Annotated in this window: 47 protein-coding genes, 1 rRNA gene and 1 other annotated feature; of the genes, 41 read left to right on the top strand and 7 right to left on the bottom strand. The window is 35.1% G+C overall.

The window, feature by feature from the left end; translation table 11 throughout:
- A 5S ribosomal RNA gene (gene rrf / locus LQ679_RS14960) occupies positions 1 to 82 on the top strand; the annotation flags it as partial.
- Positions 83 to 169: 87 nt separating this feature from the next.
- A complete protein-coding gene (locus tag LQ679_RS13785) occupies positions 170 to 2,053 on the top strand; it encodes an FUSC family protein (protein ID WP_239740184.1) in 1,884 nt (627 codons plus the stop codon).
- Positions 2,054 to 2,080: 27 nt separating this feature from the next.
- Here LQ679_RS13785 and pdxR read toward each other — a convergent pair whose 3' ends face one another.
- Entirely contained in the window at positions 2,081 to 3,469 is a 1,389-nt protein-coding gene (pdxR, locus tag LQ679_RS13780) for a MocR-like pyridoxine biosynthesis transcription factor PdxR (protein WP_204188306.1), read from the bottom strand.
- Positions 3,470 to 3,580: 111 nt separating this feature from the next.
- On the opposite strand from pdxR, the gene pdxS reads away from it, so the two are divergent.
- Together pdxS and pdxT are read left to right on the top strand one after the other, a co-directional pair.
- A complete protein-coding gene (gene pdxS / locus LQ679_RS13775; protein ID WP_025904838.1) occupies positions 3,581 to 4,468 on the top strand; it encodes a pyridoxal 5'-phosphate synthase lyase subunit PdxS in 888 nt (295 codons plus the stop codon).
- Between the two features lies 1 nt (position 4,469).
- A complete protein-coding gene (gene pdxT / locus LQ679_RS13770) occupies positions 4,470 to 5,045 on the top strand; it encodes a pyridoxal 5'-phosphate synthase glutaminase subunit PdxT (protein WP_037589905.1) in 576 nt (191 codons plus the stop codon).
- A gap of 55 nt (positions 5,046 to 5,100) precedes the next feature.
- On the opposite strand, the gene LQ679_RS13765 is transcribed toward pdxT, so the two are convergent.
- Positions 5,101 to 6,321, bottom strand: coding sequence for a NupC/NupG family nucleoside CNT transporter (locus LQ679_RS13765; RefSeq protein WP_037589906.1), 1,221 nt, complete (start codon positions 6,319 to 6,321; stop codon positions 5,101 to 5,103).
- Positions 6,322 to 6,496: 175 nt separating this feature from the next.
- On the opposite strand from LQ679_RS13765, the gene LQ679_RS13760 reads away from it, so the two are divergent.
- From LQ679_RS13760 to tuf, 30 genes are all read left to right on the top strand, one after another.
- Positions 6,497 to 6,958, top strand: a complete 462-nt coding sequence (locus LQ679_RS13760) for a CtsR family transcriptional regulator (RefSeq protein ID WP_025904841.1) — start codon at positions 6,497 to 6,499, stop codon at positions 6,956 to 6,958.
- 14 nt (positions 6,959 to 6,972) lie between these two features.
- Positions 6,973 to 7,509, top strand: a complete 537-nt coding sequence (locus tag LQ679_RS13755; protein ID WP_025904842.1) for a UvrB/UvrC motif-containing protein — start codon at positions 6,973 to 6,975, stop codon at positions 7,507 to 7,509.
- Complete coding sequence (locus tag LQ679_RS13750) at positions 7,510 to 8,517, top strand: protein arginine kinase (RefSeq protein ID WP_025904843.1); 1,008 nt, start codon at positions 7,510 to 7,512, stop codon at positions 8,515 to 8,517. It begins immediately after the preceding gene.
- Between the two features lie 16 nt (positions 8,518 to 8,533).
- A complete protein-coding gene (locus LQ679_RS13745) occupies positions 8,534 to 10,987 on the top strand; it encodes an ATP-dependent Clp protease ATP-binding subunit (protein ID WP_037589909.1) in 2,454 nt (817 codons plus the stop codon).
- A gap of 155 nt (positions 10,988 to 11,142) precedes the next feature.
- Complete coding sequence (gene radA / locus LQ679_RS13740; protein WP_025904845.1) at positions 11,143 to 12,513, top strand: DNA repair protein RadA; 1,371 nt, start codon at positions 11,143 to 11,145, stop codon at positions 12,511 to 12,513.
- A 22-nt stretch (positions 12,514 to 12,535) separates the two neighbouring features.
- Positions 12,536 to 13,594, top strand: coding sequence for a PIN/TRAM domain-containing protein (locus tag LQ679_RS13735; protein ID WP_037589912.1), 1,059 nt, complete (start codon positions 12,536 to 12,538; stop codon positions 13,592 to 13,594).
- A 1-nt stretch (position 13,595) separates the two neighbouring features.
- Entirely contained in the window at positions 13,596 to 14,282 is a 687-nt protein-coding gene (ispD, locus tag LQ679_RS13730) for a 2-C-methyl-D-erythritol 4-phosphate cytidylyltransferase (RefSeq protein ID WP_239763355.1), read from the top strand.
- Positions 14,275 to 14,754: a 2-C-methyl-D-erythritol 2,4-cyclodiphosphate synthase gene (gene ispF, locus LQ679_RS13725; protein WP_103360793.1), complete on the top strand. Its 480-nt coding sequence runs from the start codon at positions 14,275 to 14,277 to the stop codon at positions 14,752 to 14,754. The genes ispD and ispF overlap by 8 nt, the downstream gene beginning before the upstream one ends.
- Before the next feature lie 15 nt (positions 14,755 to 14,769).
- Positions 14,770 to 16,224: a glutamate--tRNA ligase gene (gene gltX, locus LQ679_RS13720; protein ID WP_239763353.1), complete on the top strand. Its 1,455-nt coding sequence runs from the start codon at positions 14,770 to 14,772 to the stop codon at positions 16,222 to 16,224.
- 254 nt (positions 16,225 to 16,478) lie between these two features.
- Complete coding sequence (gene cysE, locus LQ679_RS13715; RefSeq protein WP_025904850.1) at positions 16,479 to 17,120, top strand: serine O-acetyltransferase; 642 nt, start codon at positions 16,479 to 16,481, stop codon at positions 17,118 to 17,120.
- Positions 17,104 to 18,507 carry a cysteine--tRNA ligase gene (gene cysS / locus LQ679_RS13710; RefSeq protein WP_037589914.1) on the top strand — a complete coding sequence of 468 codons (1,404 nt, stop codon included), beginning with the start codon at positions 17,104 to 17,106 and terminating at the stop codon, positions 18,505 to 18,507. Before cysE ends, cysS begins: the two co-directional genes overlap by 17 nt.
- Positions 18,508 to 18,520: 13 nt before the next feature.
- Positions 18,521 to 18,910 carry a Mini-ribonuclease 3 gene (locus LQ679_RS13705; protein WP_037589958.1) on the top strand — a complete coding sequence of 130 codons (390 nt, stop codon included), beginning with the start codon at positions 18,521 to 18,523 and terminating at the stop codon, positions 18,908 to 18,910.
- Positions 18,903 to 19,649, top strand: coding sequence for a 23S rRNA (guanosine(2251)-2'-O)-methyltransferase RlmB (rlmB, locus tag LQ679_RS13700; RefSeq protein ID WP_239763350.1), 747 nt, complete (start codon positions 18,903 to 18,905; stop codon positions 19,647 to 19,649). Before LQ679_RS13705 ends, rlmB begins: the two co-directional genes overlap by 8 nt.
- A complete protein-coding gene (locus LQ679_RS13695) occupies positions 19,649 to 20,167 on the top strand; it encodes an NYN domain-containing protein (protein ID WP_037589915.1) in 519 nt (172 codons plus the stop codon). Before rlmB ends, LQ679_RS13695 begins: the two co-directional genes overlap by 1 nt.
- A 78-nt stretch (positions 20,168 to 20,245) precedes the next feature.
- On the top strand, positions 20,246 to 20,860 hold the full coding sequence (locus LQ679_RS13690) for a LuxR C-terminal-related transcriptional regulator (protein ID WP_239763343.1): 615 nt from the start codon (positions 20,246 to 20,248) through the stop codon (positions 20,858 to 20,860).
- A gap of 50 nt (positions 20,861 to 20,910) precedes the next feature.
- The gene (gene rpmG, locus LQ679_RS13685; protein ID WP_075577615.1) at positions 20,911 to 21,051 is read left to right on the top strand and encodes a 50S ribosomal protein L33; all 141 of its coding nucleotides are present in this window, start codon (positions 20,911 to 20,913) and stop codon (positions 21,049 to 21,051) included.
- 14 nt (positions 21,052 to 21,065) lie between these two features.
- Positions 21,066 to 21,245, top strand: a complete 180-nt coding sequence (secE, locus tag LQ679_RS13680) for a preprotein translocase subunit SecE (protein WP_025904856.1) — start codon at positions 21,066 to 21,068, stop codon at positions 21,243 to 21,245.
- 14 nt (positions 21,246 to 21,259) lie between these two features.
- A complete protein-coding gene (nusG, locus tag LQ679_RS13675) occupies positions 21,260 to 21,808 on the top strand; it encodes a transcription termination/antitermination protein NusG (protein WP_025904857.1) in 549 nt (182 codons plus the stop codon).
- Positions 21,809 to 21,955: 147 nt separating this feature from the next.
- The gene (gene rplK, locus LQ679_RS13670; RefSeq protein WP_025904858.1) at positions 21,956 to 22,378 is read left to right on the top strand and encodes a 50S ribosomal protein L11; all 423 of its coding nucleotides are present in this window, start codon (positions 21,956 to 21,958) and stop codon (positions 22,376 to 22,378) included.
- A gap of 114 nt (positions 22,379 to 22,492) precedes the next feature.
- Positions 22,493 to 23,185: a 50S ribosomal protein L1 gene (rplA, locus tag LQ679_RS13665; RefSeq protein ID WP_037589918.1), complete on the top strand. Its 693-nt coding sequence runs from the start codon at positions 22,493 to 22,495 to the stop codon at positions 23,183 to 23,185.
- A 41-nt stretch (positions 23,186 to 23,226) separates the two neighbouring features.
- Positions 23,227 to 23,367: a sequence feature (ribosomal protein L10 leader region), on the top strand.
- A 42-nt stretch (positions 23,368 to 23,409) separates the two neighbouring features.
- Positions 23,410 to 23,916: a 50S ribosomal protein L10 gene (rplJ, locus tag LQ679_RS13660; protein WP_025904860.1), complete on the top strand. Its 507-nt coding sequence runs from the start codon at positions 23,410 to 23,412 to the stop codon at positions 23,914 to 23,916.
- A gap of 40 nt (positions 23,917 to 23,956) precedes the next feature.
- Positions 23,957 to 24,319, top strand: coding sequence for a 50S ribosomal protein L7/L12 (gene rplL / locus LQ679_RS13655; RefSeq protein WP_153653597.1), 363 nt, complete (start codon positions 23,957 to 23,959; stop codon positions 24,317 to 24,319).
- Between the two features lie 82 nt (positions 24,320 to 24,401).
- A complete protein-coding gene (locus LQ679_RS13650; protein WP_239749029.1) occupies positions 24,402 to 25,010 on the top strand; it encodes a class I SAM-dependent methyltransferase in 609 nt (202 codons plus the stop codon).
- Between the two features lie 206 nt (positions 25,011 to 25,216).
- Positions 25,217 to 28,771 (top strand): DNA-directed RNA polymerase subunit beta, encoded by a 3,555-nt coding sequence (gene rpoB, locus LQ679_RS13645; protein ID WP_037589920.1) that lies wholly within the window; start codon positions 25,217 to 25,219, stop codon positions 28,769 to 28,771.
- Positions 28,772 to 28,871: 100 nt separating this feature from the next.
- The gene (gene rpoC, locus LQ679_RS13640; protein ID WP_037589922.1) at positions 28,872 to 32,489 is read left to right on the top strand and encodes a DNA-directed RNA polymerase subunit beta'; all 3,618 of its coding nucleotides are present in this window, start codon (positions 28,872 to 28,874) and stop codon (positions 32,487 to 32,489) included.
- A gap of 135 nt (positions 32,490 to 32,624) precedes the next feature.
- Positions 32,625 to 32,879 (top strand): ribosomal L7Ae/L30e/S12e/Gadd45 family protein, encoded by a 255-nt coding sequence (locus LQ679_RS13635; RefSeq protein ID WP_025904865.1) that lies wholly within the window; start codon positions 32,625 to 32,627, stop codon positions 32,877 to 32,879.
- A 91-nt stretch (positions 32,880 to 32,970) separates the two neighbouring features.
- Positions 32,971 to 33,393 (top strand): 30S ribosomal protein S12, encoded by a 423-nt coding sequence (gene rpsL, locus LQ679_RS13630; RefSeq protein WP_037589923.1) that lies wholly within the window; start codon positions 32,971 to 32,973, stop codon positions 33,391 to 33,393.
- 85 nt (positions 33,394 to 33,478) lie between these two features.
- A complete protein-coding gene (gene rpsG / locus LQ679_RS13625; protein WP_025904867.1) occupies positions 33,479 to 33,949 on the top strand; it encodes a 30S ribosomal protein S7 in 471 nt (156 codons plus the stop codon).
- A gap of 142 nt (positions 33,950 to 34,091) precedes the next feature.
- Positions 34,092 to 36,173 (top strand): elongation factor G, encoded by a 2,082-nt coding sequence (gene fusA / locus LQ679_RS13620; protein WP_037589924.1) that lies wholly within the window; start codon positions 34,092 to 34,094, stop codon positions 36,171 to 36,173.
- Between the two features lie 136 nt (positions 36,174 to 36,309).
- Complete coding sequence (gene tuf / locus LQ679_RS13615) at positions 36,310 to 37,500, top strand: elongation factor Tu (protein WP_037589925.1); 1,191 nt, start codon at positions 36,310 to 36,312, stop codon at positions 37,498 to 37,500.
- A gap of 71 nt (positions 37,501 to 37,571) precedes the next feature.
- On the opposite strand, the gene LQ679_RS13610 is transcribed toward tuf, so the two are convergent.
- The 3 genes from LQ679_RS13610 to LQ679_RS13600 are packed head-to-tail and all read right to left on the bottom strand — an operon-like array spanning position 37,572 to position 41,102.
- A complete protein-coding gene (locus tag LQ679_RS13610; protein ID WP_239763342.1) occupies positions 37,572 to 38,747 on the bottom strand; it encodes a M20 metallopeptidase family protein in 1,176 nt (391 codons plus the stop codon).
- A complete protein-coding gene (locus LQ679_RS13605; RefSeq protein ID WP_025904871.1) occupies positions 38,731 to 39,930 on the bottom strand; it encodes an amidohydrolase in 1,200 nt (399 codons plus the stop codon). The genes LQ679_RS13610 and LQ679_RS13605 overlap by 17 nt, the downstream gene beginning before the upstream one ends.
- A 2-nt stretch (positions 39,931 to 39,932) precedes the next feature.
- Positions 39,933 to 41,102, bottom strand: coding sequence for an amidohydrolase (locus LQ679_RS13600; protein WP_239740189.1), 1,170 nt, complete (start codon positions 41,100 to 41,102; stop codon positions 39,933 to 39,935).
- A gap of 153 nt (positions 41,103 to 41,255) precedes the next feature.
- Between LQ679_RS13600 and LQ679_RS13595 the strand changes: the two genes are divergently transcribed.
- From LQ679_RS13595 to LQ679_RS13580, 4 genes are all read left to right on the top strand, one after another.
- Positions 41,256 to 42,443, top strand: a complete 1,188-nt coding sequence (locus LQ679_RS13595) for a glycine C-acetyltransferase (protein WP_025904873.1) — start codon at positions 41,256 to 41,258, stop codon at positions 42,441 to 42,443.
- A gap of 628 nt (positions 42,444 to 43,071) precedes the next feature.
- Positions 43,072 to 44,034, top strand: a complete 963-nt coding sequence (locus LQ679_RS13590; protein ID WP_037589928.1) for an L-threonine 3-dehydrogenase — start codon at positions 43,072 to 43,074, stop codon at positions 44,032 to 44,034.
- Positions 44,035 to 44,140: 106 nt separating this feature from the next.
- On the top strand, positions 44,141 to 45,235 hold the full coding sequence (locus tag LQ679_RS13585) for a branched-chain amino acid aminotransferase (protein ID WP_025904875.1): 1,095 nt from the start codon (positions 44,141 to 44,143) through the stop codon (positions 45,233 to 45,235).
- A gap of 70 nt (positions 45,236 to 45,305) precedes the next feature.
- On the top strand, positions 45,306 to 46,016 hold the full coding sequence (locus LQ679_RS13580) for an HAD family hydrolase (protein ID WP_239763340.1): 711 nt from the start codon (positions 45,306 to 45,308) through the stop codon (positions 46,014 to 46,016).
- Between the two features lie 49 nt (positions 46,017 to 46,065).
- On the opposite strand, the gene LQ679_RS13575 is transcribed toward LQ679_RS13580, so the two are convergent.
- Both LQ679_RS13575 and LQ679_RS13570 read right to left on the bottom strand, forming a co-directional pair.
- Positions 46,066 to 46,734: a deoxynucleoside kinase gene (locus LQ679_RS13575; protein ID WP_025904877.1), complete on the bottom strand. Its 669-nt coding sequence runs from the start codon at positions 46,732 to 46,734 to the stop codon at positions 46,066 to 46,068.
- Positions 46,724 to 47,338: a deoxynucleoside kinase gene (locus tag LQ679_RS13570; RefSeq protein WP_204255789.1), complete on the bottom strand. Its 615-nt coding sequence runs from the start codon at positions 47,336 to 47,338 to the stop codon at positions 46,724 to 46,726. The genes LQ679_RS13575 and LQ679_RS13570 overlap by 11 nt, the downstream gene beginning before the upstream one ends.
- An 83-nt stretch (positions 47,339 to 47,421) precedes the next feature.
- Here LQ679_RS13570 and tadA point away from each other — a divergent pair, with 83 nt between their 5' ends.
- The 3 genes from tadA to LQ679_RS13555 all read left to right on the top strand — a co-directional run bounded on the left by tadA (position 47,422) and on the right by LQ679_RS13555 (position 49,501).
- Positions 47,422 to 47,889, top strand: coding sequence for a tRNA adenosine(34) deaminase TadA (gene tadA / locus LQ679_RS13565; RefSeq protein WP_037589959.1), 468 nt, complete (start codon positions 47,422 to 47,424; stop codon positions 47,887 to 47,889).
- 59 nt (positions 47,890 to 47,948) lie between these two features.
- Complete coding sequence (locus LQ679_RS13560) at positions 47,949 to 48,818, top strand: Cof-type HAD-IIB family hydrolase (protein ID WP_107576865.1); 870 nt, start codon at positions 47,949 to 47,951, stop codon at positions 48,816 to 48,818.
- 104 nt (positions 48,819 to 48,922) lie between these two features.
- Entirely contained in the window at positions 48,923 to 49,501 is a 579-nt protein-coding gene (locus LQ679_RS13555) for an NADPH-dependent FMN reductase (RefSeq protein ID WP_037589932.1), read from the top strand.
- The last annotated feature ends 123 nt before the right edge of the window (positions 49,502 to 49,624 follow it).

The following is a 49,624-nucleotide window of genomic DNA, read 5'->3' as shown; positions in this document are numbered from 1 at the left end:
CCCATGCCGAACACAGAAGTTAAGCTCTTTAGCGCCGATGGTAGTTGGGCTTACGTTCCGCGAGAGTAGGACGTTGCCGGGCAAATATTTATAAATGGATGCGATGAGCCGCACTCGAGACCTGTTAGGTCTCTTTTTTTTGCTTGAAAATTGTGAGAGGAGATATAACATGAAAAAGTATTTTGATGTGATGTTTAAAGTGAATAAGAACAATCTTGCAACTAAAAAAGCATTTATGCAAGCTATTATTGTTTTTATCATTTTAGCTGGAAGTGTATTACTTGGAAGATTCGATCTAGGACTAACTGCGTTATTAGGATCATTTAGTAATATATACATTATTAATGGGTCATATCCTTCACGAATTAGAAAAGTTATAGCAGTTTCTATAGTATTAAGTGTTTGTATCATGTTAGGAACGATTACAATAACGATTCCATTTTTATATGCATTAGTATTAGGACTTATAGGGATGATAGGTCATTTCGTTTTAAAAGCTTTTCAAATACCTGGTCCTTCTTCTTTATTCTTTGTACTTACATATAGTGTAGCTTCTATTATGCCAATTATGCCTGAAGATTTCCTAAACAGAGGATTACTTGTTTTATGTGGTGGTATTGTCAGTACAATTGTTGTAATTGTTGATGCAATGTTTAATCATAAAAAACCGGAAGCTGAAAGTGTATCAAATATTTATAAAAATTTAGCATATTTAACTGAAAATTTTAGTGGGAAAAAATTTGATGATGCACGTAGTAATACTTTAAATGCGATACATCATGCAACAAATACTTTGACGACAGCTAATGCTTTTTGGAATAAAACGCATGGTTATAATAGAATGTTGCAGTTAAAAGGGCGCGGTGAAGCTATATGGTCTGCTTGTTTAGAATTATCTTCTCAAGGTTATAAAGAGTTACCAATAGAAATAAGTGAAGCACTTACTTATATTCAGCTTAGAATTGCAGGAAATGAATCTGCTCAATATGTACCGATTAAATATGATGGAGAGAGCTCTTACATAAAGTCATTAGCTGAATTAATTAATGATACAGTCATTATTCTTAACGATAAGAATTTACAATTTGATAAACAAATTATTTATAGAAAACCGATGTACTCAAGAATTATTAAAGAAAATTTATCAAGAGATTCATTAGTTTTAATGTCTTCGATGCAATATGGAATTATATTATTTACTTCAGTTATTATTGCATTTGGTATGGGGTTTGAAAGAGCATATTGGATACCAATATCTTGTTGTTCTGTATTATTAGGTTCATCATCACTCTCTACAATCCAAAGAGCATTGCAAAGAACAGTAGGTACAATTACAGGTATGTTAGTCGCAATTTTAATTTTATCATTTGAGCCTAATACATGGACGATTGTCATACTAATGGCCATCTTGATGGGGACAGCTGAGTTATTAGTCGCATTTAATTATACAATTGCAGTCACATTCATCACGCCGAATGTTCTTTTAATGTCAGCAGCAATCACTCAACATTTCGATACATATTTAGTGATGCCAAGAATTGTTGATGTTGTAATTGGTTCAGTAATAGGTTTAATTGGTGTACTGATAGTAGGAAGAAATCAAGCATCTAAAAAATTACCTAAGACGATTAATAATACGTTAAAACTACAAGCAAGTTTGTTTCATGCAATATTTTCTTCTAATAAGTATCATCATAATATTGCAAAATCAAAAGTCATCACAGATTTGCACACTGAGATCATGAATACGAAGGCAATGTATCAAGCTGCGTTGAATGAAATGGATAACAAAGTTAAAAAGATTGAATATGTTTATCCGATTATATTTACAGTTGAACAATTAGCATTTACGTTAGAAAGAGCTTATGCACAAGGTAAGATTACGACGCTATCAGACCATGACTTAGGACTTTATTTAGCGACTTATGAGAATATTTGTAAGAAAGTGGTCTTTAATGCAGACTATGAAAAAATTGATTTACCAGAATTAAAAGAATATACAAGTATTAGAAATGAACTAATGAAATTACAAAGTTTAAGTCATAGCAAATAAAAAAAGACTTCGCGATGAAGTCTTTTTTTATTTGGTTAAACATTCTATTAAACTATTGATATGTGTTTTGGCATCTTCAATATTAATACCACCGAATCCGAGAACAAAGTGAGGTTTCTCATCAGTTTGTTTAAAGCGATAATGAGAGAGGGGTTTAATATCGATATTGCATGCTTCAATTTTTCTTATACATTCCTCTAAAGATAAACCATTATGAACATTTAATATAAAATGCATTCCCGTTAATTCCCCTGAAATCGAAAAGGTTTCAGGGTATTTTTTGAGTTGTTCGAGTATGATATCTCTTTTAGTTCGATATATTTTTCTCATGCGATTTAAATGTCTTTCGAAATGTCCTTCATTCATAAACCTTGCTAACATATATTGTGTATGTCTTGGTACGGTGCCACCTTCTATGTTTGTCTTTTTGTGATATAAAGCAATTAAATTTTTCGGAAGTACAGCATAGGCCACACGTAACGAGGGCGAAATAGATTTAGAGAACGTACTAACATATATGACGCTATCTGAATGATCTAAACTTTGTAGAGCTGGTATCGGCCTTCCACTATATCTAAACTCTGAATCATAGTCATCTTCAATAATAAAACGATTGTCTTGTTCTGAAGCCCATTTGATGAGTTGTGTTCGTCGTTTTAAGTCCATAATGACACCAGTTGGAAATTGATGACTTGGCGTTATATACACAACATCACTATCCGTCTTGATAATTTGCTCTATATCAATCCCATTTTGCGTAACGGGGATAAAGTCAAATGGGATATGTTTTCTTTTTAATAAATCTCTCACTTGTTTGTATAATGGATCTTCTATCATATATTTAGACTCTGAAATGATATCCGTAATAATGGATAGTAACTGCTCTGTTGACGACCCAACGACAATTTGATCTGGAGAACAATTTACGCCACGACTATGAAAGACATAATAACTGATTTCTTTTCTTAAATTAAAATCACCTTGTTTATGGCCACTATCTAATAAATCTATTTGCTGTTCATCAAATGCTTCTTTAGCGTATTTTCTAAAAAGGTCATTCGGGAAATGCGTTTTGTCTATTGCACCTAGTTTAAAGCTATATTGATACTTTTGTTCTTCTATATAGTGAGCTTCAGGAATCTTGGATTTATAGGTTACCGGTAGATTAACGATATCATTAATATAAAAGCCAGAACGATTTTTACTATAGATATAACCTTCATCGCAAAGTAGTTGATAAGCGTGTTCTATCGTTGTTTGACTTACTGATAAATAATGACTTAATTGCCTTTTTGAAGGTAATTTTTCGTTATACCTCATAACGTCGTTAATAATGTTTTTTTTAATATTTTCATATAGTTGTATGTATATAGGCGTATTAATCTTCCTATTGATGTCGAACATGAGCATTTCCATTTTATTCACCTCGAAAACTGACCACTAATTATTTGATAAATCTGACTCTTTTACCAGTTCAGAATTTAGTATAACCTACTAGTAAGCGATTTAAAAGGAGGAAGTTTTTCGATGTCAAAAATTACTGGTTCAGATAAAGTTAAAAGAGGTATGGCAGAAATGCAAAAAGGTGGCGTAATCATGGATGTGGTTAATGCCGAACAAGCTAAATTAGCTGAAGAAGCAGGTGCTGTTGCTGTAATGGCATTAGAACGCGTACCATCTGATATTAGAGCAGCAGGTGGGGTAGCAAGAATGGCTGACCCACGTATTGTAGAAGAAGTTATGAATGCTGTATCTATTCCTGTTATGGCTAAAGGTAGAATTGGTCATATTACAGAAGCACGCGTATTGGAATCAATGGGCGTTGATTATATTGATGAGTCAGAAGTGTTAACACCAGCTGATGAAGAATATCATTTGAAAAAAGATGAATTTACAGTGCCATTTGTTTGTGGTTGCCGTAATTTAGGTGAAGCTGCACGTAGAATTGGTGAAGGTGCTGCAATGTTACGTACGAAAGGTGAACCAGGAACTGGTAATATAGTTGAAGCAGTTCGTCATATGAGACAAGTGAACGCAGAAGTGCGTAAATTAGTTGTGATGAGTGACGACGAAATTATGACTGAAGCTAAAAATATTGGTGCACCATATGAAGTATTAAAAGAAATTAAAGATTTAGGTCGTTTACCAGTTGTAAACTTTGCAGCAGGTGGGGTTGCAACGCCAGCTGATGCTGCGTTAATGATGGAATTAGGTGCTGATGGTGTATTCGTTGGATCTGGTATTTTCAAATCTGAAGCTCCAGAAAAATTTGCTAAAGCAATTGTTCAAGCAACTACACATTATCAAGATTATAAATTAATTGCTGAATTGTCTAAAGAATTAGGACCAGCTATGAAAGGTTTAGACATCAATCAATTATCATTAGAAGAACGTATGCAAGAGCGTGGATGGTAATATGAAGATAGGTGTCTTAGGTTTACAAGGTGCTGTAAGAGAACATATAAAGCATATTGAAAAAGCTGGCCATGAAGGTATTACAATTAAGCATGTAGAGCAATTAGATGAAATTGATGGTTTAGTCTTACCTGGTGGAGAATCAACGACTATGCGTCGTTTAATGGATTTATACGGCTTTACAGAAGCACTAAGAAATAGTTCATTACCTATGTATGGAACTTGTGCTGGGTTAATACTTTTAGCGAAAGAAGTAGTTGGCCAAGAAAGTCATTTAAATAAATTGGACGTTGTAGTTGAGAGAAATTCATTTGGTAGACAAGTAGATAGCTTTGAACAAGATTTAGATGTTAAAGGTATTGAAGAAGCGGTTAATGCCGTATTTATACGTGCACCTCACATACAATCAGCTCATGAAGGTGTTGAGGTATTATCTAAGGTCGAAGATAGAATTGTAGCTGTAAGACAAAATCAATACTTAGGTATTTCATTCCATCCGGAACTTACTGAAGACTACAAAATAATGGCGTATTTCATTGAAGAAATCGTAAAACAATACCAAACAGAGCAAGTATAACAAACAAAAAAGCAGTCTACAGAACGATTATTGTTCTGTAGACTGCTTCTTTTTATTATAAGAAAAATCCTGCGATTGTAGCTGATAAGAATGATACTAATGTTGCACCGTATAATAATTTAATACCGAAGCGCGCGACATTATCCCCTTGTTTGTCATTTAATGATTTAACAGCACCCGCGATGATACCAATAGAACCGAAGTTTGCGAATGAAACTAAGAATACTGAAATGATACCATTTGCTCTTTCTGAAATATCTGCATCAGGTAGAATACCCATCGCAACAAATTCATTTGAAAGAACTTTAGTAGCCATAATACTACCTGATTGTACTGCATCTGCCCAAGGAACCCCTGTTAAGAAGGCAAATGGTGCAAATACAAATCCGATTAATGTTTGGAAGTCCCATGATACTGAACCGCCAGAAACGAAACTTAAAATGTTAGATGTAACACCATTTAATAGTCCGATTAATGCAACATAACCGATTAACATTGCTGCTACGATAACGGCAACTTTGAAACCATCTAAAATATATTCACCTAACATTTCGAAGAATGATTGTTTTTCTTCTGATTCTTGAATCATGATGTCGTCTTCTTTTGGATCTACTGTATATGGATTAATAATGGATGCCATAATAAATCCACCAAATAAGTTTAATACGATAGCTGTTACAACGTATCTCGGTTCAACCATCGTAAAATATGCACCAACGATTGATGCAGATATTGTAGACATAGCTGAAGCTGTTAATGTATACATACGATGTTTAGGAATTAATGGAAGTTGTTTTTTGATAGAAATAAACACTTCTGATTGACCTAAAATTGCAGATGCGACCGCATTATATGATTCTAATTTACCCATACCATTAACTTTAGAAATAATTAAACCTAAATATTTAATGATAAGAGGTAAGATTTTAAGATATTGTAAAATACCGATAAGTGCTGATACAAACACAATTGGCATTAATACGTTAAGGAAATAAACTGAAACAGGCTTATCTGTCTTAGGATCGATATTTGCAATACCCGCAAATACGAAGTTTATCCCTTCCATAGCTTTTGCTATGATGTAGCCAAAACCACTTGAAATACCACCTATGATAGTTAATCCACCTGTTGTTTTTAATAATAAGAAAGCAAATATAAACTGGATTACGATCATTAATCCTATATACTGCCATCTAACACGCATTTTATCAGAGCTTACTAACCATGCTAGAAATAGGAATAATAAGATACCGATAATCCCGATAATATAATGAATAATTGACACACCTTTCCCTTCGTTTATACTCAATCATAACCTACCTTATATGATAACTTATTTCTTTTGAAAGCGGTATAAAATTTTAAAAATTTTTAAAGAAACAAATTAATTGAAATAATAAACAACAGAACATATAATATAGTCAAAGAAGGTCAAAAGAGGTGATGAATTAATGCACAACATGTCGGATATCATTGAGCAATACTTAAAGCAATTGCTAGAGGAGGCTCAAGGAGATGTCGTTGAAATTAAACGTGCACATATTGCTGAAAAGTTTGATTGTGTACCTTCCCAATTAAACTATGTTATAAAAACAAGATTTACAAATGAGCACGGATACGCTATAGAAAGTAAAAGAGGCGGCGGTGGTTACATTCGTATTTCAAAAGTTGAAACGAATAGTCAATCAGCATTCATTAGACATCTAATTGAATTGACAGGTGATCAAATCTCACAAGCAAATGCATTTAGAATTGTGGATGGTTTGTATGAAAATGACTTAATTACAGATAGAGAGAAAAAAATGATTGTTCAAACGCTTCATAGAGATACATTGCAAATAGAAATACCATATAGAGATATTATTCGAGCAAATATATTGAAACGTATACTTGCCGTCATACATTATAGTTAAAAAGGAGTGACAGTATGCTTTGTGAAATTTGTGGTAAAGAAGAAGCAACAATTCAATTAACATCAACAGGTAAGAAACATAAAACAGAACAATGGATATGTAAAAACTGTGCTTCAGAACATTTTTATTTTCAAGATGATCATATGAGTGATCAAAATTTGGACCAAGAATTTGTTGTGAACCAATTTCTACAATATTTAGTAGGTAAACATGGTATTAACTTTAAACAAGTTCAACCACAAGAAGAAAAGCACTGTCCTACTTGTGGCATGACTTTAACAGATATTGCTAAAGTTGGTAAGTTTGGTTGTCATGACTGCTATGAAACTTTTAAAGATGATGTACCGCAAATTATTAGAAGAGTTCAAGCGGGCAGTGGGGAGCATACAGGTAAAATACCTGTATCTTCAAGAAGTAAAATACAACTCAAACAACAAATTGCAGAGAAAGAAAAAATACTCCAAGGCTTAATTGAAGAGCAAGCCTTTGAAGATGCAGCAGTTGTAAGAGATGAAATAAAAGCATTGAAAGCAGAAGGTGAGGTCGAGTAAATGGAAGAGCATATGAATGAACATATTAGCGATTGGATGAAAGAAACAGAAGACACGCCAATTGTCATGAGTTCTAGAATAAGACTTGCACGTAACCTTCAAGACGAAGTTCATCCGCTCAAATATGAAGAAGATGACGAAACAGGCAACAAAGTAATAGAAAAAGTGAGTAAAGCATTATCAGAATTGAAATTGACTAAGTTATCAGATTTAAGTGAACTAGATCAGAATAAACTCGTGTTCAAACATCTTATTAGCCCAGCACTGACAAAACAGAAATTTGGTGCAGTATTATTAAATGAAGATGAATCAACAAGTGTTATGATCAACGAAGAAGATCACGTTAGAATACAAGTTATGGGCCATAATCTCGTGCTAAACGAGTTGTATGAAACAGCATCTAAATTAGATGATGAGCTTGATAAACATCTAACGATTTCTTATGATGAACAACATGGATTTTTAACGACTTGTCCAACGAACATTGGAACAGGGTTAAGAGCGAGTGTTATGTTGCACTTACCTGGCTTAAGCATCATGAAACGTATGAAACGAATTGGACAAGCTATCAATAGATTCGGATATACGATTCGAGGTATTTATGGTGAAGGTACAGGTGCACTTGGTCATGTGTATCAAATATCTAATCAATTAACACTTGGTAAGACTGAAGAAGAAATCATTGAAGATTTAACACAAATTGTTGAACAAATCATTAGTGAAGAAGAACAAATTAGACAAAGACTTGATCGCTTTAATCATATGGAAACAAAAGACAGAGTTCATCGTGCGAAAGGTATATTGAAATCTGCACAATTAATATCTGTTGAAGAAGCTTCATTAAGATTAAGTGAAATGAAACTGGGTATAGATTTAGGACATATCGAGAGTAATAACTTTAATTTTGATAATTTAATGGTTACAATACAAACACCATTCTTTGAAGGTAATGACTCGGAACAATCTGTAGATGAACAAAGAGCAACCTTTTTAAGAGAACATATATAAAATAGGAGGTTAGTTTATGCTATTTGGTAGATTAACAGAACGTGCGCAACGTGTATTAGCGCATGCACAAGAAGAAGCAATGAGATTGAATCATTCAAATATAGGTACGGAACATTTATTATTAGGTTTAATGAAAGAACCTGAAGGCATAGCAGCTAAAGTACTAGATGCTTTCGGTATTACTGAAGAAAAAGTAACAAAAGAAGTTGAAAACTTAATTGGCCAAGGTCAAGAACAAGTTGGTGCGATTCATTACACACCAAGAGCTAAGAAAGTAATTGAACTTTCAATGGATGAAGCGAGAAAGTTAAACCATACATTTGTTGGAACAGAACATCTATTACTTGGATTAATTCGTGAGAACGAAGGTGTAGCAGCACGTGTGTTTGCTAATTTAGATTTAAATATCACTAAAGCAAGAGCACAAGTCGTTAAATCATTAGGCAGTCCAGAGCAAGGTTCAAAAAATGCACAAACGACTAAAAATCAAGCAACACCAACTTTAGATGGATTAGCAAGAGACTTAACAGTCATTGCGCAAGATGGTACGTTAGATCCAGTAGTTGGTCGTTCAGATGAAATTACACGTGTCATTGAAGTGTTAAGTAGAAGAACTAAAAACAATCCGGTATTAATCGGTGAACCAGGTGTCGGTAAAACGGCTATCGTTGAAGGCTTGGCACAAGCAATCGTACAAAACGAAGTGCCAGAAACATTAAAAGGTAAACGCGTTATGTCATTAGACATGGGTACTGTTGTAGCAGGTACTAAATATCGTGGTGAATTTGAAGAAAGACTTAAAAAAGTAATGGAAGAAATTCATCAAGCAGGTAATATCGTGTTATTCATCGATGAGTTACACACACTGATTGGTGCAGGTGGAGCAGAAGGTGCTATCGATGCATCAAACATCTTGAAACCAGCATTAGCTCGTGGTGAACTACAATGTATCGGTGCAACTACATTAGATGAATACCGTAAATATATTGAAAAAGATGCTGCATTAGAACGTCGTTTCCAACCAGTAACAGTTGATGAACCAAATACTGAAGATTCAATTGCAATTTTAAAAGGTTTGAGAGATCGTTACGAAGCGCATCACCGTATTAATATTTCAGATGAAGCGATTGAAGCGGCCGTTAATATGAGTGACCGTTACATTTCAGATAGATTCCTACCTGATAAAGCAATCGACTTAATCGATGAAGCAAGTTCTAAAGTAAGACTTAGAAACTATACAACACCTCCAAGTCTTAAAGAACTTGAATCAGAATTAGAAACAGTTAAGAAAGAAAAAGATGCTGCCGTACATTCTCAAGAGTTTGAAAATGCAGCTAATTTAAGAGATAAACAAACAAAACTTGAAAAACAATTAGAAGATACTAAAAACGAATGGAAAAAAGCACAAGGTGAGAAAAACACTTGTGTAACTGCTGAAGATATCGCAGTCGTTGTCGCAAATTGGACAGGTATTCCAATTACGAAATTAAACGAAACTGAGTCAGAACGATTACTAAACTTAGAAACTATCTTACATGAACGTGTAATCGGTCAAAACGATGCAGTTAAATCTATTTCTAAAGCAGTAAGACGTGCCCGTGCTGGTCTTAAAGATCCTAAGAGACCAATTGGTAGCTTTATATTCTTAGGACCAACAGGTGTTGGTAAAACTGAACTTGCACGTACATTAGCTGATGCAATGTTCGGTGAAGAAGATGCTATGATCAGAGTCGACATGAGTGAGTTTATGGAGAAACACTCTGTCAGCCGTTTAGTAGGTTCTCCTCCAGGTTATGTAGGTCATGATGATGGTGGACAATTAACTGAAAATGTAAGACGTAAACCATATTCAGTTATCCTATTTGACGAAATTGAAAAAGCACATCCAGATGTATTTAATATCTTGTTACAAGTGTTAGATGATGGACACTTAACAGATTCTAAAGGTCGTAAAGTAGACTTTAGAAACACTGTTATTATCATGACATCAAACGTTGGTGCACAAGAATTACAAAATGCTAAATTTGTTGGATTCGGTGCTAAAGAAAGTGGACCGGATTACGAAACTATCAGAAAAACAATGATGGATGAATTAAAACAACAATTTAGACCAGAATTCTTAAACCGTGTAGATGATATTATCGTCTTCCACAAACTTGAAAAAACACATCTTAAAGAAATTGTGAATAAAATGGCTGGTAACTTAACGAAACGATTATCAGAACAAGGCATTCACATTACGCTTTCAGATTCAGCACAAGAAAAAATTGCTGATGAAGGATTCGATCCAGAATATGGTGCAAGACCATTAACACGTGCTATTCAAAAACACGTCGAAGATAATTTAAGTGAATTAATCTTATCTGGACAAGATTTAGTAGGTAAAGATGTCATTGTAGATTACAGAGATGATGAATTTAAATTTGATTTATCAGATCATAAAGAAGCAGAAGAAACTTCAAAAGCTTAAAAATCAACAATGTTAATTTAATATTATAATGAGTCCGCAAGCTATTTATCATAATAGTTTGCGGGCTTTTATATTGATTTTAAAGTATATTAATTTGTTTTTAATGTCAGTCAAGTTTAAAATATAACTATTCAATTAATACGGAGGTAACATGAATGGCCAAAAAGAAAGTAATATTTGAGTGTTTAGCCTGCGGATATCAATCTCCAAAATGGATGGGGAAATGCCCTAATTGTGGTGCATGGAACCAAATGGAAGAATCAATAGAACATAAAGAAACTAAAGGTCCTAAAAATACATTCAAGTCAGATGTACCCGCACAAAAAATAGAAAAATTAAAAGACGTCAAAGAAGAAGATACACCTAGAATTAAGACTAAAATCAATGAATTTAACCGCGTATTAGGTGGCGGTGTTGTAGAAGGTTCGCTTGTACTCATTGGTGGCGACCCTGGTATTGGTAAATCCACATTGTTATTACAAATTTGTGCGGCTTTATCTCAACAAAAAAATGTCTTATATGTTTCAGGTGAAGAATCTGTAAGACAAACAAAATTAAGAGCTGAAAGATTAGTTGAAGATTCAGGAGAATTAAATGTTTATGCTGAAACGAATTTAGAGATTATACATAGTATGGTTCAAAAAGAAAAACCAGATGTATTAGTAATAGATTCCATTCAAACTGTCTTCCACCCAGAAGTCACTTCTGCGCCAGGTTCTGTTTCTCAAGTTAGAGAATGTACACAAAATTTAATGCATATCGCAAAACAAATGAACATTGCTACATTTATTGTTGGACACGTAACGAAAGATGGACAAATTGCTGGTCCACGTTTGTTAGAACATATGGTTGATACAGTCTTGTATTTTGAAGGTGATACACATCATGCATACAGAATATTAAGAGCAGTCAAAAACCGTTTTGGTTCGACAAATGAAATGGGTATTTTTGAAATGAAGCAAACGGGTCTTAACGAAGTTAAAAATCCGTCTGAAATGTTCTTAGAAGAAAGAACGAAACATGTATCGGGTTCGACTATTGTTGCAACTATGGAAGGTACGAGACCTATTTTAGTTGAGGTACAAGCTTTAGTGACGCCAACGACTTTTCATAATCCACGAAGAATGGCAACAGGTATTGATCACAATAGATTAAGCTTATTGATGGCTGTATTAGAGAAGAAAGAGAATTTCTTATTACAACAACAAGACGCATATATCAAAATTGCCGGTGGTGTAAAATTAAGTGAACCCGCTGTAGATTTAAGTATTGTTATCGCGATAGCTTCAAGTTTCCAAGATAAACCTACTAAAGGTGATGATTGTTTCGTAGGTGAGGTCGGTTTAACAGGTGAAGTAAGAAGGGTTGCTAGAATTGATCAACGTGTACAAGAAGCGGCTAAACTAGGATTTAAACGTATTATCATACCTAAAAATAATATTAAAGGTTTAGAATTCCCTGAAGGTACAGAAGTTATTGGCGTATCAACAACAAGAGAAGCATTGAAAATTGCTTTTAATGCATAATTAACCATTAGGAGGTTAACGTATGAAAATTTTAAAAGGACTAATCATACTGTGTTATTTAGTCATAGGTTCCTCACTAGGCATTATGGTGATTCCAGAACTGATTAATGCGTTTAGTATCCAACCCGAACAAGTACTGACAAATCCATATATCGATGGTCTTATAGGTGCGGTTGTTATTTTCCTATTGTTTGGTTTTTTGATTGATAAGATTGTAGACATGGCTGATCAAGGAGAAAAATATTTATTAAAAAGGAGTATTCTTGAAATATTCTTCGCCACAGTTGGTGTCATGATAGGCTTAATGATCGCGGTTATGGTTTCGTTTATATTAGAAATGATCGGTGCACCAGTTCTGAAACATATTTTACCTATTATTATTGCTGCTTTTTTATGTTATCTAGGCTTTCAGATTGGTTTGCAAAAACGAGAAGAAATTTTACGATTATTTCCAGAAAGTATATCAAATTCTTTAACAAGACAAACAACTTCAAAATACGCCAAAATTTTAGATACAAGTGCTATTATTGACGGGAGAATATTAGATGTCGTGAAGTGTCATTTTATAGATGGAGAAATCCTCGTACCTCAAGGCGTTATTGAAGAGTTACAAGTCATTGCGGATGCTAAAGACAGTGTTAAACGCGATAAAGGACAACGTGGGTTAGATATATTAAATGAATTGAAGAAAACGGATTTCTCGATTTCAATTATTGAACCAACGTCTACACATAAAGATGTAGATGCCCTCTTAATCAATTTAGCTAAGCGATATCAAGCAAGTATCATTACAACAGATTATAATTTGAATAAAGTATGTGCAGTTCAAGGTATAAAAGTTCTAAATGTAAATGATTTATCAGAAGCGATTAAACCAGTACTACACCAAGGGGATATTTTCGATTTATTAATTACGAAAATAGGTAAAGAAGATGATCAAGGAGTTGGTTATCTTGATGATGGTACAATGGTCGTCATTGAAAAAGGACGAGAATATATAGGAAAGACAATTCCTGTTGAAGTGATGAGCTTACTACAAACTTCCTCTGGTAGAATTATATTTGCGAAGAAGGTGTCATAAATTGGGGTTTACGACAATTATTCCTGCAGCTGGACAAGGTAAAAGGATGGGAACTGAAATCAACAAATTATTTCTAGAAATTAACGGTGAAACAATTATTCGTCAAACTGTTGCCGTGTTTCAAGAAATAGATTCATGTGAACAGATTTTTATTGCTGCACATCCAGACGAAGTTGAATTAATGGAAGACCATTTAAAGGACTTTAGTAAAGTTGCTGGTGTTATTCCAGGTGGTCAAGAAAGACAACATAGCATTAATGAAGTCTTGAAAGTATTGATTGATACTGAAGTTGTGATGGTTCATGATGGTGCAAGACCATTTATTACACAAGAAAAAATCAATCAATTATATCAAGATGCCTTAACAAAAGATGCAGTGATTTTAGCAGTTCAAGCTAAGGATACAATCAAGCAAGTGATCGATGGTGTTGTTGAACAAACTTACGATCGCTCAACAATGTGGCAAGTTCAAACACCTCAAGCGTTCAAAAGAAACATAATTTTAGAAGCTTATGAACAAGCAGAAACACAAAATTACTTAGGTACGGATGATGCTTCGTTAGTAGAGAGAGCAGGGTATCAAGTACATATATCAAATGGTGATTACGACAACATCAAAATTACAACACACGAAGATTTAATCATTGCACATTCTATACTAGAGAAGCGAGGTATTTGCGATGTTTAGAATAGGTTACGGTTATGATGTGCATGAATTTGATCCAACAAGACCATTGATCATTGGTGGTCTTGAGATTGAACATACACATGGTTTGAAAGGTCACAGTGATGCAGATGTGTTGCTCCATGCAATTACGGATGCTATTCTAGGTGCTGCAAGTCTAGGAGATATAGGAAAGCTATTCCCAGATACAGATCCAGCTTTTAAAGATGCAGATTCAAAGTTATTGCTTAAAGAATCTTATGAACAAGTTTTGAAAAAAGGATATAAACTTGGGAATGTAGATGCTACAATTGTAGCGGAACAACCTAAATTCAGGCCTTATATAGATCAAATGCGAAGTGCAATTGCTTCAGTATTAGACGTGTCTATTGAAGATATAAATGTAAAAGCAACAACGAATGAAAAATTAGGATTTCTAGGAAGAGAAGAAGGCATACAAGCACAAGCTGTGGTATTATTAACAAGTAAAGAATAAAACAGGAGTGAGACGATGAGTAACAAAGTAAGAGTAAGATACGCGCCAAGTCCGACTGGTTACTTACACATCGGTAACGCAAGAACCGCATTATTTAACTATTTATTTGCGAAACATTATAATGGGGACTTTGTTATACGTATTGAAGATACAGATATAGCCAGAAATTTAGAAGACGGAGAAGCATCACAATTTTCTAACCTTGAATGGTTAGGTTTAGATTGGGATGAGTCTGTTAATAAAGACGGAGGATACGGTCCATATCGTCAATCTGAACGTGGCGACATTTATAAGCCATTAATTGAAAAATTATTAGCTGAAGATAAAGCATATAAATGTTATATGACTTCAGAAGAATTAGAAGCAGAACGCGAAGAGCAAATTGCAAGAGGTGAAATGCCTCGTTATGGTGGTAAACACGCACACTTAACAAAAGAAGAACAAGAAGCATTTGAAGCAGAAGGTAGACAACCAAGTATTCGCTTTAGAGTGCCACAAAATAAAGAATATAAATTCGATGATATCGTTAAAGGTGAAGTATCATTTGATTCAAATGGTATCGGTGACTGGGTAATCGTTAAAAAAGATGGTATCCCAACTTATAACTTTGCAGTTGCGATTGATGATTACTACATGGAAATTTCACACGTTATTCGTGGTGATGATCATATTTCAAACACACCTAAGCAACTTATGATTTATGAAGCGTTTGGATTCGAGCCTCCACAATTTGCGCATATGACATTAATCGTCAATGAAGAGCGTAAAAAATTAAGTAAACGTGATGGTCAAATTCTACAGTTCATCGAACAATATAAAGATTTAGGTTATTTACCTGAAGCAATCTTTAACTTTATTGGTTTATTAGGATGGTCTCCTGAAGGCGAAGAAGAAATCTTCTCTAAAGAAGAATTTATTAAAATCTTCGATGAAAAACGTCTTTCTAAATCACCAGCATTCTTTGATAAGAAAAAATTAGAATGGATTAATAACCAATACATGAAAGAAAAAGATTCTGAAACAGTCTTTGAAATGACAATTCCTCATATGGTTAAAGCAGGTTTATTACCTGAAAGTCCATCTGAAGCTGAATTATCTTGGGCAAGAGACTTAGTAGGTTTATATCAACAACAAATGAGTTATGCAGGAGAAATTGTTCCTTTATCTGAGTTATTCTTCAGAGAACATCTTGATTTCAGTGACGAAGCACAAGAAGTCTTAGATGGTGAACAAGTTCCAACTGTTATGGCTGAACTTGGGAAACAACTTGAAACTTTAGAGCCGTTTGAACCAGCAGAAATTAAAAAATCAATTAAAGCTGTTCAAAAAGAAACAGGCATCAAAGGTAAACAATTATTTATGCCTATACGTGTTGCTGTTTCAGGTCAAACTCATGGCCCTGAATTACCGAATACAATTGCGTTATTAGGTCGAGATAAAGTACTTAACAGATTAAAACGTTTTGTTTGATTTTTTTAGAACGAGAAATTATTATATAAATGACTTAAAGGACAAGTAGATTAGTTAATGTGAAATTAGAGAGTACATGGTTGCTGAAAATGTGCCACATTACTTAAGCGAATGCACCTTTATTACAAATATGATGATGTTAATATTTAAAAGAGTGAGCATTTTTTAATGCTAAAAAGAGTGGAACCGTGCAAAAAGGCACCTCTAGCAATTATTGTTAGGGGCGCCTTTTTGTTATCTGAGGGGGGATTTAAATGTTTAAACGAGTCAAAGATGATATTCAAATGGTTTTCGATCAAGACCCTGCAGCAAGATCTTCATTTGAAGTCGTTATGACTTACTCAGGACTACATGCTATATGGAGTTATTTGATCGCTAATTGGTTCTTTAAGAAAAAAATGTACTTTATAGCAAGGTCTATATCTCAAATTGCTCGATTTTTCACAGGAGTTGAAATTCATCCAGGTGCTACAATCGGCAAGAGGTTATTCATCGACCATGGCATGGGTATTGTAATAGGTGAAACATGTCGTATCGGCAATAATGTAACAATCTACCAAGGTGTAACACTTGGTGGGACAGGTAAAGAACGTGGAAAAAGACATCCAGATATAGGTGATAATGTACTGATAGCTGCTGGTGCAAAAGTATTAGGTAATATTGAAGTCGGCAACAATGTGAATATTGGCGCGAACTCAGTCGTTCTCAAAGATGTACCAGATTATTCTACAGTAGTTGGTATTCCAGGTAGAATTGTGAAACAAGATGGATTGAAAATTGGTAAGAACTTTAATCATACAAATTTACCAGACCCAATATATGAACAATTAAAAGAATTAGAACGTCAACTTGAAAAGACGAAGAATGGAGAGATTGTTGATGATTACGTTATATAATACGTTAACAAGACAAAAAGAAGAATTTATTCCTATCGAAGAAGGAAAAGTAAAAATGTATGTATGTGGACCGACAGTTTACAACTACATTCATATTGGTAATGCAAGAGCAACAGTAGCATTTGATGTCGTAAGAAGATATTTAGAATACCGTGGCTACGATGTACAATATGTATCTAATTTTACAGATGTTGATGACAAATTAATCAAAGCTGCTAATGAATTAGGTGAAACGGTTCCGGAAATTGCGGATCGTTTTATTGAAGCATTCTACGAAGATACAGGTGCTTTAAATTGTAAACGTGGAACAGCGAACCCAAGAGTAATGGATCACATGGACGATATTATTGCGTTTATAGCTGTATTAGTCGAAAAAGGCTATGCATATGAAAGTGGTGGTGACGTATATTATCGTACAAGACGTTTTGATGATTATGGTAAGTTGAGCCATCAATCATTAGATGACTTAAAAGTTGGCGCTAGAATAGAATCTGGTGAACAAAAAGAAGATGCGCTAGACTTCACTTTATGGAAAAAAGCTAAACCAGGCGAAATTAAATGGGATAGCCCATGGGGTGAAGGTAGACCGGGTTGGCACATCGAATGTTCTGTAATGGCACAAGTACATTTAGGCGATACGATTGATATCCATGCTGGAGGAACAGACTTACAATTCCCTCACCACGAAAATGAAATTGCCCAATCAGAAGCACACAATGATAAGACATTCGCGAATTATTGGATGCACAACGGCTTTGTAAATATTAACAATGAAAAAATGAGTAAATCATTAGGTAACTTTATTTTAGTTCATGACATTATAAAAGAAATTGACCCTGATGTATTAAGATTCTTTATGGTAGGTGCGCATTATAGAAATCCAATTAACTATGATTTAGAACTTGTACAAGCAGCTAGTAGAGGTTTAGAAAGAATAAGAAACAGTTATCAATCATTAGTTGATAGAGCACAACATGCTGTATTAGAAGAAGATGAAACAGAACAACATATCGAACGTATTAATGAAATATTAAAAGACTTTGAAACATCTATGGATGATGATTTCAATACAGCTAATGCAATGACTGCATGGTATGACTTGAATAAATTAGCTAATAAATATTTACTTGAAAATACAACTTCTACAAAAACAATTAATCGTTTCAAAGAAGTGTATGAAATCTTTAGTGAAGTTCTTGGTGTACCATTAGTAGGTAAAAAACAAAATGAATTGCTTGATGAAGAAATTGAAGCATTAATTGAAGAACGTAATGAAGCAAGAAAAGCTAAGAACTTCCAAAGAGCGGACGAAATTAGAGACGCACTAAAAGAACAAAATATTATTCTTGAAGACACAGCTCAAGGTGTGAGGTTTAGACGTGGATAAATTAACAATTAAAATGTTAAATCCGTTATCCTTAGCTTACATGGGTGATTCGATATTAGATACGTATGTCAGAAAGCATATTATCCTTAAAATAAAAGGGAAACCTAATCGATTACATCAATTGTCTAAACAATATGTTTCTGCAAAGGGACAAGCTTATGCACTTAATATTTTGATGGAAAATGAATTTTTTACAGAAGAAGAATTAGAAATTATACAACGAGGTCGTAACGCAAAAAGTTATACGAAAGCGAAGAATACGGATATACAAACGTATAGAAAAAGTTCAGCAATCGAAGCGGTCATCGGTTATTTATTCTTAATAGATGAAACAGAACGCTTGGAAGAACTCGTTAATAAAATGATTGAAATAACAGAAGAAAGGGTGGGAGCCAATGGATGAATCGATTATAGTTGGTAGGCATGCAGTCAAAGAAGCGATAACTTCAGGACATACGATTAATAAAATATTGATTCAAGAAGGTATCAATAAGAAACAAATTGGTGAAATTTTAAAAATTGCAAAATCTGAAAAAATAGTCGTCCAAACTGTACCTAAATCAAAAATTGATTATTTAACTGATGTTCCACATCAAGGTATCGCTGCTCAAATTGCACCATATCCATATAAAGAATTAGAAGATTTCATTTCAGAAACTAAAGATATTGACCATGTACCTTGCTTATTGATGTTAGATGGTTTAGAAGATCCGCATAATTTAGGTTCTATTATGAGAACAGCTGATGCAATAGGTATTGATGGCATTATTATTCCGAAGAGAAGATCTGTGCAGTTAAATGCAACAGTAGCAAAAGCTTCAACAGGTGCCATTCAACATGTTCCAGTTATTCGCGTGACGAATTTACCGCAAACAATTGAAAGACTTCAAGAAGTAGGATATTGGGTCGCAGGTACAGATGCAAAGAATGCGACTGATTATAGACAAATGGATGCTGGAATGCCACTTGTTATCGTTATAGGCAGTGAAGGCGAAGGTATGAGTCGATTAGTGAAAAATAAGTGTGATTTTTATATTAAATTACCAATGGTTGGACACGTTAATAGCTTAAATGCTTCTGTTGCAGCAAGTCTGCTTATGTATGAAGTTTATAGAAAAAGGCATCCAATAGGACAATCATAATGAAAGATATCTATTTAATTATTGATGGCTATAACTTAATAGGACAATCAAGCGAATTGTCTTCCATTGCTCAAGTTTCTTTAGAAGAAGCGAGAGATAAATTGTTAATCACACTTATCAATTATAATACCCAGCATGATGGTGAAATGATTGTTGTTTTTGATGCATATGGTGTAGAAGGTACTGAATCAGTAGAATTTAAGCACGGTGTGAAAGTTGTTTATACGAAAGGAAAAGAAACAGCAGATAGTTATATCGAAAGACTAACGTATGAATTATATAGAAAACATATTACGCATATTACAGTAGTCACAAGTGATATGAGTGAACAACATGCTATTTTTGGTTCAGGTGCGTATAGAATCTCATCAAGAGAAATGTGGTCAACAATTGCAAATCAAGAATCTGTAGTTACAAAGCATCTATCAGAAATTAAAACTAAGACGCCTAGGAATAGATTGAACTTGCCAGATGAAGTATTACAGCAATTTGAAAAATGGAGAAGAAATAATCGATAAAAATGATTTTTTGAAGTTTGATTTATAAGGAAGTCGCTCTGTAAAATATGCTCAAAACAACAACAAGGGATGAGCATGATGAATGACATGAATACTGATAATCAGTTGTTAAAATGGATTGCTGATATTCAAAACGGTGACAAAGAAGCGTTTAATCAATTATTAAATGTTTTCGAAAGTGACATTCAGAAGCGGGTAGGCACATTGAGACTACCTTATAATGATAAAGAGGACATCGCACAAATTATAAGATATAAATTGTATAAGCAAGCACTCACATTTGATTGTGACAAGCAGGAGTCCTTTATACATTGTGTGAATGTCATTATTAAAAATGCTAAAATTGATTATATAAGAAAAGTTAAAAGTACAAAGTATCAAATATTAAAAGATTCATTAAGTATTGACGAAACAAAAAGTGATTCGATTAATTTAATAGAGTGTCTTAGAGATGGTCATGGTCAGGATTTTGAAAATGAAATGTTAACGGAGTGTTCACTATCCTATTTGATGGATTCAAATAAACTATCACCTATAGAAACGGACATTCTAAAATTAACGGCACAAGGAAAAACAAAAAAAGAAATATCAAATGAACTAGATTTACCAGTGAAACATATATACAACGCACAATACAGATTAAAAAAGAAACTGAACAAGGCTGAAATTACTTCAGCTTTGTTTGACAATTAGGTGATTTGTTTTGTATATTAATCTAGGATTAGAATGAATTAGGTGATAATATGAGAAAAGTCCCTTTAAATTGCGAGAAATGCGGAGCTAGAAATTATACAGTCCCTAAAAAAGATACAGATCAACGATTAGAGCTAAAAAAGTTTTGTAAAACTTGTAATACGCATACATTGCATAAAGAATCCATCTAAAAGGAGGAAAATCAATGGCTAAAAAAGAAAACTTCTTTCAAGGCGTAAAATCAGAAATGCAGAAAACAAGTTGGCCAACTGGCAAAGAACTTGTTAAATATACAACAATAGTAGTGTGTACAGTAATCTTTTTCTTAATCTTTTTCTATGCATTAGATTTAGGAATTACAGAATTAATTAATTTGATTAGATAGTAAGGAGTGGCAAAATGTCAGAAGAGATAGGCGCTAAACGATGGTATGCAGTGCACACTTATTCAGGTTATGAAAATAAAGTCAAAACAAACCTAGAAAAGCGTGTTGATACAATGAACATGCAAGAACAAATTTTTAGAGTTGTGATTCCTGAAGAGGAAGAAACATCTATTAAAGATGGTAAAGCGAAGACACAAATCAAGAAGACTTTCCCTGGATATGTATTAGTTGAGTTAATTATGACTGATGAATCATGGTATGTCGTAAGAAATACACCTGGTGTTACAGGCTTCGTTGGTTCTGCAGGTGCAGGATCTAAACCAAATCCATTATTACCTGAGGAAGCGAAATTCATCCTTAAACAAATGGGTATGGTAGAAAAAACTGTCGACGTAGAAGTTGAATTAGGTGAACAAGTTCGCGTAACAAGTGGACCATTTAGTAACCAAGTTGGTGAAATCAAAGAAATCGATGTTGAGAAGTACAAATTAACAGTACTTGTTGATATGTTCGGCAGAGAAACACCAGTCGAAGTTGAATTCGATCAAATTGAAAAGTTGTAAAAAAACACTTGAAATTTCATAATTTCAATGTTATTATTTAAAGGTCGCGCTCGGACTATGCGCAACCATTTCGTCACGAAATGAAGAGTGGGAGGGTAAAATATCATTACCCCATGACCACATCACGATATCAAGGAGGTGCACATCGTGGCTAAAAAAGTAGTTAAAGTTGTTAAATTGCAAATTCCTGCAGGTAAAGCAAACCCAGCACCACCAGTTGGTCCTGCATTAGGTCAAGCCGGTGTGAATATTATGGGATTCTGTAAAGAATTCAACGCTCGTACACAAGAGCAAGCAGGTTTAATCATTCCAGTTGAAATTACAGTATTTGAAGATCGTTCATTTACTTTCATCACTAAGACACCACCTGCAGCAGTATTACTTAAAAAAGCAGCTAAAGTAGAAAAAGGTTCTGGTGAACCTAACAAAACTAAAGTTGCTACAGTAACTCAAGACCAAGTACGTGAAATTGCTAACACTAAAATGCCTGACTTAAACGCGGCATCTGAAGAAGCAGCTATGCGTATCGTTGAAGGTACTGCACGCAGCATGGGTATTGTCGTAGAATAATTGAGTTTTAAAGTTTAAGCAGGCGGCTATTTCGCTGTCTGCTATTGCATTGTCTTTATGATAATGCACGTGGGAGGTAACATTCCGCTAAAACCACTAAAGGAGGAAAACAAAATGGCTAAAAAAGGTAAAAAGTATCAAGAAGCAGTTGCTAAAATCGATCGTACTGCAACATACGCTGTTGAAGAAGCGATTAAATTAGCAAAAGAAACAAGTACTGTTAACTTTGATGCATCTGTAGAAGTTGCATTTCGTTTAGGCATTGATACACGTAAGAATGACCAACAAATCCGTGGTGCTGTAGTATTACCACACGGTACTGGTAAAACACAACGTGTATTAGTATTCGCTAAAGGCGATAAAATCAAAGAAGCAGAAGAAGCTGGAGCAGATTATGTAGGTGAAGAATACATTAACAAAATCAACCAAGGTTGGTTCGACTTTGATGTAATCGTTGCAACACCTGACATGATGGGTGAAGTTGGTAAACTTGGTCGTGTATTAGGACCTAAAGGTTTAATGCCAAACCCTAAAACTGGTACAGTAACAATGGATATCAAAAAAGCAGTAGAAGAAATTAAAGCAGGTAAAGTAGAATACCGTGCTGAAAAATCTGGTATTGTTCATGCATCTATTGGTAAAGTATCATTTGACGAGCAACAATTAGTTGATAACTTCAAAACAATTCAAGATACATTAACTAAAGCTAAACCAGCATCATCTAAAGGTACTTATTTCAAATCTGTTGCTGTTACAACAACAATGGGTCCTGGTATCAAAGTTGATACTTCAAGCTTTAAATTATAATATAAAAATATTGACTTCAACTCCAAAACGCGTTATAGTTTTGGATGTGTAATATTTAACCTAAGACAGTAGGAGTTCAATTTTGAACTTAAAAAGCGATCCTACCGAGGCTTAAATTGACTTGAACGTATAAAATTCAAGCACTTTTTGCCGTGGGTAAAAAGTGCTTTTTTGTTGAGAAACCTCATCATAAAAGCACGGACAATTAATATGGAGGTGTAGAGATGTCTAATTCAAAAATCGTTGAAGCTAAACAACAAAAAGTTGATTTAATTACTGAACAACTTAAAAATTCTGTTTCAACAATTATTGTTGACTACCGTGGTTTAACAGTTGCGCAAGTTACTGAATTACGTAAACAATTACGTGAAGCAGGTATCGAATATAAAGTTTACAAAAACACTTTAGTTCGTCGTGCTGCTGAAGCTGCTGGTATCGAAGGTTTAGAAGAAACATTAACTGGTCCTAACGCAATTGCTTTTTCAAACGAAGAAGTTGTTGAACCAGCTAAAATTCTTGCTGACTTCGCTAAAGAAAACGAAGCGTTAGAAATCAAAGCAGGTGTTATCGAAGGACAAGTTGTATCTGCAGAAGAAGTTAACACTATCGGTTCATTACCATCAAAAGACGGTCTTGTATCAATGTTACTATCTGTATTACAAGCTCCAGTTCGTAACTTTGCTTATGCAGTTAAAGCTGTTGGAGAACAAAAAGAAGAAAGTGCTGAATAATTCAGCAACAAATAAAACTATTTAATGGAGGATATATATCATGTCTAATGAAAAAATTATTGAAGCAATTAAAGAAATGTCAGTATTAGAATTAAATGACTTAGTAAAAGCTATCGAAGAAGAATTTGGTGTAACAGCAGCAGCTCCTGTAGCAGCAGCTGGCGCAGCTGGTGGAGATGCAGCAGCTGAAAAAACTGAATTCGACGTTGAATTAACTTCAGCTGGAGATTCAAAAATTAAAGTTGTTAAAGCGGTTAAAGAAGCAACTGGCTTAGGCTTAAAAGAAGCTAAAGAAATCGTAGACAACGCTCCTAAAGTTGTTAAAGAAGGTTTATCTAAAGAAGACGCTGAAGCTTTAAAAGAAAAATTAGAAGAAGTTGGCGCATCTGTAGAATTAAAATAATCTCTGTATTAAATCAAAAAACCCGTTATTATCATGATAACGGGTTTTTATTTACTCATTTAATCAATAAAGAGGTGGCGTAATGAGTCATTATTTTGATAACGATCCAAACGTGAAGTCGGAACGAGAAAGTTTCGATTATTTTTATCGCGATAACAAACTCTCTCTTCAGACAGACCATGGTGTTTTCTCAAAAGGGAAAATAGACTTTGGGTCTGATTTACTCGTAACAACTTTCTTAAATGCAAATCCCCCTGGTCCTAAAAAGAAAATATTGGATGTGGGTTGTGGTTATGGTCCAATAGGTTTAATGTGTGCGAAAGTACTTCCGCATAGTGAAGTGACAATGGTAGATGTTAATGAACGTGCATTGGATTTGGCAAAAGATAATCAACGATCTAACAACATTCAAAATGCTCAGTTGAAAGTAAGTAACTGTTTAGATGGTGTATTAGATTTAGAATTTGATTTTGTATTAACAAACCCTCCAATTAGAGCAGGGAAGGAAATTGTTCATAAAATTCTTGAGCAAAGCATCGAAGTATTATCGAGTGGTGGACAGCTATTAGTTGTAATTCAGAAGAAGCAAGGTATGCCTTCTGCAAAGAAAAAAATGCAAGATGTTTTTGGTAATGCAGAAATAATCGAAAAAAGCAAGGGTTATTACATTTTAAAAAGTGTAAAAGCTTGATTTTGGTGTTTTGTTCTGATATAGTAATAGAATGTTAAAAATTATATTCAATAAGTGTGTACTTTTGCGTCGCCCTTAATTGAATGTTAGGAATAAGTCGTACGAAATAGAAAATGGAATCATTGACTTTCCGTTTTCTTTTTGTCTTATTATATTTATTTTGTAAGGCGCAAAGTTATATTCACAATATTTGAGGGGTGAATCTGTTGACAGGTCAACTTATCCAGTATGGAAGACATCGTGTTCGTAGAAGTTATGCGAGAATTTCCGAGATTTTAGAACTACCTAACTTAATAGAGATTCAAACGAAATCATATGAATGGTTTCTAAAAGAAGGTTTATTAGAAATGTTCCGCGACATTTCTCCAATTGATGATTTTACAGGTAACCTTTCTTTAGAGTTCGTAGATTACCGTCTAGGTGAACCAAAGTATGATTTAGAAGAATCTAAAAACCGTGATGCAACATATGCAGCACCATTACGCGTTAAAGTCCGTTTAATTAACAAAGAAACAGGCGAAGTGAAAGATCAAGAAGTATTCATGGGTGATTTCCCATTAATGACTGACACTGGTACTTTTGTAATTAACGGTGCAGAACGTGTTATTGTATCTCAACTTGTACGTTCACCATCCGTTTACTTCAACGAAAAAGTTGATAAAAACGGTAAAGTGAGTTTTGGAACTACTGTAATTCCTAACCGTGGTGCATGGTTAGAGTATGAAACAGATGCTAAAGATGTTCCTTACGTAAGAATAGACAGAACACGTAAATTACCAATTACAGTATTAATCCGTGCTTTAGGATTCTCATCAGATCAAGAAATCATTGATTTACTTGGTGATAATGAGTATTTAAGAAATGCATTAGACAAAGATAATACTGAAACAACAGACCAAGCATTGCTTGAAATTTATGAGCGTTTACGTCCGGGAGAACCACCAACAGTAGAGAACGCTAAAAGTCTATTATATTCACGTTTCTTTGACCCAAAACGTTATGATTTAGCGGCAGTAGGTCGTTACAAAATGAATAAAAAATTACATCTTAAACATCGTTTATTCAACCAAACTTTAGCTGAACCTATCGTTGATGTTGAAACAGGTGAAATTGCGGCAGAAGAAGGTACTGTTTTAGACCGTCGTAATTTAGATAAAATCATCGATGTTTTAGAATCAAACGCTAATATTCATGTTTATGAACTTAATAGTGGTGTCTTAGATGAGCCAGTAGAAGTTCAAACAGTTAAAATTTATATTCCTGGTGATGAAGAAAAACGTACGACAACAGTGATTGGTAATGCATTCCCTGATGAAGCAGTGAAATGTATTACGCCAGCAGATATTATTTCTTCACTATCATATTTCTTCAACTTGTTACATGGTGTAGGTTACACAGATGACATCGACCATTTAGGTAATCGTCGTCTACGTTCAGTAGGAGAATTACTACAGAACCAATTCAGAATTGGTTTATCACGTATGGAACGTGTTGTACGTGAACGTATGTCAATTCAAGACACTGATTCAATCACACCTCAACAATTAATTAATATTCGTCCAGTAATTGCATCTATTAAAGAATTCTTTGGTAGCTCTCAATTATCTCAATTCATGGACCAAGCAAACCCATTAGCAGAGTTGACGCATAAACGTCGTCTATCAGCATTAGGACCGGGTGGTTTAACTCGTGAGCGTGCTGGTATGGAAGTACGTGACGTTCACTACTCTCACTATGGTCGTATGTGTCCAATTGAAACGCCTGAGGGACCAAACATTGGTTTAATCAACTCATTATCAAGTTATGCAAGAGTTAATGAATTTGGTTTCATTGAAACACCTTATCGTAAGGTAAACATCGAAACAAACCAAGTTACTGACAGAATTGACTACTTAACAGCTGACGAAGAAGACAGCTATGTAGTTGCGCAAGCAAACTCTGTACTTGATGAAACAGGTAAATTCGTAGATGACGAAGTACTTTGTCGTTTCCGTGGGGACAACACTACGAAACCTAAAGAACGTATGGACTACATGGATGTATCTCCTAAACAAGTTGTTTCTGCAGCGACAGCATGTATTCCGTTCTTAGAAAACGATGACTCTAACCGTGCGCTTATGGGTGCGAACATGCAACGTCAAGCGGTACCTTTAATGAACCCAGAAGCACCATTCGTTGGTACTGGTATGGAACACGTAACTGCACGTGATTCAGGTGCAGCAGTAGTTGCTAAGTATAAAGGTAGAGTTGAGCACGTAGAAGCAAAAGAAATCCTTGTTAGACGTATTGTTGAAGAGAACGGTAAAGAGATCGAAACAGAATTAGATCGTTACCCATTATCTAAATTCAAACGTAGTAACTCAGGTACTTGTTACAACCAACGTCCAATCATTGCGAGCGGAGACATTGTTTCTAAAGGTGAAATTTTAGCTGATGGTCCTTCAATGGAACTTGGTGAAATGGCACTTGGACGTAACGTAGTCGTTGGATTCATGACTTGGGACGGTTATAACTATGAGGATGCTGTAATCATGAGTGAACGTCTTGTTAAAGATGATGTTTATACTTCAATTCACGTTGAAGAATATGAATCAGAAGCTCGTGACACTAAATTAGGACCTGAAGAAATCACACGTGATATTCCTAACGTTTCTGACAACGCGCTTAAGAACTTAGATGATCGTGGTATCGTTTATGTTGGTGCTGAAGTTAAAGACGGAGATATCCTAGTTGGTAAAGTAACGCCTAAAGGTGTAACTGAATTAACAGCTGAAGAAAGATTATTACATGCAATCTTTGGTGAAAAAGCTCGTGAAGTTCGTGATACTTCATTACGTGTACCTCATGGTGCAGGTGGTATTGTATTAGATGTTAAAGTATTTAACAGAGAAGAAGGCGATGATTCATTATCTCCAGGTGTAAACCAATTAGTACGTGTATACATCGTTCAAAAACGTAAAATACATGTCGGAGATAAAATGTGTGGTCGTCACGGTAACAAAGGTGTTATCTCACGTATCTTACCTGAAGAAGATATGCCTTACTTACCAGATGGAACACCAATTGACATCATGTTAAACCCATTAGGTGTACCTTCTCGTATGAATATCGGACAAGTATTAGAACTTCATCTTGGAATGGCAGCTAAGAATTTAGGTATTCATGTTGCTTCACCAGTATTTGATGGTGCAAACGATGATGATGTTTGGTCAACTATTGAAGAAGCAGGTATGGCTCGTGATGGTAAAACTGTACTATACGATGGTCGTACTGGTGAACCGTTTGATAACCGTGTATCTGTAGGTGTAATGTACATGCTTAAACTTGCACACATGGTAGACGATAAATTACATGCGCGTTCTACTGGACCATACTCACTTGTTACACAACAACCACTTGGCGGTAAAGCTCAATTTGGTGGACAACGTTTCGGTGAGATGGAAGTATGGGCACTTGAAGCTTACGGTGCAGCATATACTTTACAAGAGATTTTAACTTATAAATCTGATGACACAGTAGGTCGTGTTAAAACTTACGAATCTATCGTAAAAGGAGAAAACATCCCTAAACCAGGTGTTCCTGAATCATTCCGCGTATTAATGAAAGAGTTACAAAGTTTAGGTCTAGACGTTAAAGTTATGGACGAACACGATAACGAAATCGAAATGCGTGATTTAGAAGATGAAGATATGATGGACAAGAAAGTTGATTTAGGTGTTTCACAAGATGCATCAATAGAAGGACAACAAGTAACTGACTAAAAGTTAATAAAGCGCATTTGATTAACCATTTGCGCTTTTCATTTGTTATACATTATCAATCAACCGGCACAACTAATTTAAATTGAAGGAGGTAGGCTCCTTGATTGATGTAAATAATTTCCATTACATGAAAATAGGACTTGCTTCACCTGAAAAGATCCGTTCTTGGTCATTTGGTGAAGTGAAAAAACCAGAAACAATTAACTACCGTACGTTAAAACCTGAAAGAGATGGTTTATTCTGTGAGAAAATTTTTGGTCCAACTAAGGACTGGGAATGTAGTTGTGGTAAATATAAAAGAGTACGCTACAAAGGCATGGTCTGTGACCGTTGTGGTGTAGAGGTTACTAAATCAAAAGTGCGTCGTGAAAGAATGGGGCACATTGAATTAGCAGCTCCAGTTTCACACATTTGGTACTTCAAAGGTATCCCAAGTCGTATGGGACTTTTACTTGATATGTCACCACGTTCACTTGAAGAGGTTATATACTTTGCTTCTTACACTGTAATTGATCCAGGTCCAACTGGATTAGAGAAGAAACAATTATTAACTGAAGGTGAATTCCGTGAGTATTATGATAAATATCCAGGTAAATTCACAGCAAAAATGGGTGCAGAAGCAATCCGTGACTTATTAAGCGATATCGACTTAGATAAAGAATTAAAAGAATTACGTGAAGAATTAGAATCAGCAACAGGACAAAGATTGACAAGAGCAATTAAACGTCTAGAAGTTGTTGAATCATTCCGTCACTCAGGTAATGATCCATCTTGGATGATCTTAGATGTATTACCAATTATTCCACCTGAAATTCGTCCAATGGTTCAATTAGATGGTGGACGTTTCGCAACAAGTGATTTAAATGATTTATACCGTCGTGTTATCAACCGTAATAATCGTTTGAAACGTTTATTAGACTTAGGTGCACCTGGTATTATCGTTCAAAATGAAAAACGTATGTTACAAGAAGCTGTAGATGCTTTAATTGATAATGGTCGTCGTGGTCGTCCAGTAACTGGACCAGGTAACCGTCCATTAAAATCATTGTCACATATGTTAAAAGGTAAACAAGGTCGTTTCCGTCAAAACTTACTTGGTAAACGTGTTGACTATTCAGGTCGTTCAGTTATCGTAGTTGGACCAAACCTTAAAATGTATCAATGTGGTTTACCGAAAGAAATGGCGTTAGAATTGTTCAAACCTTTCATTATGAAAGAACTTGTTGAACGTGAAATTGCTACAAACATCAAGAATGCAAAAGGTAAAATAGAAAGAATGGAAGAAGAAGTTTGGGATGTACTAGAAGATGTTATTAAAGAACATCCAGTACTATTAAACCGTGCACCAACACTTCACCGTTTAGGTATTCAAGCATTTGAACCTACACTAGTTGAAGGTCGTGCAATCAGACTTCATCCACTTGTAACAACTGCTTATAACGCTGACTTTGATGGTGACCAAATGGCTGTCCATGTTCCATTATCAAAAGAAGCACAAGCAGAAGCACGTATGTTAATGCTTGCAGCTCAAAACATCTTGAACCCTAAAGATGGTAAACCAGTCGTAACACCTTCTCAAGATATGGTATTAGGTAACTATTACTTAACACTTGAACGTAAAGGCGCTACAGGAGCTGGTGAAATCTTTAGTGAAACAGATGAAGTTATTAAAGCGTATGTAAATGGTTATGTTCATTTACACTCACGTATAGCTGTTCATGCAAGATCATTAAAGAACCCAACATTTACAGAAGAACAAAACAATAAACTACTTATCACATCTGTTGGTAAAGTGATATTCAATGAAATTATGCCGGATTCATTCCCGTATATTAATGAACCAACGAATTTCAATTTAGAAAAATCAACACCTGACAAATACTTTGTATCACCTACTGATATTCCAGAAGGTGGATTAATCGAGTACTTACAAGATGTTGAACTTGTTAAACCATTTAACAAGAAATTCTTAGGTCAAATCATTGCGGAAATCTTTAATAAATTCCACATTACAGATACATCAGTAATGCTTGATAAGATGAAAGATTTAGGATTTAAATACTCATCTAAAGCTGGTATTACAGTTGGGGTTTCTGACATTGTGGTACTTCCTGATAAACAAGAAATTATTGGAGAAGCAGAAGTCAAAGTAGATAAAGTACAGAAACAGTTTAGCCGTGGTTTAATTACTGAAAGCGAACGTTATGCTGCTGTAATTGAAATTTGGACAAAAGCTAAAGATGATATTCAAGCTAAATTAATGATGTCATTAGACAGCTTAAACCCAATCTTCATGATGAGTGACTCTGGTGCCCGTGGTAACGCATCTAACTTCACTCAATTAGCTGGTATGCGTGGTTTGATGGCTAACCCATCTGGTCGAATTATCGAGTTACCTATTAAATCTTCATTCCGTGAAGGTTTAACAGTACTTGAATACTTCATCTCTACTCACGGTGCGCGTAAAGGTCTTGCCGATACAGCGCTGAAAACTGCCGATTCAGGTTACTTAACACGTCGTCTAGTTGACGTAGCACAAGATGTTATCGTTAGAGAAGAAGACTGTGGAACTGACCGTGGATTACTTGTTTCAGATATTAGAGAAGGATCAGAGTTAATCGAGCCATTCATTGAACGTATTGAAGGTCGTTACTCTAAAGAAACATTACGTCATCCTGAAACAGATGAAGTAATTATTAAAGTTAATGAATTAATAACTGCTGATATTGCTAAACAAATAGTTGATGCAGGTATTACTGAAATGCATATTCGCTCTGCATTTACATGTAACACTCGTCACGGTGTATGTGAAAAATGTTATGGTAAGAACTTAGCAACTGGTGAACAAGTTGAAGTTGGTGAAGCAGTTGGTACAATTGCTGCACAATCAATCGGTGAACCAGGTACTCAGCTTACAATGCGTACATTCCATACAGGTGGTGTAGCAGGTGCCGATATCACTCAAGGTTTACCTCGTATTCAAGAGCTATTTGAAGCACGTAACCCTAAAGGACAAGCTGTTATTTCTGAAATTAATGGTGAAGTAACTGAAATTACGATTGTTAAAGATCGTCAACAAGAAATTAAAGTTAAAGGCGAAAATGAAATCCGTACTTATAACGCACCAGGTACTGCTCGACTTAAAGTTGAAGAAGGTCAATACGTAGAACGTGGTGAAGTTATGACTGAAGGTTCAATCGAACCTAAAGGATTACTAGCTGTTGCAGGCTTAAATGCAACTCAAAGTTACTTACTTAAAGAAGTACAAAAAGTTTACCGTATGCAAGGTGTTGAAATTTCAGATAAACACGTTGAAGTTATGGTTAGACAAATGCTTCGTAAAGTAAGAATTATTGAAGCAGGAGATACTAAACTATTACCAGGTGCATTAGTTGATATTCATACATTCACTGATGCAAACAGAGAAGTATTTGCGACGCGTAAACGTCCAGCAACTGCTAAACCTGTATTACTTGGTATTACGAAAGCATCTCTTGAGACTGAAAGTTTCTTATCAGCTGCTTCATTCCAAGAAACAACAAGAGTACTTACAGATGCTGCTATTAAAGGTAAGCGTGATGACTTACTTGGACTTAAAGAAAATGTTATCATCGGTAAATTGATCCCTGCCGGAACAGGTATGAGAAGATATACTGGTGTTGACTTTGAAAAAGTTGAAAAAGAAGTAGTACCTGAAGAACAAGTTGTAACTGACTAATATATATGGGCTGTTCTAGGTTCCTAGAACAGCTTGTATTTTATTATAAAAACACCTTAAAAATGATTGACTTTATAACTGTGCAATGTTATTATTGTTAAGGTTGATGAAAGCAGACGCTTTGGAGGATATGAAATGTCTAATGAAAAAGCCTTAAGCTTAAATCAAGACAGTTATGTCATTGGTTTAAAACAGACCACTAAAGCATTATTGAAGCATGATGTACGTCAAGTAATCATTGCTCAAGATGTCAATATTCATATTTTGTCGAAAGTGTTATCGATAGCATTTGAGACAGGCGTTCCGATAAGTTATAGTCCTAGTCGACAAGAACTTGGATCACGCTATGGAATAGAAGTTAATGCGACAGTTGTTGCATTGCTTAAATAAATGTGTAAGCTGTGCTTACTATTTTTATTTGACTTAAAATGAACCACCTGGATGTGTGGAATTAAGAAATGAAGAGAGGAGGACATTAAAGATGCCTACTATTAACCAATTAGTACGTAAACCTCGTACTAGCAAAACACAAAAATCAACTGCACCAGCATTAAACAGAGGTTACAATAGCATGAAGAAAAAAATGACTACTGTATACTCTCCTCAAAAACGTGGTGTATGTACTCGTGTAGGAACAATGACACCTAAAAAACCTAACTCAGCTTTACGTAAATATGCTCGTGTTCGTTTATCAAACAACATCGAAGTAAACGCGTATATCCCTGGTATTGGTCACAACTTACAAGAACACAGTGTTGTACTTATTCGTGGTGGACGTGTAAAAGACTTACCTGGTGTGCGTTACCATATCGTACGTGGTGCTTTAGACACTTCTGGTGTTGACGGTCGTATGCAAAGCCGTTCACTTTATGGTGCTAAAAAACCTAAAGCTGCTAAAAAATAATTTGACATTAAATTTCTGTAAATAACAGTTTTTTAAATGACGATAAATCAATTAAACTTTATAATGAGGAAGGAGGATTACGATTATGCCTCGTAAAGGTCCAGTTGCAAAAAGAGATGTTTTACCAGATCCAATTCACAACTCTAAATTAGTAACAAAATTAATCAACAAAATCATGCTTGATGGTAAACGTGGTACTGCTCAAAGAATTCTTTATTCTGCATTCGAACTTGTTCAAGAACGTTCAGGTAAAGATGCTATGGAAGTATTCGATGAAGCTATCAACAACATCATGCCTGTACTTGAAGTTAAAGCTCGCCGTGTAGGTGGTTCAAACTATCAAGTACCTGTAGAAGTACGTCCAGAACGTCGTACTACTTTAGGTTTACGTTGGTTAGTTAACTACGCGCGTCTTCGTGGTGAAAAAACTATGGAAGAGCGTTTAGCTAATGAAATCTTAGATGCTGCCAATAACACTGGTGGTGCTGTTAAGAAACGTGAAGACACTCACAAAATGGCAGAAGCTAACAAAGCGTTTGCTCATTACCGTTGGTAAGATAGAACTTAGAACCCTAAGCGTTAAAATTATAAAGAGGCTTATTTATAGGTCATCTATAGTTTTTTAAACACTTAGGGTATCAAAGTATCTATATAAACAACAACCAAATATCCAATGTTTTGGAAGGAGTAAGAATACTATGGCAAGAGATTTTTCTTTGAAAAACACTCGTAATATCGGTATCATGGCTCACATCGATGCTGGTAAAACTACTACTACTGAACGTATTCTTTATTACACAGGCCGTATCCATAAAATTGGTGAAACACATGAAGGTGCTTCACAAATGGACTGGATGGAACAAGAGCAAGAGCGTGGTATTACAATCACTTCTGCTGCGACTACTGCACAATGGGATGGTCACCGTGTAAACATCATCGATACACCAGGACACGTAGACTTCACAGTTGAAGTTGAACGTTCATTACGTGTACTTGATGGTGCTGTAACTGTTCTTGATGCGCAATCAGGTGTTGAACCTCAAACTGAAACAGTTTGGCGTCAAGCTACAACTTACGGAGTACCTCGTATTGTATTCATTAATAAAATGGACAAAATGGGTGCTAACTTTGAATATTCAGTTGGTACACTACATGAGCGCTTACAAGCAAATGCTCATCCAATTCAGTTACCAATTGGTGCGGAAGACGATTTCAACGCTATTATTGACTTAGTAGAAATGAAATGTTTCCAATACACTAATGACTTAGGTACTGAAATTGACGAAGTTGAGATCCCAGAATCTCACAAACAACAAGCTGAAGAAGCTCGTGAAGCTTTAATTGAAGCTGTTTCTGAATCAAATGACGAATTAATGGAAAAATACTTAGGTGGAGAAGAAATCACAGTTGATGAGCTTAAAGCGGCTATCCGTCAAGCTACTTGTGACGTTGAATTCTACCCAGTATTATGTGGTACAGCATTCAAAAACAAAGGTGTTCAATTAATGTTGGACGCTGTTATTGACTACTTACCATCACCATTAGATGTTAAACCTATTATCGGACATAGAGCTGATAACGAAGATGAAGAAGTAATTGCTAGACCTGATGACTCAGCACCTTTCGCTGCATTAGCGTTTAAAGTAATGACTGACCCATTCGTAGGTAAATTAACATTCTTCCGTGTTTATTCAGGTACAATGGAATCTGGTTCATACGTAAGAAACTCTACTAAAGGTAAACGTGAACGTGTAGGTCGTATCCTACAAATGCACGCTAACTCTCGTGAAGAGATTTCTACTGTATATTCTGGTGACATTGCAGGTGCTGTTGGTCTTAAAGATACTGGTACTGGTGATACTTTATGTGATGAAAAAGATAACATTATCTTAGAATCAATGGAATTCCCAGAACCTGTTATTCACTTATCTGTTGAGCCTAAATCTAAAGCTGACCAAGATAAAATGACTAACGCATTAGTTAAATTACAAGAAGAAGATCCAACATTCCATGCACACACTGACCATGAAACTGGACAAGTTATCATCGGTGGTATGGGTGAATTACATCTTGATATCTTAGTAGACCGTATGAAACGTGAATTCAAAGTAGAATGTACTGTTGGTGCTCCAATGGTATCTTACCGTGAAACGTTCAAAGAATCTGCACAAGTTCAAGGTAAATTCTCTCGTCAATCAGGTGGACGTGGACAATATGGTGATGTTCATATTGAATTCACACCTAACGAACAAGGTGGCGGCTTCGAATTCGAAAATGCTATCGTCGGTGGTGTAGTTCCTCGTGAATACATTCCATCAGTTGAAGCTGGTCTTAAAGATGCTATGGAAAACGGTGTATTAGCTGGATATCCATTAGTTGACGTTAAAGCTAAACTATATGATGGTTCATATCATGATGTCGATTCATCTGAAATGGCCTTCAAAGTTGCTGCGTCATTAGCACTTAAAGAAGCAGCTAAAAAATGTAACCCTGTAATCTTAGAGCCAATGATGAAAGTTGAAATCGTTATGCCTGAAGAATACATGGGAGACATCATGGGTGACGTAACAAGTCGTCGTGGACGTGTTGAAGGTATGGAAGCACGCGGTAACGCTCAAGTTGTTCGTGCATTTGTTCCACTTTCAGAAATGTTCGGTTACGCTACAAACTTACGTTCTAACACTCAAGGTCGTGGTACTTATACTATGGTATTTGATCACTACGAAGAAGTTCCTAAATCAATTTCTGAAGAAATTATCAAGAAAAACAAAGGTGAATAATACATTCGCTTTAATAAATTGATTTTTTCATCAAAATGATTTATAAATTAACTATAGGTTATCCTCATGATGGTGAGTAACCATCATGAGGCTTAAATAAAAAATAATTTTTAATATGAATAGGAGAGATTTCATAATGGCTAAAGAAAAATTTGATCGCTCAAAAACACATGCCAATATTGGTACTATCGGTCACGTTGACCATGGTAAAACTACTTTAACAGCTGCTATCGCAACTGTATTAGCAAAACGTTCTGGTGACGGAGAAGCTCGTTCTTACGACCAAATCGATAACGCTCCAGAAGAAAAAGAACGTGGTATTACAATCAATACTTCACACATCGAATATGAAACTGAAAAACGTCACTATGCGCACGTTGACTGCCCAGGACACGCTGACTATGTTAAAAACATGATCACTGGTGCTGCTCAAATGGACGGCGGTATCTTAGTAGTATCTGCTGCTGACGGTCCAATGCCTCAAACTCGTGAGCACATTCTTTTATCACGTAACGTAGGTGTTCCTGCATTAGTAGTATTCTTAAACAAAGTTGACATGGTTGACGATGAAGAATTATTAGAATTAGTTGAAATGGAAGTTCGTGACTTATTATCTGAATATGACTTCCCAGGCGACGACGTTCCTGTAATTGCTGGTTCAGCATTAAAAGCATTAGAAGGCGACGAAGCTTACGAAGATAAAATCATGGAATTAATGGAAGCTGTTGATACATTCATTCCAACTCCAGAACGTGACTCTGACAAACCATTCATGATGCCAGTTGAGGACGTATTCTCAATCACTGGTCGTGGTACTGTTGCTACAGGCCGTGTTGAACGTGGTCAAATCACTGTTGGTGAAGAAGTTGAAATCATCGGTTTAACTGAAGAATCTTCTAAAACAACTGTAACTGGTGTTGAAATGTTCCGTAAATTATTAGACTTCGCTGAAGCTGGAGATAACATCGGTGCATTATTACGTGGTGTTGCTCGTGAAGACGTTAACCGTGGTCAAGTATTAGCTAAACCAGGTTCAATCACACCTCACACTAAATTCAAAGCTGAAGTTTATGTATTATCTAAAGACGAAGGTGGACGTCATACTCCATTCTTCACAAACTACCGCCCACAATTCTATTTCCGTACTACTGACGTAACTGGTGTAGTTAACTTACCAGAAGGTACTGAAATGGTTATGCCTGGCGACAACGTTGAAATGGACGTTGAATTAATTTCACCAATCGCTATTGAAGACGGTACTCGTTTCTCAATCCGTGAAGGTGGACGTACAGTTGGATCAGGCGTTGTTACAATCATCGAAGCTTAATTCGATATTGAACAAACTTGATTAAACAAAATAAAAGCCGAGACATTAAGTTGTCTCGGTTTTTTTATTGCTTATTTTTCTAATTCATCACTATGTTCAATAATAGATAAGAATAATTTGACGCTATTTTGTAGTGCTTGTTCATCTAAATCGAATTTTGGATGGTGATGCGGATAAGTCGCTTTAAGTGCTTCGTTACCTACACCAGTAAAGAAATATGTTCCTGGAACATGTTGTAAGAAATAACCAACATCTTCGCCACCTAAAGAAGGAGGGAAATCGAAAGCTTCTTCAACTGAATCAATTTCTGATGCAAGTTTTTTAGCCCATTCTGTTTCTTTCTCATGATTTACTACTGGTGGATAGCCATCGTGATATTTCAAATGACATTTAACACCATAACTTGATTCGATACCGTTTAATATACCGTTCAAACGTTCTTTAATTTGATCTTTAACGTATGGTAAATATGTTCTAATAGTGCCTGATAATTGAACTTTATCTGCGATTACATTGAATGCATTACCACCTTTAAATGTTCCGAACGTTACGACAGCCGATTCTAAAGGATCTACTGTTCTTGAAACGATACTTTGTGCTTGGACAATCAATGAAGATGCAGCAACGATAGGATCTTTAGCTAGTTGAGGCATAGCACCATGTCCGCCTAGTCCTTGTATATCAATTTCAAATGAATCAGCTGCAGCATATGCTGGTCCAGAACAAAATCCAACTTTATTCGCTTCAATATGACTTGCTGTATGTGTTCCGAAGACATAATCCACACCATCGAGTGCACCGGCTTCTACCATCGCTTTAGCGCCACCTGGAAGTGACTCTTCAGCGTGTTGATGGATTAACACGACATTCCCATGAATATCTTGCTCATGCTTTTTAAGTATTTTTGCAGTGATGAGTAAACTTGCTGTATGCGCATCATGACCACAAGCATGCATCACACCATCGACTTTAGATTTATAAGGTACATCTTTCTCGTCTTGAATTGGCAATGCATCAAAATCAGCTCTTAATGCAATCGTTGGGCCTTCATGTCCGCCTTTTATATAACCTAACAAGCCATTACCACCGACATCTCTTTTAACTTCAATTCCAAGGTTTTCAAGATAATCAGCTATGTATTTCTTTGTATTTTCTTCTTGAAAAGAAAGTTCGGGATGCTGGTGTAAATGTCTTCTAATTTCTATTAATTCATCCATGTATTGATTAACTTCAGTCGTTAATGTCATGAATATCATTCCTTTCCATAAACTTAAATGTTGTGAGTAAGAAGATGCGTACAGCGTTTATTAAGCCTTGCTCATCAATATCAAACTTTGGATGGTGATGAGGGAAGTCAGCTTTGAAATGTTCGTTTCTTGTGCCTGTATAGAAAAATGCACCGGGAACACGCTGTTGATAATAAGAAAAATCTTCTCCACCTAAACTTGCTTCTAATTCTACGAGTTCTTCAACGCTATCAATTTCTTTAGTCGCTTCTAATATAAGATCAGTTTCACGTTCCGTGTTAATGACAGGGGGATACCCTTTACTATATTTCAAGTCGTAAGTAACATCAGTAGAAGTCGCAATGCCTTCTAATACTTTCTTAAACCCTTCTATGACACTATTTTGTGTATCTGAGTCGAAAGTTCTAATCGTTCCACCAATTTTGCATGTATCTGGTATGACATTATTCGTTTCTCCAGCATTGAACATTGTAATGGATAAAACGGCAGGAGAGAGTGCACTTGTTTTACGTGAAACAATGTATTGTAAATCGTTACATAATTGTATACCTGCAGCGAGTGGATCAATTAATTGATCTGGATGAGCAGCATGTCCACCTCTACCTTTCAAAGTAATCCAGAAGTCATCCGGAATACCTGTCGTTGTACCGTATTTATAGCCGATTTTACCAACATCTAAATGACTAGATACATGTTGCCCGATAATCGCATCAACGCCTGTTAAACACCCATCAGCAATCATTTGAATAGCACCACCAGGATCGACTTCTTCAGCATGTTGGTGAATAAAGACAACGCGACCATTAATTTCATCTTTATGTTCAGATAAAATTTTCGCAGTCATTAACAATACAGCCGTATGGGCATCGTGACCACAAGCGTGCATGACACCATCAACAGTTGATTTGTAAGGTACTTCCTTTTCATCTTGGATAGGTAATGCATCAAAATCAGCTCTAATCGCTAATGTAGGACCTTCTTTATCCTTATTTAATGTACCTACAACACCGCGTCCACCGACACCTTCACGAACGTCAATGCCTAATTCTCTTAAGTAATGTGCAATATAAGCAGGTGTCTTCACTTCTTCAAAAGATAATTCTGGATTCATATGTAAATATCTTCTGATTTCAATCATTTCATCATAATAGTCTTCAACTTTTTGTAATAAAATATTTTTCATTCTTATAGAACACCTTCTATCTCAAGTACTTGAATAAACATTTGCGTTGTCGTCTTCATCGCTTCTTCGTCTAAATCAAACATAGGATGATGATGAGGGGCAGTTGAGCCTTTATCTTCATTACCACTACCTGTTAGGAAGAAACAACCAGGACGATTAAGTAAGTAGTATGAGAAATCTTCACCTATCATCATAGGAGGGATGTCTTCATAAGTTAAGTCTAAGCGCTCAGCAGCTTCTTTAACCACTTCATATTGTTCTTCGTGATTGACGACTGTAGGATACCCTCTACGGTATTCAAAGTCATAAGTCGCGTTATTGGCTAAACAAATTCCTTTTAGGACACGTTCAAGCTCAGCTTCTATTGTGTCTTTAACTTCTGGTTTAAATGTTCTAACAGTACCCGCTAAAGTAGCTGTATCACTAATAACATTAAATGCAGTACCCGCATCTACTTTCCCAACTGTAATCACACCTCGATCTATTGGGTCTAAGTTTCGAGAAATGATTTTTTGGATGCTAGAAATGTATTCAGCAACGATTACAATTGGATCGATTGATGTATGAGGTTTAGCACCGTGACCACCTTTACCTTGAATGGTCACTTCAAAGTAGTCAGGTGATGCCATCATTTCATTAGGACGTGTCTTAATTGAAGATGTTTCATGACCACTCCAAAAATGGTTTCCATAAACTTTATCCACACCTTCTAATGCGCCATCATCAACCATTGGACTAGCACCACCAGGACTTAATTCTTCTGCATATTGAAAAATAAAAACAACATTCCCTTTAAGCAAATGTTGATGTTCATGCAGTATTTCACAGAATGTTAAGAGTGTAGCGGTATGACCGTCATGACCACAAGCATGCATTACACCATCAACAGTCGATTTATAAGGTACGTCTTTTTCATCTTGAATAGGTAAAGCATCAAAGTCAGCGCGAAATGCGATTGTTTGTCCAGGTTCATTCCCTGTTAATTTAGCGACAATACCACGTTCCCCGACTGGCGCTTTAATCTCTAATTTATCTAGTTTTTTTAATTCAGATAAAATAAAATCATGAGTTTTTTCCTCATGATAGGATAGTTCAGGATTTTTATGCATATATCTTCTGATGTCTACAAGTCGATCGAATTTTTTATCTACTTCTTCTTTCCAATTAACCATTCATAAACCTTCTTTCAGTTCTTTAAAAATATAATATGATAATTGTAGCAAAATTTATAGAAAATTTAAACAATTCAATTTGAGATGATAACGCTTAATTCTTTGATTTTGATGTGTTATGATTGAGAAAAAGTGCTAAAGGAGAAGGTTTAAATGGTACAAACATTAGATTCATTCTTACAAACAAATTTAAATGAATTAAAAGACAATGGCCTATATAACGAGATTGATGTCGTTGAAGGTGCAAATGGTGCTGAGATTACAATTGGAGGTAAAAATTACATTAACTTATCTTCAAATAACTATCTTGGATTAGCAACAGATGAAGATTTAAAGAAAGCTGCTAAAGATGCGATAGATTCTCACGGTGTAGGTGCGGGGGCAGTACGTACAATTAACGGTACATTAGACTTACACAGAGAACTTGAAGAAACTTTAGCTCAGTTCAAAGGTACGGAAAGTGCAATCGCATACCAATCAGGCTTTAACTGTAACATGGCTGCTATTTCAGCTGTTATGAATAAAAATGATGCAATCTTATCTGATGAATTAAACCATGCTTCAATTATTGATGGTTGTCGTTTATCTAAAGCAAAAATTATTCGTGTTAATCACTCAGATATGGATGATTTAAGAGCGAAAGCTAAAGAAGCGGTTGAATCAGGTCAATATAATAAAGTTATGTACATTACAGATGGCGTATTCTCAATGGATGGAGACGTAGCAAAATTACCTGAAATTGTAGAAATTGCTGAAGAATTTGGTTTAATCACATATGTTGATGACGCGCATGGTTCTGGTGTAATGGGTAAAGGCGCAGGAACAGTTAAACATTTCGGGCTTCAAGACAAAATTGATTTCCAAATCGGAACACTATCAAAAGCAATTGGTGTTGTAGGTGGTTATGTAGCTGGTACTAAAGATTTAATCGACTGGTTAAAAGTTGCTTCAAGACCATTCTTATTCTCAACTTCATTAGCACCTGGGGATACTAAAGCTATTACAGAATCAGTGAAAAAATTAATGGCCTCTACAGAATTACATGATAAATTATGGGATAACGCTAATTACTTAAAAGAAGGCTTAAAAGCAAAAGGCTTTGATATCGGTCATTCAGAAACACCAATTACACCTGTAATTATCGGTGAAGAGAAAAAAGCTCAAACATTTAGTAAGAGATTAATGGACGAAGGTGTGTATGCGAAAGCAATCGTATTCCCAACAGTTCCAAGAGGCACAGGCCGTGTAAGAAACATGCCAACAGCTGCTCACACTAAAGAACAATTAGATCAAGCAATTGATATTTATGAAAAAATCGGTAAAGAATTAGGATTACTATAATTAATATTTCATCAAGCGCATGGGACAAATGTATACGTCCCATGCGCTTTTAATTTATAGCGATTCAGGCGATAGTTAGTAACAAAACTCTGTACATTTGTAATTAAGGAGGGCGTTAGTAACAAAACTCTGTACATTTGTAATTAAGGAGGGCGTTAGTAACAAAACTCAGAACTTTTGTAATTAAGGAGGCTGTTAGTAACAAAACTTCGCACTTTTGTAATTAAGGAGGGCGTTAGTAACAAAACTTCGCACTTTTGTAATTAAGGAGGGCGTTAGTAACAAAACTCTGTACTTTTGTAATTAAGGAAGGCGTTAGTAACAAAACTCTGTACTTTTGTAATTAAGGGAGCCGTTAGTAACAAAACTCTGAACTTTTGTAATTAAGGGAGCCGTTAGTAATAAAACTAAGTACTTTTGTAACGAAACGTACCGTAACTAACATTTTATTCTCGACTTATGTATTACAATACGATTGTTTTTTTGTATTAGGTAACTTTATTTATCTTTCTAATGTACTTCTGAAGTATACAAAACGATAAAAATATAGTAAAATATCATTGAAGAAAGCGCTTTTGTCTTTCTTGTGCGTACAAATGAACATTTCAACAATACAGGAGGATTTAAAATGAAAAAGATAATAATCACTGGGGCGTTAGGACAAATAGGGACAGAATTAGTTATAAAGTTAAGAAATAAATATGGTAATGAAAATGTATTAGCGACTGATATTAGAGAACCAGAAAGTGATAGCGAAATTAATAATGGACCATTTGAAATTTTAGATGTTACAGATCAAGAAAGATTTCATGAATTAGTTAAAAATTTCAATGCAGATACTTTAATGCATATGGCGGCATTACTTTCAGCAACTGCTGAAAAGAATCCACTATTCGCTTGGAATTTAAATATGGGTGGATTAGTGAATGCACTTGAAATAGCACGTGAATTCGATATGCAATTCTTCACACCAAGTTCAATCGGTGCGTTTGGACCAAATACACCTAAAGATATGACTCCACAAGTTACAATACAAAGACCAACTTCAATGTATGGTGTAAACAAAGTAGCTGGGGAATTATTATGTGACTATTACTACACGAAATTTGGCGTAGATACTAGAAGTATGAGATTTCCTGGGTTAATCTCTTATGTTAAAGAACCAGGTGGCGGTACAACTGACTATGCAGTGGAAATTTATTTCAAAGCTATCAGAGAAGGAAGATATGACAGCTATATAGATAAAGGTACATTTATGGATATGATGTTCATGGATGATGCTATTGATGCAATCATTAAATTGATGGAAGCGGATAGTTCACGATTAATTAACCGTAATGCATACAATGTGAGCGCAATGAGCGTTGATCCTGAGACAATTAAAGCTGCTATCCAAAAACATATGCCTGATTTCGAATTAGGTTATGATGTGGATCCAGAAAGACAAGCAATTGCTGATAGCTGGCCAAATTCTATTGATTCAACTTGCGCGAAAGAAGAGTGGGACTTCTCACCAACTTATGATTTAGAAAAAATGACTTCATTAATGCTTAAAGCTATTGAAGAAAAAGATAATTTAGCTAAACAGTAATTTTATTGTGTATATTTTTTAAATTTTCCAAAAATTCATTGAATAACGCCTCTATGACTGATATACTTGATAACATTAATTATTAATTAGCCTAGGAGGAATCATTATGACAGAAACATTTTACGTAGAAAAGCGTGAACAGCTTAAAGAGAAACCGGATTTTTCAAATTTGGTCTTTGGCGAAATCTTTACTGATTATATGCTATCTATGTCATATAAACAGGGTGAAGGCTGGTCAGAGCCTAAAATAATTCCATATGGGCCGATTACGTTGTCACCAAGTGCGCAAGGGCTTCATTATGGACAAACAGTGTTCGAAGGTATGAAAGCATATAAAGATGGTGATGAAGTTACGTTATTCAGACCTGACCAAAATTTCAAGCGAATTAATTTATCTTTAAAAAGACTTGAAATGCCTCAAATCGATGAAGAAAAAGTGTTAAACGGTTTAATTCAACTTATTGATTTAGAGCGCGATTGGATTCCAAGTGGAGAAGGTCAATCTTTATATGTTAGACCATTTGTATATGCAACTGAACCATACTTAGGTGTGCGTTCTTCTACGGACTACGAATTTTTAGTAATACTTTCTCCAGTAGGCGCTTATTACGGTGATGATCAAATGAAACCAACAAGTATATATGTTGAAGATGAATATGTACGTGCTGTAAGAGGTGGCGTTGGATTTGCTAAATGTGGTGGTAACTACGCAGCAAGTTTAATCGCGCAAACACGTGCTAATGAACTCGGATTTGATCAAGTATTATGGTTAGACGGCGTTGAACAAAAATACATCGAAGAAGTCGGAAGTATGAATATATTCTTCGTCATCGATGGCAAAGTTGTAACACCTGAGTTGAATGGTAGTATTTTACCAGGTATTACACGTAAAACAGTTCTCGAACTTGCTCGAGAGTTAGGTTATGAAACTGAAGAGAAACGATTATCTATTGATGATATTATAAATGCTCATCATGATGGTCGTTTAACAGAAATTTTCGGGACAGGAACTGCAGCAGTTATTTCTCCAGTAGGATTCCTAAAATACGAAGAAGCTGAAATTACAATTAATAATAATGAAATCGGTCCGGTTACTCAAACGTTATTTGATGAATATACAGCAATCCAAACAGGTAAGAAAGAAGATAAACATGGTTGGAGAGTTGTTGTAGGACAAGAAAGCCACATTGAAATTGTGTAAATAAATTCAATAATAAGAAGAGAGTCTGAGACAGTATCTGTAGCAGGCTCTTTTTTAAAGGAGTAAAGTGATGATTAAATGGTTATTATTTGATAAAGACGGGACATTGCTTAAGTTTGATGAAACATGGTCTGAAATATCACTTGTGATGATCGATCGCTTTGTTGAGAAATATCATATAGAGCAAAAACAAGCATTACAAGAAGCGTTAGGATATGTAGATGGACAATTTCTATCAAGTGGTATATTAGCATCAGGAACATTAGCTGATATCGTACGTGTGTTTACACAATTTGCAGAAAATGCTGATCCAAAAGAAATTGAAGACTGGACAGTACAACTGAGCAAAGATTTAATCGCAGAGTACGAGCCAGAAACAATCGTTATAGAAGGAATGGTAGAAACATTAACCGCATTTAAAGAGAAATCATACCAAATCGCAATTATTACAAGTGATGATATCGACGGGACAAATAGATTTATTCAAGATGCAGGTGTAGGTCATTTAATAGATGAAAAAATAACAGCATCTATTAACGGTTATCAAAAGCCAAATCCAAAAATGGTAGAAGACTTTTATGAAAAATGGAACGTATCACCAGACGAAATTGTGATTATAGGCGATACACCAACAGACATACAAATGGGTAAGAATGCACACTTCAAGAAAGTTATTGGCGTTCTGAGCGGTACGGGTAATAAAGAAGATTTATCAGATGCAGACTTTATTTATCAAGATATTAATGAATTTTACGCACAAGAAGCGGAATGGAGTAAATAAAATAAATGGCCATAAATATGCTTATAACAGCATGTTTATGGCCATTTTATTATTTCACGCGTGTATCGATTGAACGATGTGTCTCAATGACATGCGCGATTTTATCTATAATATGGTTAATGGAATCTGGATCTTCATATAAGTCATAGTCGTTAATATTTACACGTACAACTGGACATTCTGTAAAGTTGTTAATCCAATTATCATAACGTGAGAATAATTTTTTCCAATATGCTTCATCTGTTTCGATTTCCATTTGACGTCCACGTCTTTGGATACGTTGGATGACATCATTATAGTCACATTCTAAATAGATTAATGCGTCTGGTTTAGGGAAGTAAGGTGTCATAACCATTGCTTCAAATAATTCTCTATACGTCGCATAATCTTCTTCAGTCATTGTGCCTTGTTCTTCGTGCATTTTAGCAAATATATCAACGTCTTCATATATTGAACGGTCTTGGATAAATCCGCCACCATATTCGAACATTCTCTTTTGTTCTTTAAAGCGTTCTGCTAAAAAGTAAATTTGTAGATGGAAGCTCCAACGTTCAAAGTCGTGATAAAATTTTTCTAAATAAGGGTTGTTATCGACTTTCTCAAAAGAAGTCTTGAAATTTAGTCGTTCGCTAAGTGCTTGTGTTAAAGATGATTTTCCAACACCAACAGTACCAGCAATAGTGATGATAGCATCATTTGGTATGACTTTATTTGTCATGTATAATCTCTCCAATCAAAGGTTGTAATAAGTTTAAGACTTGTTGATAATCTGCGGTGTTATTCACGAAATCTAATTGAGAAGTATCGATTTGAATAGCATCAATTTCGTTTTTTACTTCTTCATAAAATTGATTATAGTCACGTTTAAGTTGAGCTAAATAATCATTTTCAATTTGAGTTTCGTACGATCTATTTCGATGGGCAATTCGTTGTTGAAGTACTTCGAGGGATGCATCGAGAAAGATAATTTGGTCAGGCATGCGAATATCTTCAGTTAAGATATCATAAATTCTACTAAATTTATCAAATTCAGTTTCATTTAATGTGTTTTTAGCGAAAATCTTATTTTTAAAGATATGATAGTCGCTCACAATACCATTAATATTTTCTAAATCGGTTAACTGTTTGTAACGATGACACAAGAAGAACATTTCGGTTTGAAAGCTCCATTTAGAAATATCGTCATAAAAATCACTTAAATATGGATTCTCATCAACAATTTCAAATTCTTCAGTGTAATGGAGCGCTTCAGCAAGCTTTTTCGTTAAAGAGCTTTTCCCGACGCCGATTGGTCCTTCAATTGCGATAAAGGTTTTTTTCATATATATCTCTCCAGATGTTAAAATAGACATACCTATTCTATCACAAATTAAACGGAGTGAAATGTGACGTGCATGAAAAATATATGAAACTTGCAATTGAAGAAGCAAAAAAAGCTTGGGCAATGGATGAAGTACCGATTGGCGCAATAATTGTTTATAAAGATGAAGTAATTGGCAGAGGGCATAATTTAAGAGAACATGATCAAAGTCCTGTAGCGCACGCTGAGATGATAGCGATACAAGAAGCGGCCAAGCACCTTAATTCATGGCGTCTTGAAGAGACAACTTTATATGCTACGTTAGAGCCTTGTGTGATGTGTTCAGGCGCTATTGTTATGAGTAGAATTCCTCATGTCGTATACGGCGCGACAGATTTAAAAGGTGGTTGTAGTGGTAGCTTAATGAATCTAATAGAAGATACACGATTCAATCATCGAGCAACAGTTGAAAGAGGAGTACTCGAACAAGAATGTGGAGATATGTTACGAACATTTTTTAAGGAAAAAAGGATTTTAAAAAAACAAATCAAGCAGAATAATACAGATTCATAGAGATTATTACGGTTATTTGTTAAAATTTATGTTGAATATAAAGAAAAGAGGTTACTTTCATGATTAAGTTAATCGCAACAGATATGGATGGTACTTTATTAAACGCTGCACATGAAGTTTCTAATGAAAATTATGAAGCAATAAAGTATGCACAATCTAAAGGGATAACTGTCGTTATAGCTACGGGTAGAGCATTTTATGAAGCAAACAGTCCAATTGAAAAAACAGATTTAACATTACCATATATTTGTTTAAATGGTGCAGAAGTAAGAGATGAAGAATTCAACATCGTTCATACATCTAAATTAACACGTCCATTAATCAACAAAATCACAGGCGTCTTAAATAAAGAAGATATTTATTATCAAGTATATACAAACTTCGGTATATATACAGAAGACCCAGAAAAAGATTTAGAAATCTACGTTGATATCGCTGAAAAAGCAGGTCAAAAAGCAGATGTTAAGAAAATTCGTGCCAACATTCAAAGTAGAATTGACAACGGTACTTTAAAAACTGTTGATAGCTACGATGAAATCGAAAATAGACCAGGCGAAATCATTTTGAAAATATTAGCATTCGCGAGTGACTTATCTAAAATTGATAGAGCCAAAGCTGAAATTTCAGAATCAAAAAGTTTAGCTGTATCTTCATCATCAAGAGGGAATATCGAAATTACGCATTCAGATGCTCAAAAAGGTATCGCTTTAGAAGAAATCGCAAATCAATTAAACATCCCAATGTCAGACGTAATGGCAATTGGCGATAATTTAAATGACGTTTCTATGTTAGAAAAAGCAGGCTATGCAGTTGCCATGGAAAATGGTGCACCCGAAGTTAAAGAGATAGCAGATTATGTTACAGACACTAATGAACATAGTGGTGTAGGTAAAGCGATTATACATGCACTCAAAGATTATGACCGCTAAAACATCGTCCAAAAGAATGATTTTTCTATAAATTTGAATTCATACTTTTTTTGTATGTTATAATGGTCGGTAATGATAATCATTAAAATTTTGAGGTGACAACATTGAAAGTATTACTTATTGTAGGTAGCGCAAAACAATATTCACATACACATGCACTAGCACAATTTGTTCGAGGTAATTTAGAAGAACAAGGTGCAGAAGTAACATTGTTTGATTTATATGATAAACCAATACCGTTTTTAGATGTATCAGGCAAGCATTTAAATGACGAACGCGTTAAAGATAATGTAAATGAATTACGTGAGAAAGCTGAAGAAGCCGATGCAATTATTATCGGTACGCCAAATTATCACGGTTCATATTCAGGTATACTGAAAAATGCATTAGATCATTTAACGATGGATCAATTTAAAATGAAACCTGTTGGCTTAATATGTAACAGTGGTGGTATGCGCAGTACAGAACCATTATCACATTTACGTATTATTATGAGAAACTTATTAGGTATCGCAGTGCCAGTTCAAATCTCAACACAAGATGCAGACTATGGTAAAACAGAAGACGGCACATATTATGTAGATGTAGATGATATTAAATTACGCGTTAAATTATTTACAGAACAAATCACAAAATTAATACAAAATAACCCATGGATTGAAACAGAAGAAGTAAATTCATAATAAGAGGAGAGCAACAGCTTAGGCTGTTGCTCCAGACTGTGGACAAACTGAACTTAAATTTATAAGTTCAGTTTGTTTTTTTATATGGATTAATATTTTCCACTAAAATCATGATTAAACTAC

The sequence above is a fragment of the Mammaliicoccus sp. I-M35 genome, from assembly GCF_022386455.1.
GTDB classification, from domain to species: Bacteria; Bacillota; Bacilli; order Staphylococcales; family Staphylococcaceae; genus Mammaliicoccus; species Mammaliicoccus sciuri_A.
The sequence above is the reverse complement of the archived record's forward strand: the minus strand, read 5'-3'. Positions and strand labels throughout refer to the sequence as shown.

Coding starts and splice junctions, on each gene's coding strand:
- LQ679_RS13785 (WP_239740184.1), top strand. CDS start 170: ATGAAAAAGTATTTTGATGTGATGTTTAAAGTGAATAAGAACAATCTT.
- pdxR (WP_204188306.1), bottom strand. CDS start 3,469: ATGGAAATGCTCATGTTCGACATCAATAGGAAGATTAATACGCCTATA.
- pdxS (WP_025904838.1), top strand. CDS start 3,581: ATGTCAAAAATTACTGGTTCAGATAAAGTTAAAAGAGGTATGGCAGAA.
- pdxT (WP_037589905.1), top strand. CDS start 4,470: ATGAAGATAGGTGTCTTAGGTTTACAAGGTGCTGTAAGAGAACATATA.
- LQ679_RS13760 (WP_025904841.1), top strand. CDS start 6,497: ATGCACAACATGTCGGATATCATTGAGCAATACTTAAAGCAATTGCTA.
- LQ679_RS13755 (WP_025904842.1), top strand. CDS start 6,973: ATGCTTTGTGAAATTTGTGGTAAAGAAGAAGCAACAATTCAATTAACA.
- LQ679_RS13750 (WP_025904843.1), top strand. CDS start 7,510: ATGGAAGAGCATATGAATGAACATATTAGCGATTGGATGAAAGAAACA.
- LQ679_RS13745 (WP_037589909.1), top strand. CDS start 8,534: ATGCTATTTGGTAGATTAACAGAACGTGCGCAACGTGTATTAGCGCAT.
- radA (WP_025904845.1), top strand. CDS start 11,143: ATGGCCAAAAAGAAAGTAATATTTGAGTGTTTAGCCTGCGGATATCAA.
- LQ679_RS13735 (WP_037589912.1), top strand. CDS start 12,536: ATGAAAATTTTAAAAGGACTAATCATACTGTGTTATTTAGTCATAGGT.
- ispF (WP_103360793.1), top strand. CDS start 14,275: ATGTTTAGAATAGGTTACGGTTATGATGTGCATGAATTTGATCCAACA.
- gltX (WP_239763353.1), top strand. CDS start 14,770: ATGAGTAACAAAGTAAGAGTAAGATACGCGCCAAGTCCGACTGGTTAC.
- cysE (WP_025904850.1), top strand. CDS start 16,479: ATGTTTAAACGAGTCAAAGATGATATTCAAATGGTTTTCGATCAAGAC.
- cysS (WP_037589914.1), top strand. CDS start 17,104: ATGATTACGTTATATAATACGTTAACAAGACAAAAAGAAGAATTTATT.
- LQ679_RS13705 (WP_037589958.1), top strand. CDS start 18,521: ATGTTAAATCCGTTATCCTTAGCTTACATGGGTGATTCGATATTAGAT.
- rlmB (WP_239763350.1), top strand. CDS start 18,903: ATGGATGAATCGATTATAGTTGGTAGGCATGCAGTCAAAGAAGCGATA.
- LQ679_RS13695 (WP_037589915.1), top strand. CDS start 19,649: ATGAAAGATATCTATTTAATTATTGATGGCTATAACTTAATAGGACAA.
- LQ679_RS13690 (WP_239763343.1), top strand. CDS start 20,246: ATGAATGACATGAATACTGATAATCAGTTGTTAAAATGGATTGCTGAT.
- rpmG (WP_075577615.1), top strand. CDS start 20,911: ATGAGAAAAGTCCCTTTAAATTGCGAGAAATGCGGAGCTAGAAATTAT.
- secE (WP_025904856.1), top strand. CDS start 21,066: ATGGCTAAAAAAGAAAACTTCTTTCAAGGCGTAAAATCAGAAATGCAG.
- nusG (WP_025904857.1), top strand. CDS start 21,260: ATGTCAGAAGAGATAGGCGCTAAACGATGGTATGCAGTGCACACTTAT.
- rplA (WP_037589918.1), top strand. CDS start 22,493: ATGGCTAAAAAAGGTAAAAAGTATCAAGAAGCAGTTGCTAAAATCGAT.
- rplJ (WP_025904860.1), top strand. CDS start 23,410: ATGTCTAATTCAAAAATCGTTGAAGCTAAACAACAAAAAGTTGATTTA.
- rplL (WP_153653597.1), top strand. CDS start 23,957: ATGTCTAATGAAAAAATTATTGAAGCAATTAAAGAAATGTCAGTATTA.
- LQ679_RS13650 (WP_239749029.1), top strand. CDS start 24,402: ATGAGTCATTATTTTGATAACGATCCAAACGTGAAGTCGGAACGAGAA.
- LQ679_RS13635 (WP_025904865.1), top strand. CDS start 32,625: ATGTCTAATGAAAAAGCCTTAAGCTTAAATCAAGACAGTTATGTCATT.
- rpsL (WP_037589923.1), top strand. CDS start 32,971: ATGCCTACTATTAACCAATTAGTACGTAAACCTCGTACTAGCAAAACA.
- rpsG (WP_025904867.1), top strand. CDS start 33,479: ATGCCTCGTAAAGGTCCAGTTGCAAAAAGAGATGTTTTACCAGATCCA.
- fusA (WP_037589924.1), top strand. CDS start 34,092: ATGGCAAGAGATTTTTCTTTGAAAAACACTCGTAATATCGGTATCATG.
- tuf (WP_037589925.1), top strand. CDS start 36,310: ATGGCTAAAGAAAAATTTGATCGCTCAAAAACACATGCCAATATTGGT.
- LQ679_RS13610 (WP_239763342.1), bottom strand. CDS start 38,747: ATGACATTAACGACTGAAGTTAATCAATACATGGATGAATTAATAGAA.
- LQ679_RS13605 (WP_025904871.1), bottom strand. CDS start 39,930: ATGAAAAATATTTTATTACAAAAAGTTGAAGACTATTATGATGAAATG.
- LQ679_RS13600 (WP_239740189.1), bottom strand. CDS start 41,102: ATGGTTAATTGGAAAGAAGAAGTAGATAAAAAATTCGATCGACTTGTA.
- LQ679_RS13595 (WP_025904873.1), top strand. CDS start 41,256: ATGGTACAAACATTAGATTCATTCTTACAAACAAATTTAAATGAATTA.
- LQ679_RS13590 (WP_037589928.1), top strand. CDS start 43,072: ATGAAAAAGATAATAATCACTGGGGCGTTAGGACAAATAGGGACAGAA.
- LQ679_RS13585 (WP_025904875.1), top strand. CDS start 44,141: ATGACAGAAACATTTTACGTAGAAAAGCGTGAACAGCTTAAAGAGAAA.
- LQ679_RS13580 (WP_239763340.1), top strand. CDS start 45,306: ATGATTAAATGGTTATTATTTGATAAAGACGGGACATTGCTTAAGTTT.
- LQ679_RS13575 (WP_025904877.1), bottom strand. CDS start 46,734: ATGACAAATAAAGTCATACCAAATGATGCTATCATCACTATTGCTGGT.
- LQ679_RS13570 (WP_204255789.1), bottom strand. CDS start 47,338: ATGAAAAAAACCTTTATCGCAATTGAAGGACCAATCGGCGTCGGGAAA.
- tadA (WP_037589959.1), top strand. CDS start 47,422: ATGAAACTTGCAATTGAAGAAGCAAAAAAAGCTTGGGCAATGGATGAA.
- LQ679_RS13560 (WP_107576865.1), top strand. CDS start 47,949: ATGATTAAGTTAATCGCAACAGATATGGATGGTACTTTATTAAACGCT.